This is a genomic window from Kribbella deserti (genome assembly GCF_042434725.1).
GTDB lineage: Bacteria > Actinomycetota > Actinomycetes > Propionibacteriales > Kribbellaceae > Kribbella > Kribbella deserti.
Genome location: NZ_JBHLTC010000050.1, coordinates 1 through 57,052, shown reverse-complemented (window position 1 = coordinate 57,052; position 57,052 = coordinate 1). Strand labels below are relative to the sequence as shown.

The 57,052-nt window shown below is 67.7% G+C and carries 39 protein-coding genes; 14 read left to right on the top strand and 25 right to left on the bottom strand.

Annotated features, from left to right (window positions below; all coding sequences use genetic code 11):
* Positions 1-187 precede the first annotated feature (187 nt).
* Positions 188-1,327, bottom strand: coding sequence for an L-cysteine desulfhydrase Cds1 (cds1, locus tag ACFFGN_RS35095; protein WP_380057254.1), 1,140 nt, complete (start codon positions 1,325-1,327; stop codon positions 188-190).
* A 273-nt stretch (positions 1,328-1,600) separates the two neighbouring features.
* Here cds1 and ACFFGN_RS35090 point away from each other — a divergent pair, with 273 nt between their 5' ends.
* The gene (locus ACFFGN_RS35090) at positions 1,601-2,623 is read left to right on the top strand and encodes a M48 family metallopeptidase (RefSeq protein WP_380057251.1); all 1,023 of its coding nucleotides are present in this window, start codon (positions 1,601-1,603) and stop codon (positions 2,621-2,623) included.
* Positions 2,624-3,395: 772 nt separating this feature from the next.
* Here ACFFGN_RS35090 and ACFFGN_RS35085 read toward each other — a convergent pair.
* The 9 genes from ACFFGN_RS35085 to hemL all read right to left on the bottom strand — a co-directional run bounded on the left by ACFFGN_RS35085 (position 3,396) and on the right by hemL (position 12,159).
* Positions 3,396-4,955 carry an MFS transporter gene (locus ACFFGN_RS35085; RefSeq protein ID WP_380057249.1) on the bottom strand — a complete coding sequence of 520 codons (1,560 nt, stop codon included), beginning with the start codon at positions 4,953-4,955 and terminating at the stop codon, positions 3,396-3,398.
* 64 nt (positions 4,956-5,019) lie between these two features.
* A complete protein-coding gene (locus ACFFGN_RS35080; RefSeq protein WP_380057246.1) occupies positions 5,020-5,631 on the bottom strand; it encodes a TetR/AcrR family transcriptional regulator in 612 nt (203 codons plus the stop codon).
* A gap of 304 nt (positions 5,632-5,935) precedes the next feature.
* A complete protein-coding gene (locus tag ACFFGN_RS35075; protein WP_380057243.1) occupies positions 5,936-6,181 on the bottom strand; it encodes a DUF4229 domain-containing protein in 246 nt (81 codons plus the stop codon).
* A gap of 4 nt (positions 6,182-6,185) precedes the next feature.
* Positions 6,186-7,220: a c-type cytochrome biogenesis protein CcsB gene (ccsB, locus tag ACFFGN_RS35070; RefSeq protein WP_380057241.1), complete on the bottom strand. Its 1,035-nt coding sequence runs from the start codon at positions 7,218-7,220 to the stop codon at positions 6,186-6,188.
* Positions 7,217-8,842, bottom strand: a complete 1,626-nt coding sequence (gene resB, locus ACFFGN_RS35065; RefSeq protein WP_380057239.1) for a cytochrome c biogenesis protein ResB — start codon at positions 8,840-8,842, stop codon at positions 7,217-7,219. Before resB ends, ccsB begins: the two co-directional genes overlap by 4 nt.
* Before the next feature lie 11 nt (positions 8,843-8,853).
* Positions 8,854-9,561: a cytochrome c biogenesis CcdA family protein gene (locus ACFFGN_RS35060; protein WP_380057260.1), complete on the bottom strand. Its 708-nt coding sequence runs from the start codon at positions 9,559-9,561 to the stop codon at positions 8,854-8,856.
* 31 nt (positions 9,562-9,592) lie between these two features.
* Positions 9,593-10,159 (bottom strand): TlpA family protein disulfide reductase, encoded by a 567-nt coding sequence (locus tag ACFFGN_RS35055; protein ID WP_380057236.1) that lies wholly within the window; start codon positions 10,157-10,159, stop codon positions 9,593-9,595.
* A 2-nt stretch (positions 10,160-10,161) separates the two neighbouring features.
* Positions 10,162-10,785, bottom strand: a complete 624-nt coding sequence (locus ACFFGN_RS35050) for a histidine phosphatase family protein (RefSeq protein WP_380057257.1) — start codon at positions 10,783-10,785, stop codon at positions 10,162-10,164.
* 42 nt (positions 10,786-10,827) lie between these two features.
* Positions 10,828-12,159 carry a glutamate-1-semialdehyde 2,1-aminomutase gene (gene hemL / locus ACFFGN_RS35045; RefSeq protein ID WP_380057233.1) on the bottom strand — a complete coding sequence of 444 codons (1,332 nt, stop codon included), beginning with the start codon at positions 12,157-12,159 and terminating at the stop codon, positions 10,828-10,830.
* A 213-nt stretch (positions 12,160-12,372) separates the two neighbouring features.
* On the opposite strand from hemL, the gene ACFFGN_RS35040 reads away from it, so the two are divergent.
* Complete coding sequence (locus ACFFGN_RS35040) at positions 12,373-13,743, top strand: lytic transglycosylase domain-containing protein (protein ID WP_380057231.1); 1,371 nt, start codon at positions 12,373-12,375, stop codon at positions 13,741-13,743.
* Positions 13,744-13,936: 193 nt separating this feature from the next.
* Here the strand turns inward: ACFFGN_RS35040 and ACFFGN_RS35035 are convergent, their stop codons facing one another.
* The 3 genes from ACFFGN_RS35035 to ACFFGN_RS35025 form a co-directional block, all read right to left on the bottom strand.
* On the bottom strand, positions 13,937-14,758 hold the full coding sequence (locus ACFFGN_RS35035; RefSeq protein ID WP_380057229.1) for an inositol monophosphatase family protein: 822 nt from the start codon (positions 14,756-14,758) through the stop codon (positions 13,937-13,939).
* 75 nt (positions 14,759-14,833) lie between these two features.
* Positions 14,834-18,577, bottom strand: coding sequence for a S8 family serine peptidase (locus tag ACFFGN_RS35030; protein ID WP_380057227.1), 3,744 nt, complete (start codon positions 18,575-18,577; stop codon positions 14,834-14,836).
* A 301-nt stretch (positions 18,578-18,878) separates the two neighbouring features.
* Positions 18,879-19,838: a TIGR03560 family F420-dependent LLM class oxidoreductase gene (locus ACFFGN_RS35025; protein WP_380057224.1), complete on the bottom strand. Its 960-nt coding sequence runs from the start codon at positions 19,836-19,838 to the stop codon at positions 18,879-18,881.
* 802 nt (positions 19,839-20,640) lie between these two features.
* Here ACFFGN_RS35025 and ACFFGN_RS35020 point away from each other — a divergent pair.
* The gene (locus ACFFGN_RS35020; protein WP_380057222.1) at positions 20,641-23,775 is read left to right on the top strand and encodes a glycoside hydrolase family 3 N-terminal domain-containing protein; all 3,135 of its coding nucleotides are present in this window, start codon (positions 20,641-20,643) and stop codon (positions 23,773-23,775) included.
* Between the two features lie 54 nt (positions 23,776-23,829).
* On the opposite strand, the gene ACFFGN_RS35015 is transcribed toward ACFFGN_RS35020, so the two are convergent.
* The 4 genes from ACFFGN_RS35015 to ACFFGN_RS35000 all read right to left on the bottom strand — a co-directional run bounded on the left by ACFFGN_RS35015 (position 23,830) and on the right by ACFFGN_RS35000 (position 25,912).
* Positions 23,830-24,732: a GlxA family transcriptional regulator gene (locus ACFFGN_RS35015; RefSeq protein ID WP_380057219.1), complete on the bottom strand. Its 903-nt coding sequence runs from the start codon at positions 24,730-24,732 to the stop codon at positions 23,830-23,832.
* A gap of 10 nt (positions 24,733-24,742) precedes the next feature.
* Positions 24,743-25,345 carry a cysteine hydrolase family protein gene (locus tag ACFFGN_RS35010; protein WP_380057216.1) on the bottom strand — a complete coding sequence of 201 codons (603 nt, stop codon included), beginning with the start codon at positions 25,343-25,345 and terminating at the stop codon, positions 24,743-24,745.
* 130 nt (positions 25,346-25,475) lie between these two features.
* The gene (locus ACFFGN_RS35005; RefSeq protein WP_380057214.1) at positions 25,476-25,778 is read right to left on the bottom strand and encodes a hypothetical protein; all 303 of its coding nucleotides are present in this window, start codon (positions 25,776-25,778) and stop codon (positions 25,476-25,478) included.
* Positions 25,775-25,912 carry a hypothetical protein gene (locus ACFFGN_RS35000; RefSeq protein WP_380057211.1) on the bottom strand — a complete coding sequence of 46 codons (138 nt, stop codon included), beginning with the start codon at positions 25,910-25,912 and terminating at the stop codon, positions 25,775-25,777. Before ACFFGN_RS35000 ends, ACFFGN_RS35005 begins: the two co-directional genes overlap by 4 nt.
* A gap of 244 nt (positions 25,913-26,156) precedes the next feature.
* Between ACFFGN_RS35000 and ACFFGN_RS34995 the strand changes: the two genes are divergently transcribed.
* Positions 26,157-27,368: an aldose epimerase family protein gene (locus ACFFGN_RS34995; RefSeq protein WP_380057209.1), complete on the top strand. Its 1,212-nt coding sequence runs from the start codon at positions 26,157-26,159 to the stop codon at positions 27,366-27,368.
* 52 nt (positions 27,369-27,420) lie between these two features.
* On the opposite strand, the gene ACFFGN_RS34990 is transcribed toward ACFFGN_RS34995, so the two are convergent.
* The 4 genes from ACFFGN_RS34990 to ACFFGN_RS34975 all read right to left on the bottom strand — a co-directional run bounded on the left by ACFFGN_RS34990 (position 27,421) and on the right by ACFFGN_RS34975 (position 30,924).
* Positions 27,421-28,410: an endonuclease/exonuclease/phosphatase family protein gene (locus ACFFGN_RS34990; protein ID WP_380057207.1), complete on the bottom strand. Its 990-nt coding sequence runs from the start codon at positions 28,408-28,410 to the stop codon at positions 27,421-27,423.
* Positions 28,411-28,529: 119 nt separating this feature from the next.
* The gene (locus tag ACFFGN_RS34985) at positions 28,530-29,816 is read right to left on the bottom strand and encodes a sensor histidine kinase (protein ID WP_380057204.1); all 1,287 of its coding nucleotides are present in this window, start codon (positions 29,814-29,816) and stop codon (positions 28,530-28,532) included.
* Positions 29,813-30,586: a response regulator transcription factor gene (locus tag ACFFGN_RS34980; protein ID WP_380057201.1), complete on the bottom strand. Its 774-nt coding sequence runs from the start codon at positions 30,584-30,586 to the stop codon at positions 29,813-29,815. The genes ACFFGN_RS34985 and ACFFGN_RS34980 overlap by 4 nt, the downstream gene beginning before the upstream one ends.
* A 212-nt stretch (positions 30,587-30,798) precedes the next feature.
* Positions 30,799-30,924 (bottom strand): hypothetical protein, encoded by a 126-nt coding sequence (locus tag ACFFGN_RS34975; RefSeq protein ID WP_380057198.1) that lies wholly within the window; start codon positions 30,922-30,924, stop codon positions 30,799-30,801.
* A 71-nt stretch (positions 30,925-30,995) separates the two neighbouring features.
* Between ACFFGN_RS34975 and ACFFGN_RS34970 the strand changes: the two genes are divergently transcribed.
* On the top strand, positions 30,996-31,937 hold the full coding sequence (locus ACFFGN_RS34970; RefSeq protein WP_380057195.1) for a GlxA family transcriptional regulator: 942 nt from the start codon (positions 30,996-30,998) through the stop codon (positions 31,935-31,937).
* A 13-nt stretch (positions 31,938-31,950) separates the two neighbouring features.
* Here the strand turns inward: ACFFGN_RS34970 and ACFFGN_RS34965 are convergent, their stop codons facing one another.
* Positions 31,951-36,345, bottom strand: coding sequence for an alpha-L-arabinofuranosidase family protein (locus ACFFGN_RS34965; RefSeq protein ID WP_380057192.1), 4,395 nt, complete (start codon positions 36,343-36,345; stop codon positions 31,951-31,953).
* A gap of 188 nt (positions 36,346-36,533) precedes the next feature.
* Between ACFFGN_RS34965 and ACFFGN_RS34960 the strand changes: the two genes are divergently transcribed.
* Together ACFFGN_RS34960 and ACFFGN_RS34955 are read left to right on the top strand one after the other, a co-directional pair.
* Positions 36,534-41,183 (top strand): family 43 glycosylhydrolase, encoded by a 4,650-nt coding sequence (locus ACFFGN_RS34960; RefSeq protein ID WP_380057189.1) that lies wholly within the window; start codon positions 36,534-36,536, stop codon positions 41,181-41,183.
* Between the two features lie 396 nt (positions 41,184-41,579).
* Complete coding sequence (locus ACFFGN_RS34955) at positions 41,580-42,785, top strand: cytochrome P450 (protein ID WP_380057186.1); 1,206 nt, start codon at positions 41,580-41,582, stop codon at positions 42,783-42,785.
* A gap of 84 nt (positions 42,786-42,869) precedes the next feature.
* Here the strand turns inward: ACFFGN_RS34955 and ACFFGN_RS34950 are convergent, their stop codons facing one another.
* Both ACFFGN_RS34950 and ACFFGN_RS34945 read right to left on the bottom strand, forming a co-directional pair.
* On the bottom strand, positions 42,870-44,387 hold the full coding sequence (locus ACFFGN_RS34950) for a hypothetical protein (protein WP_380057183.1): 1,518 nt from the start codon (positions 44,385-44,387) through the stop codon (positions 42,870-42,872).
* A 1,381-nt stretch (positions 44,388-45,768) separates the two neighbouring features.
* Positions 45,769-46,674, bottom strand: coding sequence for a DUF6807 domain-containing protein (locus ACFFGN_RS34945; protein ID WP_380057180.1), 906 nt, complete (start codon positions 46,672-46,674; stop codon positions 45,769-45,771).
* A 238-nt stretch (positions 46,675-46,912) separates the two neighbouring features.
* Between ACFFGN_RS34945 and ACFFGN_RS34940 the strand changes: the two genes are divergently transcribed.
* Entirely contained in the window at positions 46,913-48,691 is a 1,779-nt protein-coding gene (locus tag ACFFGN_RS34940) for a hypothetical protein (protein WP_380057178.1), read from the top strand.
* Here ACFFGN_RS34940 and ACFFGN_RS34935 read toward each other — a convergent pair.
* The gene (locus tag ACFFGN_RS34935) at positions 48,688-50,547 is read right to left on the bottom strand and encodes a hypothetical protein (RefSeq protein WP_380057175.1); all 1,860 of its coding nucleotides are present in this window, start codon (positions 50,545-50,547) and stop codon (positions 48,688-48,690) included. The two genes, ACFFGN_RS34940 and ACFFGN_RS34935, sit on opposite strands and share 4 nt — an antisense overlap.
* A gap of 329 nt (positions 50,548-50,876) precedes the next feature.
* Here ACFFGN_RS34935 and ACFFGN_RS34930 point away from each other — a divergent pair, with 329 nt between their 5' ends.
* The 6 genes from ACFFGN_RS34930 (at position 50,877) to ACFFGN_RS34905 (ending at position 56,565) form a co-directional block, all read left to right on the top strand.
* Positions 50,877-51,008: a LacI family DNA-binding transcriptional regulator gene (locus tag ACFFGN_RS34930; RefSeq protein WP_380057173.1), complete on the top strand. Its 132-nt coding sequence runs from the start codon at positions 50,877-50,879 to the stop codon at positions 51,006-51,008.
* Positions 51,005-51,868: a LacI family DNA-binding transcriptional regulator gene (locus ACFFGN_RS34925; RefSeq protein WP_380057170.1), complete on the top strand. Its 864-nt coding sequence runs from the start codon at positions 51,005-51,007 to the stop codon at positions 51,866-51,868. Before ACFFGN_RS34930 ends, ACFFGN_RS34925 begins: the two co-directional genes overlap by 4 nt.
* A gap of 81 nt (positions 51,869-51,949) precedes the next feature.
* The gene (locus ACFFGN_RS34920) at positions 51,950-53,545 is read left to right on the top strand and encodes an FAD-dependent oxidoreductase (protein ID WP_380057167.1); all 1,596 of its coding nucleotides are present in this window, start codon (positions 51,950-51,952) and stop codon (positions 53,543-53,545) included.
* 14 nt (positions 53,546-53,559) lie between these two features.
* On the top strand, positions 53,560-54,804 hold the full coding sequence (locus ACFFGN_RS34915) for an ABC transporter substrate-binding protein (protein WP_380057164.1): 1,245 nt from the start codon (positions 53,560-53,562) through the stop codon (positions 54,802-54,804).
* A complete protein-coding gene (locus tag ACFFGN_RS34910) occupies positions 54,804-55,745 on the top strand; it encodes a carbohydrate ABC transporter permease (RefSeq protein ID WP_380057162.1) in 942 nt (313 codons plus the stop codon). The genes ACFFGN_RS34915 and ACFFGN_RS34910 overlap by 1 nt, the downstream gene beginning before the upstream one ends.
* The gene (locus ACFFGN_RS34905; protein WP_380057160.1) at positions 55,735-56,565 is read left to right on the top strand and encodes a carbohydrate ABC transporter permease; all 831 of its coding nucleotides are present in this window, start codon (positions 55,735-55,737) and stop codon (positions 56,563-56,565) included. The genes ACFFGN_RS34910 and ACFFGN_RS34905 overlap by 11 nt, the downstream gene beginning before the upstream one ends.
* Positions 56,566-57,052 lie beyond the last annotated feature (487 nt).

The window sequence follows — 57,052 nt, the reverse complement described above, 5'->3', positions numbered from 1 at the left end:
GTGACATGGACTTCATCCTTCCAACGAATGAAGTCTCCAGACACGCCGGGGCGGCTCACATCCGGCGTTGTCTTTGCGACGAGTGGACGCGTTGTGCCGCTCGTCCGCTCCCTGTCAGGTGCAGGCGGCCTCGCAGCGGCAAATGCGTCCACTCGTCGCAAAGACCACCGCAAGAAGTCGAGGTGGCTCAGACCATCGGTTCGCGCCAGCGGCCGGAGACGGAGAAGCGTTCGAGGGTGTCGAGGTAGGGGGCGATGTCGATGCCGCGGGAGCGGAGCCAGCCGTCGTCGTAGTAGCTGTCGGCGTAGCGCTCGCCGCCGTCGCAGAGCAGGGTGACGATGCTGCCGGAGGCGCCCGTGCGGCGCATTTCGGCCGCGAGGCGCAGGGCTCCCCAGATGTTCGTACCGGTCGAGCCGCCGACATGCCGGCCGGTCACCCGGGAGCAGTAGCGCATCGCGGCGATCGAGGCGGCGTCCGGCACGGTGATCATCCGGTCGACCACGCCGAGCACGAACGACGGTTCCACCCGGGGGCGGCCGATGCCCTCGATCTGGGAGGGCCGACCGGTCGCGAAGTCGGGATCACCGTGCTCGAAGGCCGGGAAGAAGGCGGAGTTCTCCGGGTCCACCACGGCCACGTTCGTACTGTGCCGCTGGTAGCGCACGTAGCGCCCGATGGTGGCCGACGTACCACCGGTGCCGGCGCCGACCACGATCCACGCGGGGACCGGGTGCCGTTCCAGGCTCAGCTGCTCGAAGATCGACTCGGCGATGTTGTTGTTACCGCGCCAGTCGGTGGCCCGCTCGGCGTACGTGAACTGGTCCATGTAGTGGCCGCCGGTCTCCTCGGCCAGCCGCTTGGCCTCGCCGTAGATCTGCCCGGACCGCTCCACGAAGTGGCACCGGCCACCGTGAAACTCGATCAGCTCGACCTTCTCCTTGCTGGTCGAGGCGGGCATCACCGCGATGAACGGCAGGTCCAGCAACCGGGCGAAGTACGCCTCGCTGACCGCCGTCGACCCGCTCGACGCCTCGATCACCGTGGTGCCCTCGCGGATCCAGCCGTTGCACAAGGCGTACAGGAACAGCGACCGGGCCAGCCGGTGCTTCAGTGAGCCGGTGGGATGCACCGACTCGTCCTTCAGATACAGGTCGACCCCCATGGCCGGTGGCATCGGGAAGACGTGCAGGTGCGTGTCCGCACTGCGGTTGGCGTCCGCCTCGACCCGCCGGATGGCCTCCGATACCCAAGCCCGGTCCGCCTCGTTCCGGCGGTCCACCTCCCGGCATCGAGCCGCCGCCTGCCCCCGTTCGAATACCTCACTCATGGGGTCAGGCTAGTGCCGATCGCCGGTTGTCGCAGGTCCTAGTAGACCGTCGTGGCTAGAACTCGAGTGCTGGCGGTGTCCAGGTGGGTGCATCGCAAGGCGGAGGGGAAGCCTCGATGTTTTTCCATCGTGGCTTTTCCTCCAACGCCGCGAGGTGCCCGCCTGGGCGCCGCCAGTGCCGAGTTCTAGCCGCGACGGTCTACTGGGCTGAACGACCACCGTGAACCGTCCGCCGCTTAGGGTGCCGGTACCGACTCGAGGGGGACGACCCAGATGACCGAGAACGCCGAGCGCCCGACCCGGCCCCGGGTGACGCTGACCGATATCAGCTCCCGCGCCTGGGAACATCCCGCCGACCGGGGTGCCCTGGTCGCGCTGCGCCAGCTGAAGGGCTTCGATTACGTCCTGCGTAAGCTGTCCGGCCTGGTCAACGAACGGGCCTTCCGGCTGCAGTTCCTCGGCTCGGCGATCCGGGTGGACGAGCGGCAGTTCCCGCGCGTCCACACCCTCTACACCGAGGCCGGTACGACGCTCGACGTGCGCGAACTGCCCGAGCTGTACGTCACCAACAGCCCGCTGTGGAACGCGGTCACGATCGGCATGGACAAGCCGTTCATCGTGGTCAACAGCGCCCTGATCAAAGGCCTGGACGAGGAAGAACTGCGCTTCGTCCTCGCGCACGAACTCGGTCACGCGCAGAGCGGGCATGCGCTCTACCAGACGCTGCTGCTCTGGCTGATGCGTTTGACCGGCGCCGTGAACTGGATGCCGATCGGTGCACTCGGTATTCGCGCGATCATCGCCGCCCTGCACGAGTGGTCCCGCAAGGCCGAACTCTCGGGCGACCGCGCCGGCCTCCTCGCCGTACAGGACCCGGCCGTGGCGCTGCGGGTGCAGATGAAGCTGGCCAGCGGCGGGCAGCTCGAAGAGCTCGACACGACCGCGTTCCTGGCCCAGGGCACGGAGTACGAGAGCTCGGGCGATCTGCGCGACAGCGTGCTCAAGCTGCTACTACTCGAGGCCCAGACCCACCCGCTCGCCGTGATCCGCGCGCACGAACTGCGCCGCTGGGTGGACGAAGGCGAGTACACGGCCATCGTGTCCGGCAACTACCCCAAGCGCCAGGACGACAAGAACGCCTCGATGTCCCAGGAGGCGAAGAACGCGGCCAAGTCCTACAGCGACGCCTTCAACCGCTCGCAGGATCCGCTGATGAAGCTCGTCCGCGACCTCAACGAAGGCCTCGGCGGCGTCAAGGACTGGGTCTCCTCCAAGTTCACACCCCCACGCGGCTAACCCCTTCTCCCGCGAGTCATGCACCACTCTGGCGTGCGGCCCGTTCCGGACTGAAAGTTGGTGGGGTGGCAGCGGACTTCGTATCACTGTGGTTCGTTTTGGGGCGGTCCGCGAGTGGTCGCGTCAGCGCGCGTGGGGGCTGGCGGATTGTGGTGCCGCTACCCGGTTGCAGCCGGGTAGCCGGTCCAAGACCCGGTAGCGGGCCCCCGGAAAGCCGGTAGCGGAGCTGAAACCGGGTAGGCCGCATTGAAGCCTGCCAGGCAGGTCCGGGAAAGCCGCGCGGTGGGCGGGTGTGCGGGCGGCCGAGTGGCTTGTGCGAGTGGCCGCGTGTGCACACCGCTGCCGGGCTGGTCTGGTGCCGACGGCAGGTTCTTTTTGGTGAGTCCGCTCGACATTTTCAGGACCGAAGAAACGTCCAGTGGACTCACCAAGCGCTTCCATCAGGCTCATCGTGCGGCGCGATGCTCCGCAGCCAAGGGCACGTCCCCACCGACGGCAGTCCATCGTGTCCTCGCAGGGGAAGTCGTGTCCTAGCAGGGGTGATCGTGTCCTCGCAGGTGTTATCACCCGTGCGAGGACACGATTGCGGGTGCTCGGCTCCCACAACCTGTCCACAGTGGTAGGCGTGAGCCCCTTTCCCTCCCGCGAGTTGACGCGTGTGCACGCGTCCACTAGCGGCAAAGGGGAGGCCGGAACGTGCAGCGGGACCCGATCTGCCCCCAGATCGGGTCCCGCTTATTTCTTCCTCCCGCCCGGAGGAAGTTCTTTGGGATCAGCCCACGTGCACGGCGGGCTTGCCGTCGCCGGCGAGCTCCTTGTGCCGGACCGACAGACCGAACAGGGTGACCGCGGCGGCCGACAGCATGATCGCCGCCGACACCAGGAACGCCCGGGTGAATCCGTACGTCGTGGCGATGCCGCCGAGCTGCATCTTCAGTGCCTCCAACTGCTCCGGCGTGGCACCGTTCGCAGCGGCCTTCTGCAGCTCAGGGCCGAGTTCGGCCGACTTGCTGTTGATGGCATTGGTGGAGACCGTGCCGAGCAGGGCCAGGCCGATGGCGCCACCGATCTGCTGGACCGTGTTCAGTACGGCCGAGCCGACGCCCTGGTCCTCGTTCGCCACCCCATGTACGGCGGTGAGCGTGAGCGGTACGAAGATGAAGCCCATACCCATCGAGAGCAGCAGGATGAACGGCAGCAGGTGGGTCGCGTAGCTCGAGCCGACCTCGAGCTGGCTGAAGCCGAACATACCGATCGCGGCGAGCCCGGCACCGAAACCGGCGATCCAGCGCGGGTCCATCCGGGCGATCAGCACCGAACCGACCTGCGCGGCGAACACGATGCCGACGCTGAACGGCAGGAACGCGAACCCGGTCTTGAGGGGGCTGTACCCCAGGATCGCCTGGATGTAGATGCCCAGGAAGTAGAACATCGAGAACATCGCCGCGCCGACGACCAGCATCACGAAGAAGCTGACGCCCCGGGTGCGGTGGGCCAGGATCCGGAACGGCATCAGCGCGTGCCGCGAGTTGGCCTCGATCACCAGGAAGATCGCGAGCATCGCAACACCGGCACCGATGAAGAACAGGGTCCAGAAGTCGCTCCAGCCGTCCTCGGCGGCGTGCGTCAGGCCGTACACCAGCGAGGTCAGACCCAGCGTGCCGAACAGCGCGCCCGGCACATCGAACTTGCCGGTCTGGCGCGGCGACTCGACCAGATAGCGAACGGCGAGCACCGCCACGATCAGGCCGATCGGGGTGTTGATGAAGAAGGTCCAGCGCCAGCTCGCCTCGGTCAGCGCGCCACCGAGGATCAGGCCGACGGCGGCACCCGCGCCGGACATCGCGGCGTACACGGCCATCGCGCGGTTGCGCTCCTTGCCGGCCGGGAAGGTGGTGGTGATCAGGGCCAGCGCGTTCGGCGCGGCGGCGGCGGCACCGACACCCTGCAGGATGCGGCTCAGCAGCAAGATGCCCTCGCCCTGCGCGATACCTCCGATGAAGGATGCCGCGCCGAACAGCACGACGCCGAACATGAACACCTTGCGGCGTCCGATGATGTCACCGATCCGGCCGCCGAGCAGCAGCAGACCGCCGAAGGCGAGGGCGTACGCGTTCACGACCCAGGGCAGGGTGGCGTTGGTGATCTCGAGTTCACGCTGCAGGTGCGGCAGGGCGATGTTCACGATCGTGCCATCCAGCACGACCATCAGCTGCGCCATGCTGATCAGCGCGAGTGCGATACCGAGGTGGCGCGGACCGGTGCCGGTACCGGCGCCGTCCGCCACCCCGGGCCGCTCCGGCACTGGAGCCGTGGCGGTGTTGTCCGACATGCTGATAGTTCCCCTCACTTACGTACTGAATGGTTTGGTCTCGCCTGCCGGCCCCTCAGCCGGCTCAGGACTCCCGCGACCCCCGCGTCGCGGGCAAAATCAAGTTGTCGATCACGCGCCGGATCATCGAGTCGTCCGGCTGATTGCCCAGCACGAACGCGTTGTAGATCATCAGCGCGGGCAATGCCTGGCAGAGCAGTTCGACATCCACGCCGGCCGCGATCTCGCCGCGGTCCATCGCCCGGGTGTAGACCTCGTTCACCGCGCTGATGCGTGGTGTCAGGAAGATCTTGTGGAACGCCGCCTGCAGGTCGTCGTCGCGGTGCAGCGCCGTCATCAGCCCGGCCATCACCGACATCGGCATCTCGTCGGTGAATCCCCCATCACCGCAAGACATCTCCAGCAGGTCACCACGCAGCGAACCGGTGTCGGCCGAGGTGGGCTGGCAGTCCTTCGCCCGGCTGATCGCGTCCACGACCAGCTCGGCCTTGGTCGACCAGCGCCGGTACAGCGTCGCCTTGCTGGCCTTCGCCGCACTCGCCACCGCGTCCATCGTGAGCCGGTCGTAGCCGAGCTCGGCCAGCACCATCACCGTCGCCTGGAGGATCTCCTCCTCACGATCGCCTTCGACCCTCGGCCGCTGGCGGGTGGCGTTGCCGGACTCGCTGTTACTCATGGCTCCCTTTGTGCTGCCACTTTCGCCGGGTGCGACTCCGGCGGTGATGGTGACGCTTTGTGACCGACCGATCGCAATAGAACGAAACTGTTTCGTACTATGTAGACACAGTACGAGCCGCCTCCGCCCAACCGCAAACGGTTTTCCAAAGCTGCCAAGTGAATCGAATCACAAGCACTCACCCGCAGTCACGGGATTTTCCCGAACTTCTCCCCCGCGTCACCTCTGGGCAACGCAAAGATCCGCCCGTACGACGGAAGTCGCGCGGGCGGATCAGGGCGATACGTATGCCGGGTGGCCGGCGTCAGTCTTCGGCGCGGCGGGATTCCTCGATCCGGGTGGAGATGCGGGTGGCCTTCTGCTCGATCGTGCTGGCGAGCCGTTCGCGCTGGGCGCGGAGCACGAAGATCGAGGCGATCGAGGTGATCAGCAGGGCCAGCAGCAGGATCGGGAACAGGCCGAGCGCGTTGCGCAGGATCAGCCAGAGCACACCGAAGGCGGCGGCGAAGAGCAGGGCGCGGAGCGCGGTGTAGATGACGAAGTTCTTCATGAGCTCAGATCCCGGCGTAGGAGTGCAGACCCGAAACGAGCAGGTTCACGCCGACGAAGTTGAAGATGAAAACGAACCAGCCGACGATCGCGATGATCGCGGCCCGGCGGCCACGCCAGCCGGCGGTCGCGCGCGCGTGCAGGTAGGCCGCGTAGACGACCCAGGTCACCAGCGACCAGACCTCCTTGGGGTCCCAGCCCCAGTAGCGGCCCCAGGCGTACTCCGCCCAGATCGGGCCGGCCACCAGTACGCCGAAGGTCCACAGCGGGAACGAGAACGCCAGCACCTTGTAGGCCACACCGTCGATCGCGTCCGACCCAGGCAGCCGGCGCATCGCCCCGGACATCTGAACGCCGTCAACCGCCTTGCGCTCGGCACGGGCCTTGAGCAGGTACAGCACGGATGCCACCGCACCGATCGTGAAGGCGCCTCCGGACATCGCGGCTGCCGATACGTGGATGACGAGCCAGTACGAGTGCAGGGCCGGTACGAGCGGGCCTGCCGGGGTGTAGAGGGCCAGCACCGCCAGACCGAGTACCGAGCCGATGATCAGGGTGACGCCGAGTCCGAGCCACTGCAGCCGGTAGCGCCGGACCAGAGCCAGGTACACGATGGCGACGGCCAGGGACGACGTGATGGCGAACTCGTACATGTTGCCCCAGGGGGCACGCTCCGCAGCCAGTCCACGCGTCAGTACGCCCGTGAAATGCAGCAGGAACGCCAGGAACGTCAGGAGCAGCCCGATCCGGCTAGCGGCCGCCGCCTTCGGGCCAAGCTCGCCGCTGGCCTTGACCGCGCTGGAGCCACTGGAACCCACCGAGCCGCGCGAGTCACCCGAGCCCGCTCCGATTCCCGCACCCGAGACGTACCCCGAGGAGGCCGTCGTACCAACAGAGACCAGGTCCTTCGTCTCCGCTGCGGGCTGGACCGTACGGCTGCCGGCCCATTCGATCGTGTGCGACACCAGGGCCAACGCGTAGACGACCGTGGCCGTCGGGATGACCAGGTTGGAGACGTTCGCGAGGGTCTCCGCGTTCATGGCTTCTCCTGCTTGTTCGGATCCGGGCTGACGGGCTGAGACGGCGATGGAGCTGGTGGAGCGGGTGCGGCTGCGTCGGGGGTGACCGGCCGCAGGGCCTTGGCGATCGCGTCGATCTCGTCGCCGAGCCCACGCTCGGGCCCGCGGTCCAGACCGGCGACCTCGACCACGGTACGCCCGTCGGTCTCCAGCACCCGAATCCAGGTCCGGCGGGGGTGAATGAACAGCGAGGCCATCAGTCCGGCGATCGCGAGCAGGATGCCGGCCAGCGCCAGGTTGAGCCCGGGGGTGTGGCTGACCTGCAGTTTCACCCAGCGGCTGTACGACTCGAAGGTGATCGAGCCCTGCTTGTCCGGCAAGGCGATGCTCTCGCCCGGCTTGAGCTGGAACCGCAGCTTGTCACCCTTGCCGTCGTCGAACTGGGTCAGCTTCGACTTGTCCAGCTGGTAGACCGACTCGGGCCGCCCGTCCTCGACCGCGGGCCGTCCGTAGTACGCCGTGAGCACCAGCGCCGGGTTGAGGTCGTCGGGGAACACCGAGATCGGGCCGCGCTGGTCGATCACCGCGGTGGGCAGGAAGTACCCCTCGAAACCGAGCTGGTACGGTCGCGCGTCCGGGGCCTTGACCACGCCGAACGACGAGAAGTTGCCGTCCTGTGGCAGGAACGGCGACGGCCCGGCGAAGGCCTCTTCGCCCAAGCCGTCGCGAACCGTCACGCGCGGGGCGTAACCGTGGCCGATCAGGTGAACGCTGGTGCCGTCGATCTTGAGCGGATGGTTCACGCGCAGGTCGTACGACTTCTCCGGCGAGTCCGGCGTCGCCTGGTAGGTGACCGGAGCGTTGAACTCACGCGCGGCGCCTCGCTGCGGCCCGGAGGTCTCGAACTTCGCCCGGAAGTCGTTGACCTGCACCGTGAACGGCGGCAGGTCATCGGAGTTGAAGGCCCGGCCCGGTACGAAGTCGTCGTACTGCGCGATGGAGTTGGCGAAGCTGTCGCCGACCACAACCAGCACAGTGCCGCGGTACCCGAACAGCGATCCCCAGGCCACCCCGATTAGCACTGCGATGAGCGAGAAGTGGAAGACCAGGTTGCCCGCCTCGCGCAGGTAACCACGCTCGCCCGAGACGGCACCGTCGTACCGCTCGACCCGGAAGCGGCGCGACTTCAGCGCGGCGGCAGCGGCCTCGAGCACCTCCGGCGCGGACCCGGCCACCTCGACCTGCTGGTACCCCTGCAGGCGGTTCAAGTTGCGCGGCGGCTTCGGCGGCCGGCCCTTCAACGCCTTCAGGTAAACGGAAAGCCGCGGGACCACGCACCCGATCAGCGAGATGAACAGCAGCAGGTAGATCGCCGAGAACCAGGCCGACTTGTAGACATCGAACAACCCGAGCTTGTCGTACCAGGGCGCGAGCGAGGGATGCGCCTCGTAGAAGTCCGACACCTTGAGCGGGTCGATGCCCACCTGCGGAATGAGTGAACCCGGCACTGCGCCAAGCGCCAGCAGGAACAACAGGATCAGCGCCGTCTTCATCGACGTGAGCTGCCGCCACGCCCAGCGGGCCATGCCGAGCGCGCCGATCGCGGGCGCGCCCTCGACCTCGGGCGGCGGAGAAGTCTTCAAATCAGTCAAGGTCAGACCGCCGTTCCGAAGTTGCTGACCCAGACCTGGAGGTCACCGGTGATGGAATCCCATACGCCGGTCACCAGCAAGATGCCGACGGCAACGAGCATCAGCCCGCCGGCCCGCATCACCCAGACTTGGTGCCGCCGGACCCAGGCGATCGCGCCGAGCATGCGGCGGAAGGCCAGCGCCGCGACGATGAAGGGAATACCGAGGCCCAGGCTGAACACCAGCGCGAGTACCGCGCCGCGCGTGCTGCTGCCCTCGGTCAGGGACAAGGTGAGTACGGCGCCCAGGGTCGGGCCCATACAAGGGGTCCAGCCGAAGCCGAAAAGCACACCCAGCAAGGGCGCGGCCGCGATCCCGACACCCGGCACCTTGTGCACCCGGACGTCGCGCTGGAAGATCCCGAACAAGCCCAGGAAGACCAGACCGAGCACGATCGTGACGCCACCGAGGACGCGGGTGATGACCGTGCGATGGTCGATCAATGCGTCGCCGACCACGCCGAAAACGACCCCGGTCAGAATGAAGACGGCCGAGAACCCGAGCACGAACAGGCTCGAGCCCGCCAGCATGCGGCTGCGGCGGCCGGTGTCCAGCTCGGCGGCGGACAGCCCCGTAACGTACGACAGATAGCCCGGCAGCAACGGCACCACGCACGGCGAGAAGAACGACACCAGGCCGGCCAGCATCGCGATCGGCAGTGCCAGCAACATCGAACCGCTCAGTACGGAGTCGGCGAACCAATCACCCACTGGTGCGGGCCTTTTCGACCATGTCCATCAGGCTGGCCACGCTGATCTCGCCCAGCACCCGGACCGCGACCTTGCCCTCGGCATCGATCACCAAGGTGGTGGGAATCGAGTTCGGCGAGATCAGTCCGCGGAACCGCAGCAGCAGCTTGCCGTCGGAGTCGTACACGCTCGGGAACGTGATGCCGTAGGCCTGCACGAACTTCCGCGCCGGTACCGGGTTCTTGTCGCGGGTGTTGATGCCCACGAAGGCGACCGAGTCGCCCAGCTTCTTCGAGGCCTCGTTGAGCAGCGGGGCCTCGCGCCGGCACGGCTTGCACCACGAACCCCAGACGTTCAGTACGACGACCTTGCCGCGGTAGTCGGACAGCGTCAGCTTTTTGCCGTCGAGCGTCTGCCCGGTCAGTTCCGGCACGGGCTTTCGCGGCGACAGCACCGACACCACACCGCTGCCCGAGACGAACCCGGTCTGGCCCTGCCGATCGCGATTGGCGTCCGCGCCGCTATCGCAGGCGGTCAGGGCGAGCAGCAGAGCAACAACGAGCAGGGCGGTGCGGCGCACGATCAGGCTCCCCCGGTGAACTTCTTCGCGTCCTTGACCGGCAGCAGGTCCTTGGCCGGTTCGGCGTATCCCACCGAGACGATCGAGTCGCCGTGGAAGGTGAACGAGGTCAGGCTGGCCAGGCTGCACTGCCGTTTGCGCGGATCGTGCAGCATCCGGCGGCCCTCGACCGCGCTGCGCACGACCCAGATCGGCAGCTGGTGCGACACGATCAGCGCCTCGTGCCCGGCGGCCTTCTCGCGCGCGGTCTCGATCGCGTCGCGCATCCGGCGGACGAGCTGCACGTACGGCTCGCCCCAGGACGGCTTCCACGGGTTGCGCAGCAGCCACCAGGCACTCGGCTGGCGCAACGCCCCGTCGCCGACGCCGAACTTCTTGCCCTCGAACAGGTTGGCCGCCTCGATCACCCGCTCGTCGATGTCCGGCGTCAGCCCGAACGTCTTCGCGATCGGCTCCATCGTCTCCTGGGCCCGCTCCAGCGGCGAGGTGACCAGATGCACGATGTCGCGGCCGGCCACGTGCTCGGCGACCCGCTCGGCCATCTTCCGGCCCAGCTCGGACAGGTGGTAGTCGGGGATCCGGCCATAGAGCACGCCGTGCGGGTTGTGCACCTCGCCGTGACGCATCAGGTGCACGACCGTCGTTTCGGTCACCGCTGTGGATCCCTTCTAGTTCTCTACGGCCGCGGCCGCGCGGGCTGCCCCGGGCAGGGCGGCCTCGATCTCGGCCAGCGCGTCGTCGTCCAGCGCCGCGCTCACGAACCACGCCTCGTAGGCGCTCGGCGGCAGGTAGACGCCGGCGTCCAGCATCGCATGGAAGAAGGCAGCGAATCGGGGCAGCACCTGGGCATTGGCCCCGGCGAAGTCCCTGATCGTCGCTTCGTTCGTCGTGTTGTCCACGAAGAAGACGCTGAAGAGGTTCCCGGCGGCCTGAATGAGGTACGGCACACCCTCCTTCTCCAGCGCCGTCGCGACCATCCGCTGCAACGTGAGCGAGGTCTCGTCCAGTTTGGCGTAGACCTCGTCGGTGGCAAGCCGCAGCGTGGTCAGACCAGCCGTCGTCGCGACCGGGTTCCCGGACAGAGTGCCCGCCTGGTAGACCGAGCCCTCCGGGGCCAGGTGCGCCATCAGGTCGGCCCGGCCGCCGAACGCCGCGGCCGGGAAGCCGCCGCCCATCACCTTGCCGAACGTCATCAGGTCCGGAACGACGCCGTCGATGCCGTAGTAGCCCGAGCGGGTGATGCGGAAGCCGGTCATCACCTCGTCGGAGATGAACAGCGCGCCGTTCGCCCGGCAGGTGTCGGCCAGGAAGCCGTTGAAGTTGTCGAGCGGCGGTACGACGCCCATGTTGCCGGGCGACGCTTCGGTGATCACGGCCGCGATCTGGTCGCCGTACGTCGCGAACGCCTCGGTCACCGCGGCGGGATCGTTGTACGGCAGGACGATCGTGTCCGCGGTGGTGGCCGCGGTCACGCCGGGCGTTCCGGGCAGCCCCAGGGTGACAACACCCGAGCCCGCCTGCGCCAGGAGCGCGTCCACGTGGCCGTGGTAGCAGCCGGCGAACTTGATGATCTTGGCCCGGCCGGTAACGCCGCGGGCCAGCCGCAAGGCCGACATCGTGGCCTCGGTACCGGACGAGACCAGGCGCACCTTGTCGACCGGCGTCCGCGCGACGATCTCCTCGGCCAGCTCGACCTCGGGCTCGGTAGGCGTGCCGTACGACGTACCGCGGCTGACCGCCGCCTGCACGGCCGCGATCACCTCGGGATGCGCGTGGCCGAGCAGCATCGGGCCCCAGGACGCGACGAGGTCGACGTAGCGATTACCGTCCGCGTCGGTAATGTGAGATCCGTCACCCTGGGTCATGAACCTGGGAGTGCCGCCGACCGCGCGGAAGGCGCGGACCGGGGAGTTCACCCCGCCTGGCGTGACCGCTGAGGCGCGGGCGAACAACTCTTCGGACCGATGCGGGCGTGCACGTTCGTCAGACACGGGCGCCATTCTCCCCGACAGACCAGTGCGCCCGGTGGGCGGGGAACCGATTCGGTCTTCCCAGCGCCGTTGTTACGCGCCAGTATGGAAACCGGTGATCGTGTGTATCGCCCTGATGCCGTCGGCGTAACCCCTGCCGAGGTCGGCCGTTAGTGCAGATACGACGCTCATCAAGTGTCCGCAGCCGGGCCACGTGGCCGGCGAACCACGGAGGGATTCTCGATGGCGAAGGGCACCAGCCGCGCCACGACCAGAAACTGGGCGCAGGTGGCACCGCTCATTCCGCTCGCTCTGTTCGCGAGCGCCTTCACCGTGTCGGCAACCGACGACCCAGCCATCGCCAGTGCCTCGCTGCAGTCCGGCGGCCACGGCGAGCCAGTGGTCGTACCGGCGAAGCCCTTCGCGGATCCGGCGAACTATCCGATCCCCGGCGGTATCGGCAACGGCGTCGACCCGAACGAGCAGCCGACGCAGGTCGTCTCCGGCCTGTCCCGCAACGGAATCCCCCAGGCCGCACTGAAGGCCTACTCCCGCGCCCAGCAGGTGATGTCGACCGCGGACGCCTCTTGCCAGCTCCCGTGGACCCTGGTGGCCGCGATCGGCCGCGTCGAGTCCAACCACGGCCGCCACGGCGGTAACGCGCTGAACGGTCAGGGCCTCGCGGTGCCCGGCATCTTCGGTCCCCGCCTGGACGGGATGAGCACGGCCCGGATCACCGACACCGACGGCGGCCGGCTCGACGGCGACCAGCTGTTCGATCGCGCGGTCGGCCCGATGCAGTTCATTCCCGGCACCTGGAAGCTGATGGGTGTCGACGGCGACGGCGACGGCACGAAGAACCCGCAGGACATCGACGACGCGGCCATGTCGACCGCGGTCTACCTCTGCTCGGGCAAGGTCACCCTGACCAAGGCGGGCGATCTCAACGCCGCCCTGCTGCGCTACAACCACTCCCAGGCCTACGTCGACCTCGTCATCAGCATCGCCAAGGCGTATGCCGGTGGCAGCTGGGTCGCGGTGGACAACAGCACCCGCGAGGGCGACGGCGTGGATCGCGCCGGTGACGAGCTCGACCGGGTCGACATCGATCCGCCGGTCGAGCAGTGGGACAAGGCGATCGTCAGTCCGACCCCGCCGGTGATCACGACCGGCACCAAGCCGCCGTCGACCCGGCCCACCACCACGCCGACCCGCACCATCACCAAGCCCTCGACCCGGCCGACGAGCAGTGCGACGCCGACGCCGAAGCCGACGACTCCCCGGCCGACAACGACCTCCCCGACCAAGCGGCCCACCACACCGCAGGTCACACCGAAGCCGCCGACGATTCCCGGCGCCGCGGTGATCCAGACCGCCGCCGGCACCATCGTCGGTACGGTCGGCAGCACGGTGGCCGAAGTGACCAACGCCGCCAACTACTGCCAGGCCGAGATGGCCAAGGTCACCATCAAGAACCCGACCCAAGAGCAGTTGCAGAAGTGCGTGACGGCCTTCCAGACCGGCGGCACCAAAGCCGTCGACCAGGCCATTCGCAACCTGCTCTCGCTGCTCGGCCTCCTGGGCGTTCTCGGCGGAGGAATCCTCGGGAACTGACCCCTTGTACTGGCGCGCCTGCCCCCACCCCTCCCAGTTGGCGCGCCTCTGGCGACGCCACGGAGCACCTCCCCCCAGCTTCGTGGCGTCGCCCATTCTCTTTACTTTGCAGCCCTCCCCCGGCGTGTCATCGGACCCTCGTGACCAGGCATGTCGCCGTTCATCGGACGCTTGTGACCAGGCGTGTCGCCGTTCATCGGACTCTTGTGGCCGTGTCACTGGGGAGGTGGCGGGCGACGATCTTGAGCAGGGTCGCGTGGGTTTCGGCGTCGGCGGCGGCGATGACGCCGAGCCCGGTGTGCAACGGGCGACCGCGCAGATCCGTGACAACACAGCCCGCCGCGGCGCAGAGCGCGAGACCCGCCGTGAAGTGCACGCTGTCGCGGAGATTGCCATCGGTCACGTACGCCGCCCGCCGGCCCGCCGCCACCCAAGCAACCGGCAGCGTCGTCGATAGGACGCGCAGCGCGAAGGCGGCCCGGAGCTCGGCATCAGCCAGCAACCGCGTACCGAGGAACTCGCCATCCCTGATCGGGTCCAGGTTGACGTCCACCAGACGCGACTCCGCCGACGCCGTCATCGGGTAATTCGTGCCCTCGCGCCGTACTCCCCTGCTCTGGCCATCCGTCCAGAAGATCTCGCCGGAAACCGGATCGGCCATCGCGGCAGCGACGGTCTCGCCCTCGGACTGCAGAGCCACGTTGACCGAGAAGAGTGGAGTCTGGGCCGCGAAGTTGAGCGTGCCGCACAGCGGATCCACCAGCCAGCGCCTCCGCGAATCCGCATCACCCTGGGCGCCGTACTCCTCACCAACAAACGCATCCGTCGGCCGGGCCTCGCGGATTACGGCCAGGATCGCCTGCTCCGCTTCGAGATCCGCGTCCGTCGCGAAGTCCGTCGCCGACTTCGCGTGCCGCCCGATCGACGTGCCGTACTTCGCCCGTACGACCGCGCTCCCGGCCTCGACCGCCGCGATCGCCACCTCAACATCCGCTCCACGCTGCTGCTCATCCATGACGGCATTCTGGGTGTACCGCGACACGCCTGGCCACGGGGCCCGCTGAGCGGGTTACCAGGCGTGTCGCGGGGATCAGGAGAGGTGGTAGGCCCGGGTGATGTGCTGGGTGACGGAGTTGCCGAGGAGGTCGGTGGCGGTGACGCGGAGGTCGGCGGCCTTGGCGTTGGCCGGGGCGGCCGGGAGGCGCGAGCCGATCACCTTGGTCCACGTCTTACCGCCGTCGTGGGAAACCTCCACCACCGTGCGGAACAGGCCTGGCCCGGTGGCGCCCGGCTGGTAGGAGGCGCGTACGTCGAGACGCGTGCCACCCTTGGCCGGGACCCGGTTCTGGGCGTCGGTCTGCAGCCGGTAGTCGACCTGGACCAGCGGCAGGACCACTCGAGCCCTGGTGGAATGGCCCGAGCGGAATCGCCACTTCGTCCGTGTCGCGGTGGAGGTTGTCGCCCAGGTGTCGGGCGCGCGCTTCACCGCCAGGTCGAGCTCGTACCACCCGGTGGACGGGGCCACCGCGAACTGCGCGACGGACCAGTTCGCCGTACCGATTTCACGCCCGTCCCGCCGTAGCACCAACGTCGTACTGTCACCGCGCTGGTCGCTCCACCCGTAGACCGTGCGATCGCCGTTCACGTGTTGCGGGATCGCCACCCGGATCGCGTCCTCGAACCGCGCCGCGGGCAGGCCGTCCGCCTCGGCACCACCGACGGCCGGGATGGCCGGGCGCGCGATCGCGTCCCACCAGGTACGGCGTACCTGCTCGTAGGGGCGATAGACCCGGGGTACGGCGTACTCGTGGCCGGACTCGCTCCACCTTCCCGCGGAGGTCTTTTCGGTCCACTCGGTCCGGTTCGTGGTCAGGTAGTCCGTGCGCTCGACCGGTGCCATCACCGCGCGGCTCGACGGGAAGCCCACGCCGATCCCGGACAGGAAGGCCGTGCGGGTTTCCGCGTGCAACTCCTGCCATCCCTCGTGCTGGTGGAAGGCCGTACGGATCGCCGCCGTCGCGAGGCGCCCGGCGTCGTACCGCAATGGGCCGTTCACCCGGTCGTTGCTCAAGGCAAGGTCATAGCGGTACGTCGATTCGGCGACTCCCGTCAGCTGGAGAGTCGCGCCCCGCAAGGCCTTCAACCTGAGGCCTTCCGCCTGACGCAAGGCGTACACCGGGATCGGCGCGACGCCGCCGTCTCCCCAGAAGCCGGGCTCGTTCTTGTACATCAAGACGGCCTTCGCACCGGCCTTGGCGACGGCCTCGACCTGGGCGATGGTGTCGTTGTAGTCGCGCCAGCGAACGAGCGCGACCTTGCCCTTGGCGTCGATCTTCGCCAGTTCGGCGGCCGAGGCATCTCCGGCGTCAACGAGAGCGAGGCGTTCGCTGCCGACGTACCGCTTGTCGAATCCGGACTGGTCGGGCGTCAGCAGCCGGAATCCGCCGGTGCCGAGCACATCCACGGTCAGCTGCGGCTCGGCCAGATCCCAGCGCTGCGTGACCTGGAACGCGCCCGTACGAACCCGGTCGAACCGCTGGACGTAAACCTCGGACGTGATCCGGGGGCTCATCGACCATCCGGACAAGGCCGTGCGAGCGCCGACGGCGCGATGCCAGGCCAGCACGAATCCCTCCGGATCAGCGCGACGCGGGGTGGCGATGGAGACGCGTTCGGTTTGTCGCGCGTCGAAGTGCAGGCGCATCGACTTCGACACCCAGACGTCGGGCTGGCCCATCAAGGCGATCGACTTGTCCCAGCCGGCATCGTCGCGGGTCATCACAAAGGCCATCACCGCATATCGTCCGGTCGGCACCTGGAGCGTACGGCTGCCCGTTTCGTCGAAGGCGATCGTCTGCACGCGGCCCGTGGCGGTGTTCCAGAGCTGTACGCCGCTGACGGCCTGCGCGGGGCGGCCGAGCCGATCCGTACCGCTCACGGTGAGATCGTGCAGCTTGCCTGCGGCAACAAACCCGATGGCGGTACGGATCTTGCCGCCAGCAACCAATACACCGGCGTAGTTGCCCGCGGAGGTCTTGGCCTGATCCAGCCGGACCACCGCCTTGCCAACGGCGCCGGGCTTGATCGTGAGCCGGTTCGGCGAAACGGAGACGGCGGCCTTCACTCCGCTCGGCGAGGCTACGTCGAGCCGGAGGTCGAGGTGAACCGTGCTGCGCGAGGTGTTGCGGTAGGCGATCGTCCTGGTCAGATGGTCGGCGTCGAACGACAGCGCGGCCTGATCCGGAAGGACTCGCGGGTCGAGCGCCGCGGCGAGGTCGATCCGGCCCGTGCCCTGTCCGGTGACCGACACGTTCCTGGACGGCTTGGCCGTTCCGGCGAGCACCGCCTTGAGCTGCGCGCCGGTCCAGTCCGGGTGGTGCTGCGCGAGGATGGCGGCGGCTCCCGCGACGTGCGGCGTCGCCATCGACGTACCGCTCATGGCGGTGTAGTACTGCCCGACGTCGTGGCCGAGGTTGGTTCCGGCGGCGCGTCCGGCCACGATGTCGACGCCCGGCGCCGTGACCTCGGGCTTGATCGCGCCATCGATCAGCCGGGGACCACGGCTGGAGAAGCCGGCCAGCTTGTCATCGCGATCGACCGCGCCAACGGCCAGCGCGGACGTCGCGGCGGCGGGCGAACTGACGGTTTCCTCGGCTCCGGAGTTGCCCGCGGCAATCACGAACAGCGCACCGGTCCGGGCGGACAGCTGGTTGACCGTTTCGCTCATCGGGTCGGTGCCGTCCGAGGGCATGCTGCCGAGACTGATGCTGACCACTTTGGCGCCTTGGGCAACAGCCCATTCCATCCCGGCGATGATCCAGGAGTCGTAGCCGCTCCCCCAGTTGTCGAGCACCTTGCCGACCACCAGGTTCGCGCCCGGCGCGACGCCCTTGCGACGGCCGCCAGACGCCTGGCCCGTCCCCGCAACGGTGGTCGCGACGTGCGTGCCATGGCCTTGGCCGTCCCGAACGGTCTCATCGGGGACGAAGCTCTTCGAGGCGGAGACCTTGCCCTTCAGATCGGGATGCGTCGGGTCGTACCCGGTGTCGAGTACGGCCACCTTCACGCCCTTGCCGTCGTACCCCTTGCGCCACGCGGTCGGCGCGCCGATCTGCGCCGTACTGCGGTCGAGCAAAGCCTTGACCTTACCGTCGAGCCACACCTTGCCGGTACCGCTGCTGAGCGTACGAACGGAGTTCAGGGAGTTCCAGAATTCGCGGGCCCGGGACTTTTCGGTGCTGACGGCAACCATCGAGCCGAGCGAGAACCGCTTGGTGGTTGCCATCGGCATCGGGCCGGACAGCAACAACGGCAACACCTTCGTACTGGCGTCGTCGTAGCCCTGGGCAACCAGTTCACTGAGGTTGAACAATCGCTCGTCGAGGCGCTTCGCGGTCAGATAGGGGTACGCCGCGGCCGGAACCAGGTGGACGTCCCCGTCGTACTCGCCGAGATAGTACGGCGCCTTCGGATCGAGCAGGCGGGCGCCGCGCTTGCCGCCCGGGAAGATCGTCAACTCGGCAACATCGCCGGTGATCAGCGTGACGCGCTTGCTGACGGCTCCGGGCGTCGGCCGGCCGCCGGAGGTGCCGGTGGTTCCGGTGCCGGATCCAGCACCGGAACCACCGGCCGAGATGGCCGCCGCCCCAGCCGTTCTCGGTCCGGACAGCACCCTGGTGAACGACGCTGTCACGCTGCCGTTCGCCTTGGGGTCCGCCACCGGCTGCCGTGAGGCGCCTACCGCCGCTGCGGCCGTCGCGCTCGCCGGGGGGATGGCGAGCGTAACGGCCAGGACGGAAGCGAGCAGACCGGTGGCGAGGCGAGGCAGACGCACGGGAGCACCTTTCGATGCCCCGACGGACGCGAGGCCATCGCTCCCGAGACTGTCAGTTGCCCAGGGCCACGGTCCACGATCACGGCTGGCCTACTCTCGCCATGGCCGGATCCAGCCAGCCGAGGCCGGTTTCCCCGACCCCGGCGGGCATTTCGGTTGGGTCCGCCCTGCGAGTTTTTCGCTTTTCTTACCTGCGTTGGCCCACGCGGGCCGCGGCCGACGGCCGGGGTTCGGCCAGTCGCCGGGCTGCGGCCGGCGGCCAGCGGCCGGCTTCGGCCGATCGCTGGGCTTCGGCCGGTGGTCAGGCGAAGCGCTTGGCGACCCGCTCCATCCGCTCGACCAGGTCGAGGTCGTACGCCACACCCGGGGTGTAGAAGATGATGTAGTCCGCGCCGGCCTCGAGCGCCGCCTCGACCTTGTTGGCGATCTCGTCCTCGGTGCCGATCAGGTTGTCCTGCGAGAACTTCTCCCAGTTCTGCGGGCCCATCGCCTTCTCGGTCGCCTTGCGCGGATCATCCCCGGCGTCGATCGGGAACGCGTTGATCCCGGTCGACTTCACGATCTCGTTGTAGTCGCGGCCGACCTTCTCGCAATGCCCCTTCAGCAGCGCCACCTTCTCGCGGATGACATCCGGGTTGCCGCCGCCGATGTTGGCGCCGTCGGCGTACTGCGCGACGAGCTTCAGCGTGACGTTCGGGCCACCCCCGCCGATCCAGAACGACGGGTGCGGCTTACGCACGCCCTTCGGCTCGTTGATCGGCTTGTCGACCTGGTAGTACTTGCCGTTGAAGACGACCTCGTCCTCGGTCCACATCCGGTAGATCAGCTCAGTGGCCTCCCGGAACGCGCCCATCCGGTCCTTCAGCTCAGGCCACTCGTAGCCGTAGGCCTTCCACTCGTGCTCGTACCACCCGGCGCCGATACCGGCGTACAGGCGGCCGTGGCTGGCCACGTCCACGGTCGACGCGATCTTGGCGTACAGCGCCGGGTTGCGATAGCCGTTGCAGCCGACCATCTGCCCGATGTTCACCCGTTTGGTGTCCCGCGCCAGCGCCGCCGTGGTGGTCCAGCACTCGAAGGTGGTGTTCTCACTCGGCTCCGGCACCGTGTGGAAATGGTCGAACAGCCAGATCGAGTCCCACGACCCGGCATCCGCCGCCTTCGCGACGTCCGTCATCGCCTCCCACTGCTCGACCGGGTCGGCAATCCCGGCCAGATCCATCTTCCAGCCCTGCGGTACGAAGATTCCGAAACGTGTCATGACAAACATTGTCCCCGCCCCAACCCCCAGCGCGGCGCCCACCCACGTCCACAACCGGCCAGCCGGTGGCCAAGCCGGTCGGGCGAACGCTTGCGAGTGGACGCGAGCAGACGGGTTCACTCGCCGCACCAGCCCTCCTTGGTCTAGCCGTCGTCTTCCCAGAGGCGGCTGACCCAGTGGAGCCCGCCGTCCGGGCCGTCCGCTCGCTCCTCGCGATGCCACCCCTGCACCCCAACCACCGCATTCCACGTCCGACCGTCGGAAACCCCAGGACCACCCGCCCGCATTCCACGTCCGACCGTCGGAAACCCCAGGACCACCCGCCCGCATTCCGCGTCCGACCGTCGGAAACCCCAGGGGCGCCCGGTCCGCATTCCGCGTCCGACCGTGGGAAATCTGGGGCGGTTCTGGGTTTCCGGTGGTCGGACGTGGAATGCGGACGGCGGTGGGGTGGAACCGGTTTCGGCGGGGGAGGCAGGGGGTGAGGGTGTCAAGGGGGTCCGAGGGGTGAGAGCGCTCTAGTTCCGGAACCGGCAGGGTCTTGACCCGGGGTGGGTGCGGTGGTGAGCATCGGGCGCGGCATGGGTGAGGCCCGTGCTGCCGTCGGCGTGCGATCGAACGGATCCAGGCGGTCCGGACGGCCCGAAAAGGCCGCCGGACCAGGCCGGGATCGGGGGAGGTAAGCGTGCCGGCGTTCCGCCCGATGGATTGAGGAGTCGCCATGCTCAGGTGGCCAGGTAGACGTTCGCAGACCCGAAAAAGGACGAGCCCGCGTACGGCGGTGATGACGAGCGCGGCGTTGGTGGCCGGTTTACTCCCGCTCGGAGTGGCGTCGCAGGCCACGGCTGAACCACAAGGGGTAACCGCGGATGAGCCGGCGCCGATCGTGCTGGCGCAGTTCGAGGGGGCCGAGCCGCTGGGAACTCCCCCGCTCGGGGTGTTCAACTGGGGTAGCGACGCGGATGACCCGCCCACGCTGGAACTGCAGGCGCGGGCCGACGCGCCGCAGGGCGAGAAGGTGCTCGCGGGCAAGTACAACATCAGCGGCTGGGGTGGTTTCAGCCATCACGTCACGTTCGACGAGAACCCGGGCGACTGGTCCGGCCACAAGGGCATCCGCTTCTGGTGGTACGGCCAGAACACCGCGCCGCTGCCGCCTGGTTCCGGTAAGCGGATCTTCTTCGAGGTGAAGGACGGCGGCGCCAACGCGGACGCGAGCGAGCTGTGGAACACCTCGTTCACCGACGACTGGGAAGGCTGGCACCTGGTCGAGATCCCGTTCACCGACCTGGTCTATCGCACCGACTACCAGCCCGTTGGTGGTATCGACCAGATCCTGAACCTGAACCAGATGTGGGGTTACGCCTTCACGATGCCGGGTGGTACGCCCGGTGAGTTCCAGATCGACCAGGTCGAGGTGTTCGGCAAGGCGGATCCGGCCCTCAAGGCGAGCGTCAGCACCGACGCGGGCGTGTACCCGGTCAAGGAAGGTGACTCGGCGCAGATCAAGATCGCCCTCACCACGACGGGCGCCGTACCGCTGGACGAGCCGGTGACGGTCGAGTACAAGACCGGCACGGGTACGGCGGGCGCGAGCGACTACGAGACGGCCACCGGCACCATCACGTTCCCGGCTGGTACGACGTCCGGCTCGGCGCAAACCGTCACGGTGAAGACCAAGAAGGACGGTACGGCGGAGACGGCCGAGACGATTCCGGTCGAGTTGACCGTCACCGGGGCGAAGGCGCCGAGTACCACGCCACAGGTGGTCATCAACGCGCACGATCTGCCGTACCTGGACAAGCGCCTCCCGGTGAAGAAGCGGCTGGACGACCTGCTCCAGCGGATGACACTCGAGGAGAAGGTCGGCCAGATGACCCAGGCGGAGCGCAACGCACTGCGCTCGCGGGCCGACATCGCGACGTACGGGCTCGGCTCGTTGCTGTCCGGTGGTGGCTCCGTGCCGAACCCGAACACGCCCGAGTCGTGGGCCAACATGATCGACACCTTCCAGCTGAACGCGAGGGCCGCCCGGCTGCAGATCCCGCTGATCTACGGCGTGGACGGCGTACACGGGCACAACAACGTGATCGGCGCGACGATCCTGCCGCACAACATCGGTATCGGCGCGACGCGTGATCCCGAACTGTCCCGCCGGACCGGCGTGGTCGCGGCCACGGAGGTCCGCGCGACGGGTATCCCGTGGAACTTCGCGCCCTGCCTGTGCGTGACGCGCGACGACCGCTGGGGCCGGGTGTACGAGTCGTACGGCGAGGACCCGGCGCTGGTGAAGTCGATGGCGACCGTCATCCAGGGCATGCAGGGCAAGGCCGACGGTAGCCAGCTGAACCAGAACACGAAGGTGCTGGCCAGCGCGAAGCACTACGCGGGTGACGGTGGTACCAAGTACGGCTCGTCGACCACCGGCTCGTACACGATCGACCAGGGCGTCACCGAGGTGACCCGGGCGGAGCTGGAGGCGATCCACCTCGACCCGTTCAAGACCTCGGTCGATCTGGGCGTCGGCACCGTGATGCCGTCGTACTCGAGTGTCGACATCATCGGCGACGACCAGGGCCCGGTGAAGATGCACGGTCACGCCGAGCTGATCAACGGCGTGCTGAAGCAGCGGATGGGCTTCGAGGGTTTTGTGATCAGCGACTGGCAGGCGATCGACCAGCTGCCGGGTGACTACCCGAGCGATGTGCGTACGTCGATCAACGCCGGCCTGGACATGATCATGGTGCCGACGAACTACCAGTCCTTCGTCAGCACGCTGATCGACGAGGTCAAGGCCGGCCGGGTCCCGCAGAGCCGGGTCGACGACGCGGTCAAGCGGATCTTGCTGCAGAAGTTCCGGCTCGGCCTGTTCGAGCAGCCCTACACCGATCGCACCCATCTCGGCACGATCGGGTCGGTCGCGCACCGTGCCGTCGCACGTGAGGCCGCCGCGAAGTCTCAGGTGTTGCTGAAGAACCAGGGCAACGTGTTGCCGCTGGCAACGACCTCGAAGGTGTACGTGGCCGGCAGCAATGCCGATGACCTCGGCAACCAACTCGGCGGCTGGTCGATCAGCTGGCAGGGTGGTTCCGGTAAGATCACCACCGGTACGAGCATTCTCGAAGGCATCAAGCAGCTTGTACCGGAGGCCACCTTCAGCGCCGACGCCTCGGCCCCGGTCGAGGGTCACGACGTTGGGATTGTCGTGGTCGGCGAACGGCCTTATGCCGAAGGCATCGGTGACGTCGGCAACGGTCACGACCTGCTACTGACGGCTGCCGACAAGGCCGCGATCACCAAGGTGTGCGCGGCAACCAAGTGCGTGGTGCTCGTGGTGTCGGGCCGCCCGCAGGTCATCGCGGACCAGGTCGGCCAGATCGACGCGCTGGTCGCATCGTGGCTGCCGGGTACGGAAGGCGCGGGCGTGGCCGACGTACTGTTCGGGAAGCGGCCGTTCAGCGGGCGGTTGCCCGTCACCTGGCCGAAGTCCGACGCGCAGGCGGCGCTGAACGTCGGCGACGCGGCGTACGACCCGCAGTTCCCGTACGGGTGGGGTCTGACCACCGAGGCGGCGGCCCGCAAGGCGCTCACGGACGCGAGGAACTCCCTGCTGCGCAAGGGCCTGAAGGACGCGGACGCGATGGCGGCGGCCGTGTACATCGAGGTGGCGCTCCGGTCGAAGAACTGGTCGACCAGCCAGGCGTACGGCGTGTTCCAGGTGCTCGCGCAGGCCGGCAAGCACCTGCAGCGCACGAAGGTCGACTCGTACGCCGAGGGCGACGCGGTGGTGACCGCCGCGAGGTGGATCGCCCAGCACCAGATCGGGCAGAACCACACCGCCACCCGGTCGAAGCTCACCTCCGACGCGGAGCACCTGCTGCTGACAGGTGACCTGAGCGGTGCCGTGACCAAACTGGCCGCGGCCTACCGCAGCTGACGCTTGAGGTGGTTCCCTCGCAACGGGGGAACCACCTCAAGCCGCCTCAAAGCCTCAGCGGGCGCGGAGGCGGCGGAGCATGCGGGCGTCCTCGAAACCGACCGCCCGGGCCGCCGCCTCCACCGTGTCGCCGTGACCGATCAGGTGCTCGGCGCGTTCCAGCCGGAGCAGCTGCTGGTACCGCAACGGCGTGAGACCCGTCGCGGCGGTGAAAATGCGGGTCAAGGTCCGTTCGCTCACACCCGCGATCGTGGCGAGGTCGGACAGCAACAGGCGATCCGCGTACCTGCGGTCGATCACGTCCTGCACCCGATGAGCCAGATCGCACAAATGACCGCGATGCCGCAACATCGCACTGGCCTGCTGCTCATCGCCGTTGCGCCGGGCATAAACGACCATCTCCCGCGCCACCTTGGCCGCGGCCTCGGCGCCGTGCGAAACCGCGACCAGGTGCAACGCGAGATCGATCCCGCTCGCGATCCCGGCCGAGGTGATCACCCGATCGTCCTCGACGTAGAGCACATCGCGCACGATCGTTGCCTTCGGATACCGAGCGGCCAGTTCGTCGGTCAGGTCGTGGTGGGTCGTATACCTCCGCCCGTCGAGCAAACCGCACCGCCCGAGCGCGTCCGCGCCCGAGCACACACTCGCCACCGAACCACCGGCCGCGTGGTGCGCCCGCAGCCGGTTCGCGAAGGCCTCGCCGAACGGCGCCTCCGCTGAGAGCTTGGGCGAGCGCCACCCCGGTACGACGACCAGGTCATCGCGTGACAGCTCGGGCCATTCGGTCGAGGCAACAACCGGTACGCCTTGGGCTGTCGGAACCTCGGGGGTCTCCGCGAGGTACGTCAGTTCGTATCCAAGGCCGAAGTCCCGGCCGGTGGCGAACACCTGCGCCGGGCCGGCCAGGTCCAGCAGGTGGAGTTTCGGCGCCAGAACGAAGACGACTCGGGTCATGATCCGGTCATCATGCCACGGCTTCACGCAGGTCGTTCGTCATCTCGTCCAGCGTCCGAATGGTGGCGAAACGGCCGGCCAGGGCGTACTCCGTGCGCTCGGTGATCACCTCGGGAGAGAGCGTCCTCGGATCGGCCAGCTCCTCGGCGTGACTGCGGCCGGCGGGAGCCTCCCAGTGCGGCAGCGGGGTGGTCGCGGTGGCCTCGGTGACGAAAACAACCTCGTAGCCGAGATCCGAGGCGAACCGCGTGGTGGTCTCACAGCACTGCTCGGTCCGGATCCCGCAGACGACGAGTTCGTTGATGCCTTGCTGGGTCAGATACTGCTGCAGATTCGTTGTAGTAAAGGCGTTGTGGGCCGTCTTGTGCAGCACAGGTTCGCCCTCGGCAGGCTCCAGACCGGCCATCAAACGCACGAAGCCACTGGCGGGATCGAAGACATTGCCGGTGCCTGGCTCGCAGTGCAGGACCCACACCACCTGCTCGCCACGGCGCCGGGTGGCCGCGACCAGCCGCGCGACGCGGTCGACGATATCGGGCCGGTTCGTGCTGGCCCAGTTCGGGCGCTGAAGGAAGGAGTCCTGGACGTCGATGACGATCAAAGCGGTGGTCATGACCACCATCCTCGCGCCCAGATCGTTCCGGCAGTAGGCACCATCACGCCTGGGACCGGACGGATCTGGTCACCCTCGCAACCGCCGTCCTGCACCCGCGCTTCTCGACGGGCCGGGACGGTCGAGGGGCTCAGTCCAACTGGCGCTTGAGGCGCCCGTACAGCCGGGCCGAGGCGACGCCTCGGTACGTGGTCCACAGTCCGGCCAGCACGGCAGGTACAACGAAGAACCAGGGGAACATGGCGTCCGAGCTGTAGCCACCGCGAGGGCCACCGGCCAGGTCGTTGGCCTGCGCGTCCCACCAGGCGAAGATCTGAATGGCCGCGCCCCCGAACAGGATGGTGGTGAGAACCGCCCAGAGTCCGGTCATGCGCTTCACCATCTCGACCATGGCCGGGCTGGCGACCGGGTCGTTCATGGAACCACGGCTCATGCCATCGCCTCAGCCAGCACGCGGGAGGACGGGTCGGCGGACTTCCTCGCGAGAAGTGAGCTGACACCGGTCGCGAACTCGATCAGCAGGCTCTGCTTCCCGGCGAGAACTCCGCCGCTCGTCGTGTTCGTCATGATCGATCACCATCCACTCGAAGAACCTACCGGCTGCCGCCTGCCGTCGTCGCCAGAACCAACCGGTGACGCTACCCCATGCCTTCTCCGCACCGTCGGCAATCACCTCTCCGGCGGCGCGGTCGCCAACTATTCCAAACAGTTCGTCCGCGTGGTTAGAGTGCCGGGGTCGGAGTTGGAAACGCTTCCGTTCGGCGTGCCGGCACCGGCGAAACCGCCCGTAGAACGAATGTGAGGGGAAGTCATGTCAGACAATCTGCCCCGCCGCCAGGTGCTGCGTACCGCCGGGACGATCGGCCTCGGCGCCGCTGCCGCCGGGGTCCTGCACGAGACCGCGACCGCCAGTCCAGCCGGTGCCGCGAGTCCGGCCGATGCCGCCGGTTGGGACCACGGCCGGTTCGAGATCCGCAAGGAGATCTTCGGCCGGACGCCGGCCGGGGAACAGGTCGACGTCTACACCTTCACCAACGGCCGGGTCACCATCTCGATGCTGACCTGGGGTGCCACTCTGCAGCGGATCGAGACGCCGGATCGGCGGGGCAAGAAGGAGAACATCAGCCTCGGGTTCGACAACCTCGAGGACTACGCGAACCTCAGCCCGTACTTCGGCGCGACCGTCGGCCGGTACGGCAACCGGATCGCCAACGGCCGGTTCACCCTCGACGGCAAGACTTACCAGCTGCCGATCAACAACGGTGCGAACAGCCTGCACGGCGGCACGATCGGCTTCGACAAGAAGGTGTGGAAGGCCAAGGCGGTACGCACCGGCTCGGCCATCGGCGTGGCCTTCAGCTACGTCAGCCCCGACGGCGAGATGGGCTATCCGGGCAAGCTGACCAGCACCGTGACGTACACGCTGGACAAGGCGAACCGCCTGCGCGTCGAGTACCACGCGGTCACCGACAAGGCCACCGTGGTGAATCTGACCAACCACGTCTACTTCAATCTCGGTGGCGAGGGCACGGGCTCGATCGACGACCACATCCTGCAGCTGAACGCGCCCGCGTACACGCCGGTTGACGCCACGCTGATTCCAACCGGCCAGATCGCACCCGTCGGCGGTACGCCGTTCGACTTCCGCAGGCCGACCGCGATCGGCGCGCGCATTCGCGACGACCACCCGCAGCTGGTGATCGGCCGCGGCTACGACCACAACTTCGTCCTGGACAGGGCCGGATCCGACGGCTTCCGGCTCGCCGCCCGGGCCTGGGAACCGGACAGCGGGCGTTCCGTCACGGTCCACACCACCGAGCCCGGGGTGCAGTTCTACACCGGCAACTTCCTGGACGGCTCGTTCCAGGGCATCGGCGGCAAGTCGTACCGCCAGGGCGACGCGTTCTGCCTGGAGACGCAGCACTTCCCGGACTCACCGAACCACCCGAACTTCCCATCCACCGTGCTCCGCCCGGGCCAGACCTACCGCTCCACCACCACCTTCACCTTCGGCACGATCTGACCCGCACACGTCGTGCCGTACTCCCTCCCGGAGTACGGCGCGCCCTGGTGTTTCAGAGGTCGAGGGTGGTGGCGACCGGGAGGTGGTCGCTGCCGGTGGCGGGCAGGGTCCAGGCGTCGAGGGGGCGGAGGTTCCGGACCAGGAGGTTGTCGATCCGGGCCATCGGCAACATCGCGGGCCAGGTGAATCCGAAGCCGTGACCAGCCTCGTCCTGGACCGAACGCATGCCACCAGTCACCGGCTCCAACGCCCGGTCGAGCGTCGTACCGTTGAAATCTCCGGCCAGGATCGTGCGCTCGACCGGATCCGTGCGAATGGCCTCGCCGAGCAACCGCCCCGCGTAGTTGCGGCGATTCGTCATGAAACCCGTGTCCGGCTTGACCCGTACGGACGACAGGTGCGCGACGAAGATCGCGACCGGCCCGTGCGAGGTCTCGACCGTGGTACGCAAGGCCCGTTGCGGCTCGTAGATGTCGATGGCCCGGCTGTCGCGCAGCGGGTACTTGCTCCACACGCCGACCGTGCCCTCGACCACGTGATGCTTGTACGTCGTACCCAGCAGGCGTTCGTACACGCGGATCGCCTTGCGGCTGAGCTCCTCCAGCGCGATGACATCCGCGCCGGTGGCAGCGAGCGCTTTCGCCGTACCGGCGTGGTTCGGGTTCACCGCGCTGACGTTGTGACTCACCACGGTCAGATCGGCGACGCCGGGTTTTCCCTTGTCTGCAAGGGATCCGCCGAACACCAGCAACCACGCGGACAACGGCAGCAACATGACCAGCAGGATCGCGACCGACCGCCGGGAGATCGCGAAGACCAGTAGGACCGGGATCACCAGGGCGGACCACGGAAGCAAGGTCTCGGTCAGACTGCCGAGATTGCCCGGGCGGTTCGGGATCGACTCGTGCAGCAGGATCGCCGCGGCGGAGAGGATCCCGAATGCGATCACCAGCCGGCTGCGGCGCCGCCGTTGGTGTTTCGGCGCCGCAGCTTGCCGGGGGACAGCACGGGTCGGGCGCGGGCTTTCGATGAGCGTCGCCATGGCGCCTCACTCCTTCGGTCTCGCAGGTCTGATCGGTACCCGATCAGCCTGCGCGGCCCGGATCTCCAGCGTGTCCGTCCTGGCCCGCCGTCAGCACTTGGCCGGCCATCGATTGGGTATCAGCTCGATTGGGCCGCAGGCAGCCGAAGCGTCGCGACCGCTCCGCCATCGGGCGCGTTGGCGAACTCCAGCTGCGCCCCGATCACCGCCGCCTGCCCCGTCGCGATGGTGAGTCCGAGCCCATGCCCGCGTCCTCGCTCGGCGACGCCGGTCCGGAACCGTTGCGGGCCGTTCGATACCAGCTCGGCGGGGAAACCGTCGCCGTGATCGCGTACGACGATGGTGGCGCCGGTGACGTCGATCTCGACCGGCGCCCGGCCGTGGCGGTGGGCGTTGATGACCAGGTTCGTGATGATCCGCTCGAGGCGGCGCGGATCCGTCTCAACCGTCGCGCCGCCGCCGAGCATCGCGCCTTCGGCGGCGAGCGTGGCGCCTTCGGCCGCGAGCGTGGCGCCTTCGCTGGTGGTGAGGGTTGCTTCGAGGCCGGTGCGGTTCACCACGTCGGCCACCATCTCGGCCAGCGGCACCCGGCGCAGATCGGCCCGTTCGGCGCCTCCGTCCAGCCGCGAGATCTCCAGCAGGTCCTCGACCAGACCACGCAGCACCTGGACCCGGCCGCGTACCAGGTCCGTCGCCTCGCTGTCCGGCAACAACTCGGCGGAGGTCATCAACCCCATCAACGGCGTACGCAACTCGTGCGCGACATCCGCCGTGAACCGCTGCTCGCTCACCAGCCGATCGCGCAGGCTGTCCGCCATCTGGTCGAGCGTCGCGCACAGCTGGTCGATCTCGTCCCCGCGACCGGTCGCGCCGGTACGCGCTTCGAGATCCCCCGCCGCGATCCGCCGGGCCACCCCGGCGCCACGCCGCAACCGGCGGTTCGGCAATTCGGCCGCCAGCGCCGCGAGCGGCACCAGGATGGCGAGCGAGATGACCGAGTACTTGAACAGGTCCAGGTCGAGGCCGGATACCAGCAACATGCCGCGGGTCATGTCCGTCTTCACGGAGTACACCGTGCCGTCGCGAATCTCCCCGGCCCACATCGACGGGGCCTTGGGCTTTCCGTCGTACCAGGTCTCCGGGTGGTCCGACGCCCGCATGCGGTCGAGCAACTCCGGCGGTGGGCCGTCTTCCCCGATCCGGAGACCCGGGACCTTTTGTCCGGCCTCGTGCTGGGTGATCGCCGAGTCCAGTTCACTCCGGGCGCTGTCCGCCCCGGCGATCCGCGCCCGCGTTTCGGTGGCCTGGTGCACCATCAGGCTGATCGCGAGCGCCACCGAGCAACAGGCGAAGGCGACCAGCGCCGCAATCTTCCAGCGCAACGAACGCCAGTTCAGAGTCGTCACCTGAGCAGTTTGTAGCCGAAACCGCGCACGGTCTCGACCCGCTCGGCGCCGATCTTCTTGCGCAGCCGCTGCACGCACAGGTCGACTACCCGGGTGTCGCCGTCCCAGCCGTAATCCCAGACATTGCGCAACAGCGTCTCCCGGCTCAGCACGATGCCAGGATGCGCCGCGAACTCCAGCAACAACCGCAACTCCGTCGGCGCCAGCGCCACCCGCTCCCCCGCCAACCGAACCACCAGTCCCTCGGTATCGATCGACAAGTCCCCGAACACCAGGAACCCCGGCCCCTGGGTACCCCCGCCTGCCTCGCCGGCGCTGCCCGCCTGGTCCGGGCGGGTGGTCGCCTCGGAGTGGCCGGCTGTGGCGGAGTGGGCGGCTTCGTCGGGGCGGAAGACGGTACGGCGCAACAGCGAGCGGATCCGTGCCAGCAACACCGGCGTATCGACCGGCTTCACCACGTAGTCGTCGGCGCCGGCCTCCAGCCCCTGCACCACATCCAGCGAATCCCCGCGCGCCGACATCATCAGAATCGGCCCAAGACTGGTCTCCCGAACCCGCCGGGTCAGCGAAATCCCGTCCAGCCCCGGCAACATCACGTCCAGCAACAACAGGTCGAACGCCCGCTCCCGCGTCAGCTCCAGCCCGGTCAGCCCGTCTTCCGCGACCGTGACGGCATACCCGTACCGCTCGAGCGCCATCGCGACCGTCTTCCGGATCACCTCGTCATCCTCAACCAGCAGGATCGTGGCAATCGGTACACCAGTGGACATCTTTTCCCATCCCCACGCCGTCAGTTCCCCCGACGCTATCCACCCCCAGCCGCCACCACCCCTCAACCACATCTCAGCCACGTATCAGCCCCGGACTCCCTAACCCTTCTTTAGGAGTCCCCCGGATATTTCCAGACCCCAAAAACGTCCAGCAGACTCCTAAAGAAGGCGGGTTTGGGGGATCCAGGTGCGGAGGGAGGTGGTGTCGGCGGTTAGGCGGTTACCAGGCGGGGGTCGAGCGGCAGGCCGAGGCGGGTCTTGGCCGTGGCGAAGACGGCGTACGTCGCTTGGGCGTCGACCTCGGCCACGCCGTCGAACATCAACACGTCGATCCTCATGCGTACGAGCCTGCCCGGCGCACACCGGAAGTGACAGTGGCTTGATCGTGGACGTCCGATAGATTCGAGCCATGCATCGGATTGCGATTCTGGCCGTCGAGGGGGCCGTGGGCCTGGAGTTGACGTCGGCGGCGCATGTGTTCGCGCTGGCGGCGGATCCGGTGACCGGCAAGCGCCTGTACGACGTACTGGTCTGCGGGCGCTCGGGTGGTTCGGCCGTCACGGCGGGTGGTCGCGAGATCCTGCGCGCGGAGCTTCCGTACGCGATGGAGGACGCACTCTCAGCGGATACCGTCGTCGTGACGGCTTCTTCGATCGAACCGGCCGACGCCGTCGAGATCGTTCGGCGGGCCCACGAAGGCGGCGCGCGGATCGCCTCGATCTGTACCGGGGCCTTCGTGCTAGGAGCGGCCGGGTTGCTCGACGGGCGGCGGGCGACCACGCACTGGGCCCACGCCGTCCGGTTGGCCAAGCGCTTCCCCGCGGTCGACGTCACACACGACGAGTTGTACGTCGACGAAGGTGACGTGCTGACCTCGGCCGGAGTGACCGCCGGACTTGACCTCTGTTTGCACATGGTCCGGCGCGATCATGGTTCGGCCGTCGCGGCGCTCGTGGCCCGGCGGATGGTAATGCCACCACATCGCGGTGGGGGCCAAGCGCAGTACCTCACCAGTCCAATCGTTGCCGAGGGCCACTCGTTGCAGCCGGTGATGCATTGGATGCAGGAACACCTCACAGAACCGTTGACGTTGGCAAAGATCGCCGCCCAGGCCTCGATGAGTACGCGCACTCTGAGCCGCCAGTTCCGTGCACAGACCGGCGAAACGCCTTTGCGGTGGTTGATCCGGCTGCGGGTCCACCGCGCCCAGGAGTTGCTGGAGGCAACCGATCTGGGTATCGAGCAGGTGGCTACCGCCTGCGGATTCGGTACTTCGGTGGTTCTCCGGCAGCACTTCGCCAAGACGCTGGGAACCAGCCCCACCGCCTACCGGAGGACCTTCGCCCGGTAGGCGGTGGGCAGGATCACGGCTTGCCGCGTACCACCGTCAGCTGGACCTGCATGGTCGATCCGGCGTACGTCGCGTTGCCCGGGTACGACACGACCAGCGTGTGCTTACCGACTCCGAGAGCGCGGCTTGGCACCTTGAGCACGGCTTGCCCGTAAACCAAGGTGGCCTTCGCCAACTCCCGATCGCCCTGGAGCACGGTGACCGCCCCGGCCGGGGTTCCGCCCTGGCCGGTCACGCGAACCAGGAACTGTGCGGTCGAACCGAGCTGAACCACGGTCGCGACGGGTGTGACCGTCACGGCCGACGACCGCAACTTGGCCGGCACCTGGAGCTGCCCGGCTACTTCGGTATTGCCGAGCTTGTCGATCGACCGGTAGGCCACCGTCGTGGCGGCATCACCGACCACCACCGGTCCGCCGTACGCCGTCCACACGCCCGCGCCGATCCGGTACTCGGTTCGCGCGACGCCGGCACCCGAATCGACCGAGGTCAACGCGACCGTCCGCGCCTGAGCGTCCAGGGCCGCCTTCGTCACCGGCGGGGTGGCGTCGATGCCGACCACGATCGGGCGGATGTCCCCGACGTTGCCAGCGGCGTCCACCGCTCGTACCGAGACGCTGTGTTCGCCGTCGCCGGACACCACGACATCCGCTGCCGCGCCGGGCTTGCTGATCCACGCGCCGCCATCGATGGACACCTCGAGGTGGTGCACCGCCCGGTTGTCCGTGGCCTCGACGTGAACCGTCGCGGGATCGGCGTACCAGCCTCCGGCCTCGGTGCCGGACACCGACACCTCGGACACGACCGGAGCCACGCCGTCGCGGGTGTGCATCCGCAGGAAGGTGACGGACGAGCCGGGGAACTCGTAGTCGAAGGAGTTCGACAACCCGGTGAGTTGCCGTTGCACGGGCGCGACGGCGTTCGGATTGGCCTTGGTGTTGGTCGCGGAAGGCGAACCGGCCAACTGGATCACGGTGCCGGTCGGCTCGATCTCGGCGTCCGCGATCTCGATCCGCGTGCGCACCGGCCCGGTCGCGGTGTTCACCACCTTGGCGACGATATCGCCGGTGGCCTCGTCCCGGGTGACGACCTGGAACAGCTTCTCGCTCGAGGCCACCTCGTCGTACGTCATCTGCAACACGCCATCGAGGTACAGCGAGATCTTGTGGCCCTCGACAACGACCTTCACCCGGTAGGTCTGGCCGGTCGCAATGCTCTTGCCTTCAAGGGCTTTCACCACATCGGCGTTGCCGCCGTTGGCGCGCTGGAGTGTCGAGCGGGTGTTGTTCCAGCCGCCGAGGTTCCACCAGTAGTAGTCGTTCGCGCCCTTGGCCCCGAAGCCGACGAGGAAGCCTTCGTTGCCGGCGAGCTTGGTGGCGTCGAGTTCCAGCGTGTAGTTGGTCCAGTTCTTCGCGTAGGCGCCGGTGATGAGGCTGCGGGCGTCGTTCACCGTGGTCGACGACTGGACGTAACGCCCGGCGTCGGCGGCCCAGTTGCCCGTTTGTGGCGACCACTGCGAGCCGTCCGCGAACTGGTCGGAGAACAACGTCTCACCGGTCGCGTTCGACGTCACCTTCACGTTGTCGTACGCGGCCGAGGTCGACCAGGTGGAGAGAAAGACCCCACCGCGAATGTCGGCCGGCTGGTTGACCGCGCCGTCGAACGTGCTCGGCACCACCTCGTCGCCGACGTTGTTGCCGAACATCTTCTGTACGTGCCAGCTCGGCGTTTCCCACGACTCGTCGTTGTCGAACCAGATCGCGTCCGGGCTCCACTGCACGTGGGATTCGTTCGACAGCAGCGGCGCGTACGACGCCAGTTGGACCACGTCGGCGTTTCGCTGCAAACCCGTCATGTACGACGCCTCGGCAAGCGCGTTGCCGTGGCTGTTGCCCCGCGAGGCGTATTCGCCCAGGAAGACCTTAGGGCCCGCGCGGTCGTAGCTGTCGTAGCGGTGGTTGTTGGCCAGGAACCAGCCTGGGTCGTTGTAGTAGTGCTCGTCGACCAGGTCCACCTTCTGCGCCCGGTTGAACTCCCAGAGCGCGTCGAACCGCGCGCCCTCGTCGTCCGGTCCCGAGTTCGAGATGATCTTGATCGCGGGGTACTTCGCCTTGATCGCGTCCCGGAACTGCGGGAAGTTCGCCTCGAACGTGGTGGTGTTCTCCTCGTTGCCCAGGCCGATCATGTCCAGGCCGAACGGCTCGGGATGTCCCAGCGCCGCCCGCTTCGCGCCCCACTCGGTATCGGTGCCACCGTTCGCGAACTCGATCAGGTCGACCGTGTCGTCGACCCAGCGCTGAATCATCGCCGGGTCGTGCATCTCGGGGATGTTCGAACCACAACCGTTGGCGCCCACCGACAGCACGGGCAATGGCTCGGCCTTCAGGTCCTCGGCCAGCTTGAAGTACTCCAGATAGCCGATGCCGTACGACTGGTTGTAGCCCCAGAAGTTCCAGTTGGTCGGCCGTTCCTCAACCGGGCCGATCGTTTCCTTCCACTGGTACGTGCGCCGGCGGTCGGTGAACCCGCTCTCCTCGTAGCTCTTGAACGTGCCGACGTTCGTGACGCAACCACCCGGGAACCGCAGGAACGTCGGCTTCATCGCGGCGACCTTCTCCGCGAGGTCCTTGCGCAGTACCGAACGGCCGTTGACCGGGCCGATCCAGGTGTCGTGCGGCATCACCGAGATCATGTCGAGCCCGATCACCGACGCCGCGCCGGCCAGAACCACCAGGCGCCCGGCGTCACTCGTCTGCCCGGAAATGAGCGTGAACGGGTACTTCTTCCAGTTGTCCGAGCCGTCGATCGCCACACTCGCGGTGGCCATCACCGCGGTACCGGCGGCGTTCTCGACCCGCACGGTCAGCGTCTGGGCCGTGGTGCTGCGGGCCCAGAGATAGCCGTCGTACGTCGCGCCGTTCTTGACCGCGAAACCGTTGTTGTAGCCCTGGTTCCGAACGCCGTCACCACTGGCCGCGGCGGTTAGGCGCAGGTGGTTGCGGTTGGTCGCGTTCAGGCGGGTCTCATCGTTCACGACCGCACCGGTGGTGCCCTGGCCACTGCGGTCGAGCACCTGCCACGCGGTCATCGGGGTGAACGAACCATTGTCGGCCGTGGTGAACTCGAACGACCGGTTACGCACCAGCTCCGCGTAGAGCCCGCCATCGGCCGCGTAGTTGATGTCCTCGTAGAAGATGCCGAACATCGTGTCGCTGATCGACGCGCCCTTGCCGTCACCGTCGATGTCGAGGGTGGCAACACTGTTGTCCACCTCCGACAGCACGAACCGCGCCGCGTTGGCCTCGGCACCGACCACGAGCGCGCCGCCGGTACCAACCGTCAGGTACGCAGCATCGTCGGCCGCGGCCCGCAGCACGAGCCTGCCACCGCCCGCGTCGGTGAGCCGCAACGGCGTGGGCACGTCGCCCTGAGCGCCCACCACTAGAGCGCCGTTCCGCAGGACCACCGGACCGGATTCGGTACCGATGCCAACCGCGCCATCTCCCAGGGATGTCGCGGTCAACCGAAGGCTCGCGGTGGGCTGCTCGGCGGTCAGCGCGAGCGCATCCCCCTTGACCACCAGGTACGGCGTCGCTCCCGCTGCCTGGAGTACGAAGGTGCCGGCCGGTACGACGTCCGCGCCCTCGTCGTGTTCGATGGTGAACGAGTCGAACGCGGCGGGAAGTACGGTGCCGTCCTGTGCCGCGAGGGCGTACAGACCCACCTGGACTGTGTCGAACGAGACAGCCGTGGACCCGGCCGGGATCCAGCTGCTGGTGCTCGCGTCGTACACGCTGGTGGTGATGGTGTTGCCGACGCGCTGCATGCGGAGCGTCTCGCCGGTAGAGCCCGGGCGGTCGGTGAACTTGACCGCGCTGAACGCTCCCCCGGTTTCGAGGTCGGTTTCGATCGCGACACCCGACGGCGATAGGCCGCCGACGAAGGTCAGGCCGGATCGCACGTAGTTGTCGACGTCCTTCCACGCGATCAGGCCGGCGCCTTGGTACACCTTCGCGACGGGTGCGGCCAGGGTGGCGGTGGCGGTGAAGTCGCCGGCCGGCAGGTCGAGCATCACCAGGTTCTTCGCGCTGTTCACGCCTTGGTAGGTGTCGCCTGGCTGCCCCTCGATCCGGAGGGCACCGTCGCTGACCGCGAGTTTGCCCGGCTCGGCGTTGACCACCTGCCAGCGCGAATCCAGCGCCGTACCGGCGAAATCGTCGGACCAGGTCACGGCCGCGACCGTCTTCGCACCGGCGGCCGTCTTGGCGCTGGTGGTTTTACCGCTGGCAGGGCTTGCGGATGGGGTGCCTTGGGCGGCGGTGGGAGTCAATGCGGCGAGTAGGGCGAGAGCGGTCGCCAGGCCGATGAGCCGGGCTCGCGGCGGACGGACGGAACGGGCCAATGCCATGAGAACCTCTTCGAAAGGCGGGTGAGGTGCGGACGGTGGCTGGAATTGTTAGCGCTAACAATCGGCCCGTCAAGACCTCGGCACAAACGCCCACCTCCCGGCCGGAACAGGTCACCAGGCCTTGACGAGGCGCGGTCACCGTGACCAGACTGCCGGAACTGTTAGCGCTAACAACCAGTGAGGCCCCTATGCAAATCAGCACGCGCTCTCGTCCACGAGCCGCTCGCTGCGCCGTCGCGGGCAGTGTCCTCGCCCTGCTCGTGGCACCACTGTTCGCCTCGACCACCGCAGCCGCCGCGCCTTCCGCATCCTTGTCCCCCGCGGCTTCGGGAGCGGCTTCGGCTTCGGCTTCGGGAGCGGCGCCTGCTGCTGGGGCGGCGGCGGCTGATGTCACCGCGGGGCTGGTGTTGCGGTATGACCTGACCCAGGCCGCCGGCGCGAGCGTGACCGACACGTCCGGGCAGGGCCGGCACGGCACCCTCGTCGGCGGCGGAACTTGGACCGGTTCGGGCCTCACCCTCGACGGCACCGACGACCACGTGAAGCTGCCGGACAACGTGCTGACCGGCCTGTCGTCGATCACCGTCTCCGCCGACGTCTTCATCGCCACCGACCAGGCCACGCCATTTTTCATCTGGGGCCTCGGCAACACCGCGTCCTCGTCCACCGGCACCGGCTATCTGTTTGCCAGTGGCAACGGATTCCGCGCCGGCATCACCACCACGAACTGGTCCGGCGAGAAGGTCACCGCGAAGGCCCCGGCCGGCAACCTCGCCCGCGGCGTGTGGAAGACCGTCACCTACACCCAGACCGGGACCACCGGCACCCTCTACGAGGACGGCGTCCAGGTCGGCCAGAACACCGCGATATCCGTACTGCCGAGCCAGGTCGGCAGCGGGGTGACCACGAACAACCTGCTGGGCAAGTCCAACTACGCGAGCGACCGCACGCTCAAGGGCTCGCTGAAGAACTTCCGCATCTACGACCGCGCGCTCAGCGCGAGTGAGGTCTCGGTGATCTCCCTGTCCGACCAGAGCAAGGCCGACGGCGCCGCCGCGGCCCTCACCGTGGTGCACGCCGACGACGTACGCGGCAATCTCACCTTGCCCACGAGCGGCCAGTACGGCGCCACGGTCGCGTGGGCCTCTTCGGCCCCGGCCGTGGTTTCGACCGACGGGATCGTGCGCCGTCCGGCCCATGGCGCCGGCGACGTACAGGTCACCCTGACCGCGACCACCACCGTCGGGACCGCGACCGCGAGTCGCCAGATCGCCCTCACCGTGCGCGAGCTGAAGGCGGCCGCGCCGTACACCGGCTATGCGTTCAGCTACTTCACCGGCAACTCGATCCCCGGCGAGAAGATCTACTTCGCCGCGAGCCGGGGCAACAACGCACTGGTCTGGGACGAGCTCAACAACGGCCAGCCGACGATCGAATCGACCAAGGGCACACTCGGTCTACGCGACCCGTTCCTGATCCGCTCTCCCGAAGGTGACCGGTTCTTCCTGATCGCCACCGACCTGTCCATCGGCCGCAACGGCGACTGGGATGCCGCCCAGCGCCAGGGCAGCCGGTACCTCGAGGTCTGGGAGTCCACCGATCTCGTCACCTGGTCCGAACAGCGCCACGTGCTGGTCTCCCCTGAGACCGCCGGCAACACCTGGGCGCCGGAGGCCTACTGGGACGAGGACCTCCAGTCGTACGTCGTGTTCTGGGCGTCGAAGCTTTACGCGGCCGACGATCCCGGGCACACCGGTTCGACGTACAACCGGATGCTCTACGCGACCACGCGTGACTTCACCACCTTCAGCGAGCCGCGGATCTGGCAGGACCGGGGTGAATCCCGGATCGACTCGACGGTGATCAAGGAGAGCGGCACGTACTACCGGTTCACGAAGGACGAGGGCGGCGGCGGTACCGGCTGCTCGGACATCATTCAGGAGAAGGCGACTTCGCTGACGGCGGTCGATCTGCCCGGCAAGCCCGCGTGGGCGATGCAGGACTCGTGTATCGGGCGGGACGCGGGTACCTCCGCCGTCGAAGGCCCGACCGTCTTCAAGACGAACCCAGGTGACACCTTCGGCTCCAACTACTACCTGTTCGTCGACGAGTACGGCGGCCGCGGCTATATCCCGCTGGGCACGAACGATCTCGAGGCGCCCAACTGGAAGGTGCCGCCGTCGTACTCACTGCCGGCCAGCCCGCGGCACGGCACCGTACTACCCGTCACGCAGGCCGAACTCGACCGGTTGCGCGCCGGTCTCGTTCTGCCCGACCCAGTGGTAGCGGACGAGAACGGCCTGGTGGCGCACTACTCACTGGACCAGACCAGCGGCACCATCGCGACGGACCTGACCGGACACGGGTACGACGGCAAGGTGTCCGGCGATGCCGCCTGGGCCGACGGCGCTCTCAATCTCGGCGGTACGAACGGCCACGTTGAACTGCCCGACAACATGATGACCGGCCTCGAGGCGATCACGGTGTCGACCGACGTCTGGATCGACCCGGGCCAGGCAACGCCGTACTTCATCTGGGGCCTGGGCAACACCGTGGGGGACATCGGCAACGGTTATCTCTTCACCACCGGCAACGCCTACCGTACGTCGATTGCCTCGGGCAACTGGTCTACCGAGCAGACGGCAACATCCGGTACGCCGCTCGCGCGTGGCGCGTGGAAGACTCTCACGTACACGTTGACGCCGGACGGCGTGGCCACGATCTACCTCGACGGGGTACAGGTTGGCCAAAAGACCGGTGTCACGATCGCGCCGGGTGATATCGGGACCGGCCGGACTACGGCGAACTACATCGGCCGTTCCGTTTACACCTCGGACAAGTACCTCAAGGGCAAGGTTCGCGATTTCCGCCTGTACAACCGGGCGTTGTCCGCCGCAGAGGTGAGCGAGCTCGCCGCGGATCCGCTGGCCATCATCGAGGTTGAGCTCGGCAGCTTGAAGGTGCCGGCCATCATCGACGGCGCCTCGTCCACCGTCACGTTGCCGGTCAAGCCCGGTACCGACCTGACGGCCCTTCAGCCGGTTGTGCGGACGGTGGCCACCTCGAAGGTCACACCGGCCGTTACGGGCCCGATCGACCTGTCGGCGCCGAAGACCTTCACCGTGACAGCGCAGGACGGGACCACTCGCGAGTGGACCGTGAAGGCCGTCGCGATGCGATCGCCGGTCTTGCCTGGTTACTACGCCGATCCGAACATCGCGCGGTTCGGCGATACCTACTACATCTACGCGACCACCGACGGCTTTCCCGGTTGGGGCGGCAAGGACTTCTACGTCTGGAAGTCGACGAACCTGGTGGACTGGACGCGTTCGGCCGAACCGTTCCTCACCCTCGACGGCGCGAACGGAAACGTGCCCTGGGCAACGGGTAACGCCTGGGCGCCAACGATCATCGAGCGCGAGGGCAAGTACTACTTCTACTTCTCCGGGCACAACCCGACGTACAACCGCAAGACCCTCGGCGTCGCGGTGGCCGACAGCCCGGAAGGGCCTTTCACCGCGCGGCCGACGGCGATGATCCTCAACAACGAAGCGGTGACCACCGGTCAGGCGATCGACCCGGCGGCGTACCAGGATCCCGCGACCGGGAAGTACTACCTGTTCTGGGGCAACGGTTCGCCGGTGTACGCCGAACTGGGCGACGACATGGTGTCCCTGAAGCCGGAAACCCTCAAGCCGATCGCTGGTTTGACCGGCTTCCGCGAGGGCAGTTTCCTGAACCACCGCGACGGAACGTACTACCTGACGTACTCGATCGACGACACCGGCTCCCCCGACTACCGGGTCGGCTACGCGACGGCGACGAGCGTCCACGGTCCTTGGACCTATCGCGGACTCATCCTCGAGAAGGACCCGGCGCAGGGCATTCTCGCCACCGGGCATCACTCGATCATCCAGGTGCCGGGCACCGACGACTGGTACATCGCGTACCACCGGTTCGGCATGCCCGGCGGTGACGGGACTCATCGCGAGACCACGATCGACCGGCTCTACTTCAATGCCGACGGCACGATCAAGAAGGTCGTACCGACGTTGAGCAGCGTCGATCCGTTGAGCTACACCGGTACGTTGCCGAAGGCGTCCATCTCCGATGCCGGCGGCAATGGCTGGTACGGCGCTGACGCCGCGCTCACGTTGACCGGCGGCGAAGGCGTGGCCCGTTTGCAGTACCGGATCGACGGCGGCGCGTGGACGACGTACGGCGCGCCGGTTGCTCTGGCCGCTGGTACTCGCACCATCGAATACCGGGCCCAGGGCAACAACCTGCAGTGGAGCGCGATTGCGAGTTTGGTCGCCAAGGTGGACGACGTGCTGCCAGTGGCCAGCGGGGTGCGGCAAGACCGGGTCGTCACGTTGACGGCGACCGACGCGGATTCGGGCGTGGCCTCGATCGAGTACCAGCTCGATGGTGGCTCGTGGACGGCCTACGTTGCCCCGATTCGGCTGGACGAGAAGGCCCATACGGTCGGCTTCCGGGCGATCGACGTCGCCGGCAACATTGGTACCGCGGGCTCGATCGACGTACCAGTCGCGCTTGACCCGGCACCGGTCGCCGTACGACTGCCGAAGATCCAGGGCAAGACGGTTGTCGGCTACACCCTGACGGGAACACCTGGTGCGTGGAACCAGACGGGTCTGACCTTCACCTACCAATGGCTGCGCGACGGCACCCCCGTGGCAGGCGCAACAACCAAGCAATACCGCCTCACAACCGCCGACCTGAACCACCGCCTATCCTTCCGCGTAACCGCCACCCGCCCCCACACCACCCCCGGCACCGCCACCTCCCCGCCCACCACCCTCATCACCCGCCGCTAGCCCTTCCCTCCCACCCCACCCCCTGCGCACGGTCGGACGCCACATTCCACGTCCGACCGTGCGTACTCCTTTCCCACGGTCGGACCCAGAATGCGGGGCCACCCGTAAAAACCTTCCGACGGTCGGACGCGGTATTTCGCGTCCGACCGTCGGTAACCCTCGGCCACGGTCGGACCTGAAATGCCGGGTCCGACCGTAAGAAATTTTCCGACGGTCGGACGCGGTATTTTGCGTCCGACCGTCGCAGGTTCAAGGGCGTGCGACGCCCGTGGTGTCCTGCGGTCGGTAGACGGTCGGTGGGCGGTCGGTGGGCGGTCGGTGGGCGGGTCGGTGGGCGGTCGGTGGGCGACTCGCTGGCGGGGAGCGAAGGGTGGGCCGACAACTTAGGGTCGGGGCATGACGGAGCAGCCGGTTCTCGACATTCCCTTTCCGGACGCCTTCCAGTTCGATCCCTCGCCTACCTTCGAGGAACTGCGCGAGAACCGGCCGGTCGCCCGGGTTCGTACGCTCGCGGGCGCGGAGGTCTGGCTGGTCACCCGGTACGACGACGTACGGCTGGTGCTCGCGGATCCGCGGTTCTCCCGGGCCGCGGTGGTTCGCCAGGGCGCGCCGCGGGTGGCCCTGGCCAAGCCGATGCCGAACAGCCTGACCACCACCGATCCGCCTGAGCACACCCGGTTGCGGCGGCTCGTCTCGTCAACGTTCGCGCACCGGCGGATCGAGCGGACCCGGCCGTGGGTTGCCGAACTGGCCGCCTCCCTGGCCGACGACATCGCCGCCGCCGGGGACGGTGCGGATATCCGCCAGCTGATGGCGTTGCCCTTGCCGATCCAGGTGATCTGCCACCTGCTGGGTGTGCCGTACGAGGACCGCGAGCAGTTCCGCGAATGGACCGAACTCGGCTACAGCATGCGAATGGCCGAGGCCGAACGGGTCGAGCAGGCGATGACCGACCTCACGGCGTACATCGCGAAGCTGGTGGCGGTGAAGGTGGCGAACTCGTCCGGGCCGGCCGAGGATCTGCTGGACGAGCTGGTCCGGGCCCGCGAACAAGGCGATCGGCTCAGCGAGGAAGAACTGATCGCGTTCGGCGTCAACTTGCTGGTGGCCGGACATGAGACCTCCGCGAACCAGATCTCGAGTTGCGTCGCGACGCTGCTGCGCTACCCGGAGAACTGGGCCAAGCTGGTTGCCGACCACTCGCTGGTCGAGACGGCGGTCGAGGAGTTGCTGCGGTATAACCGCTTCAGCGAGGTCGGACAGTTGCGGGTGGCAACCGAGGACGTCGAGTTGCACGGCATCACCATTCGCGCGGGCGAAGGCGTGATGGCGGCGCTCAACTCGGCCAACCGTGATCCCCGGGCCTTCGACGATCCCGACTCGATCGATTTGGCACGCAAGGAAAACAAGCACCTCTCGTTCGGGTTCGGGCCGCACTTCTGCCTCGGGGCGCAGCTGGCCCGGATCGAGCTGCAGGAGTCGCTGCTGGCGCTACTACGGCGATTCCCGGACATGAGCCTCGCCAAGCCCGCACTCGACCTCGAGTGGCGCCGAGTACTTGTAAGCGGCCTAGCCGAGCTGCCGGTCAACCTAGGGCGGTAGCTCGCTAGGACGGCTTGAGCCCTGTAGAACGCAAGCGGCGCTCCAACCCAGGTGAGGTTGGAGCGCCGCTTCTACGGTCTTGCGTCAGTTCTGAGTGGCTACCAGCGTCTCGTCGTCGTACTGCCGGATCAGCGAGGCGGCGAACGCCTCGGTGGTGTTGATCGCGGAAGCCAGCTGAGACGGCGTACGTTCCCGGTCCTCCGGCCAGTCGGCGAGGAGGTTCCAGGCCCGCTCCTTCTTCTTGGCGAGCAGCAACTCGTCACCGCTGCTACTGCTGCGCTGCTCGGCTTCGGCCTTCTTGGCCGCCGCCGTACGACGCTTGGGCTTCGCCGGGGTGCTCGCCTTCGCAGCCGAAGCGGAAGTAGCGGCAGTAGCGGCTGCGGACGAGGTTGCAGCGGCCGAAGCCGGCTCAGGCGTTGCAGGCGTCGCAACCGGAGCAGGAGTTACTACCGGCATAATCGGCTCGATGTCCGGCAGTACCGGCAGTACCGGCTGAACCGTCTGCACGGGCTGTACCGGGTGCTGAGCCATCGCCATCGCGGCCTGAACCGTCGCGGCGGCAGCCTGCGCCTCCGGCGTCTGCGCCGCGGTGGATCCACCCTCGGCCCCCGGCGCGGACTGACCCTGCACCTGGCCCGAACCGGCCTCGATGCTCTGGGTCTCGCGCCGGTCATACGGCAGGTACTCCGCGGGCAGGTTACCCTCGACCGTTGCCTGCCACTGATCGTCGGCACCGCGCAATGGCGTACCGTCCGGGCGCAAACCGCTCGGGGTGGCCGTTACCTGGACGCGGAGCAACCGGCCGCGCACGACGTCCGTGCTCTCGACGGGCTCTTCCTCATCCGCCGCGGGCGCGATGGCCTTGGTGAGCTTGTTGGTGACAACCTCGTAGTCGATCCGCTCCTCCAGCATCGCTGCCAGCCGGTCCGGGTCGTACGTCGTCTCGGCGATCTTCGCGAGCCGCTCGTCCTGCTGCTCCGATCGGATGAACTCCGCGACAGTGCCGGCGATCGCGACCCGCCGGGCCGTGTTCCGCATCTGCTCGCGGGCCTGCCGCAGGCTCTCGTACAACCCGTAGCCGTGCTCGAGCGCCAGCGACCGGGCCAGCCAGGTCACCTTCGGCTCGCGCAACCACTGGACCACGCCGTACACCGGGCCGGTGTTCGCCATCTGACCCGCGTTGCGCAGGGCGTCCCGGCGGCGGGCCGAGCTGTGGATCAGCCAGAGCACATACGCGAACGCCGACAGACCGCCGAAGCCGAAGGCCAGGAACCGCTCCTCCGGACGCCAGTGCCCGACCACGTTGAAGACCAGCGCGACCAGCGCGGCGAACAACGACATCGCCCGGTACGCGTAGGCCTGCTCGCCCTTGCGGCGGCGCAGATCCGCGAGCGCGGCAGTAGCGACGCCACCCAGCTCGATCACGCCGACAGCGGGGGTGACCACCGCGATCCGGGCCCACATCGGGAAGCCCTCTTCGGGCCACGGAATATGGGTGATACCCGCCCAGACCTGACCCACCAGCGCTGCCGTCGCGGCGGTCGCATAGAAGGCGTAGGCGACCTTGTCCGCACCGGTGAGCGGAACATCTTTCAGTTCCACCGGTTTGTTTTCCTCCTGCAAGACTTCTTCTCCTGACCGGTTTGGGCTGTCCGGCTGCGGATTAGTTCCGCTGGGCGTCCGGGTGGCCCGGTTTCGTTCGGTCGTCATCTCATCGGTACCGGCGCTATCGCGCAAGGTGGTGCCGGACATCTGTACCTCTGCCTCCCCAGGTCGCTGGATGAGGCTACCGGTAATTCCACCCCACGATCGAGCTGATCCGGCAACGCTTCGATCAAGCTCTGCCACCCCGCCCAGCATTCCGCGCTTTCCCAACCTCAAACCACCCCAGTACGCAAAACCCCACCCCAGTACTACTCCCCCATCCCGTCCCCCGTTTCCCGACGGTCGGACGCACTATGCGCCCCGCTCCACCACAACTCCCGCCCGACACTTCAAGCCACCTCGCGAAAAAGTTCTCCACAAATTCCCCGCCGCCGTACAAGTCCCACCCCAACCCGGTACGCCGCACAGCGCAGCCCGTACGACGCGAGGTGCAGGCCATCCGGCAACCCGACCCAGCTCGTACGACGACGCCACGCGCGCCGTACGACGACGCCGCCGCGGGCCGTACGACGACGCCGGTGCAGGTCGCGCTACGACGCAACCCGGCCCTGCGACACGACGCGGTTCGCTCGACACGACGCGGGTTGTACGACGACGCCGGGGCAGTTCGTACGACGGCGGTGCAGGTCGTGCCTCGGCGGGGTGCGCGGGGTGGTGCCGACTCCGGGTCGGTCGCACATCATTCGGGAGAATGCGGACAACTTTTTCGCGAGGTGCCTCCAAGTGTTGGCTATTCGCGCGCGATGCCCCTGGCCCCGCCCCCCCCCGGCCCGTACGTCCACCCCTGCCGCCGACCACCGGCTTGCCCGTCCGCCCGCCCTGCTGCCGGCGGCGCCATCAACCTGCGCCGCGACTCGACCCGACCACTCGCGGGACACCGCGTTACCGGGATCGCGGACTCGGTGGTCAATGACAAACCGACGGTCGGACGCGGTTTACTGCGTCCGACCGTCGGTAAAAAACTTACGCGCGGCTCGGCCCGCAGTTAGGGCCGACGTCCCGGCTCGCTGGTGGGCCTCCGCCCGATCCGAGCCGGCTCTCTGCGGGTCCCCCGCGGACCGAGCGCGGACCCGAGCGAGGGCTTGGCACTGGCCGCTCGCGGAACCCCCGTGCCAACCCCGGCCGCTCGCGGAACCCCCGGTGCCAACCCCGGCACTCGCGGAGCCAACCCGGTGGCAACGCCGGCGCCGACGCTGGTGCCGGGAGTCGCGGACTCGGCGGGCAAAAAGATACCGACGGTCGGACGCGGTTTACTGCGTCCGACCGTCGGTAAAAAACGAACGGGTGGGGAGGGGGTGGAGGTTGTGCGGAGGGGGGATTACGGGAGGAGGGATTGGGCTTGGGTGGCTAGGTGGGTGGCGCGGGGGGCGTCGGAGACGGTGTCGGCGATCAGGACGGCGTAGCGGAAGGTGAGGGGTTCGTCGGGGGTGAAGGGGAGTTCCTCGCTGAAGAACGGCGCGGGGCAGACGGCGGCGAAGTCCTCGGAGCGGACGAACCACTGGGGTGGGTGGCACGGGTTGGTCGGGGCGTCGACGAAGAGCACGGTCGAGCCGCGGTCCACCTCGTCGTGGCGGCCGGTGAAGCCCATCCAGGGGGCGCGTTGGCCGCGGAGTTCGTCACCGCCGGGGCCTTGCGGCGCGAGGATGGTGCCGCCGGTGAAGGAACGTGGTCCGCGCCAGAAGAGGCCGCCGTACCCGGCGTTGTCGCGGCCGGCGGTGGTCGGGCTGCCGATCTGGATCACCTCGCCGGAGAGGTTGCTCATCGTCGTCTCGTAGACCAGGGCCCAGCCGTCGTCGGTGAGCCGGGCGGTCAGCGTGCGCAGTTCGTCGACGAGATGTACGCCGGCCTGGGTGTGCCAGGCCAGTTCGTGCTGGAACCGCACGTGGTCGTCGGTCACGTCGAGCTCGACGATGCGCTGGTGGTCCATCGAGCCGTTGTTGTCGAGCTGGCGGTACCCCGTCTCCCGGGAGAAGGTCGGACCACCCCAGAAGTTGTCGTGACCCAGGTGCGGCAGCGACCACGCGATGCCCTTGTGCCAGACGTGGTCGTGCGGGCGCAACGCCGTGACGAGGTCACCGGCGAGGGTGCGGATCGGGTGCAGGTACGGACGCGGCGACTCGAGTTGTACGTCGGTCGGCCGGTACACGTAGGTGAACAGCTCGACCCCGTCGGCGCTGACCTGAATCGATCGGCCGACAGCGTGATTGCATTCCAGTACGGTCATGACGCGAGCTCCCTAGATATCGCCGCGGCCGCTTCCGACGGGATTCCAGCCAGTCAAGGAAAGCGCTTGCCTCGGCGGCTCACGGTAGCCGAAGAGACCAGGGCGGCCAACAGTCCTCCGCTCAGCCTGTCCGGAATCGGCCAACCTGTACCACCGATTGCGCAATCCCTTGACAGGACAAAGTCGGCCGACAACAGTGACGCGGCAGCAAGCGGTTTCCACTCCCCCGGAGGTCTCCATGCAGCGCCGCAGCTTTCTGGCCGGAACACTTACGACTCTCTCCACCGCGGCTCTGGTCCCCACCTCCGCCTTCGCCCAAGACACCGGGCCTCAAAGCAATACGAAGGCAGAGATCGACGAGGCCTTCCTGGCCGTCATAACAACCGCATCCAACACACAGGTACCGGTTGTCCTCGGCAACTACCAGAACCCGGCCGACAGCCCACGAGCCGTGGCCCGGAAGACCCGGCGCCTGGTCTCGGCGTACACCTGGAACCGTTCGGCGTACTACCACGACGACTCGTTGCTCGGCCCGTTGCTGACGATGTGCGAACGCCTCCGCGACGCCCAGCACGAAGACGGCCTGTACGACGTGGGCAACCTGCACTCACCGCCGGACAGCTCGTTCGCGCTGCAGGACCTCTGCCTCGTCTGGACCTTGCTGAACGACGACGGCCGAACCGCGACGAAGCCGCATCGCACGATCCTCGAACGCATCATCAAGCTAGCCGGCCCCAGCCTCGCCACCGGCGGCGTCCACACGCCCAACCACCGGTGGGAGTTGTCGGCCGCGCTGGCCCGGATCCACCACCTGTGGCCGGATCGGCGTTATGCCGCGCGGATCGACGACTGGCTCGCGGAGGGCATCGACGCGACCGGGGACGGGTCGTACAGCGAGCGCAGCTCCACCTACTCGGCCGAGGTGACGAACCCCAGCCTGCTCACGATCGCCTGGCTGCGCCGTCGGCCGGAGCTGGTCGACTATGTACGGCGCAACCTGGCGATGACGCTGTACCTGCTGGAGCCGAACGGCGAGGTGGATACGACGGCCTCGCGCCGCCAGGACCAGGTCCGCATCCGCGAGGTCTGGTGGTACCTGACCCAGTTCCGTGAGCTGGCCCTGCACGACGGCGACGGCCGGTTCGCGGCAGTTGCCAAGAGCATCGAAACCGGGGGTACGGGCGAACTCGGCGACTTCCTGGCCGAGGTGCTGGAACGTCCCGAGCTGGCCGCCGTCCTGCCGAAACCGGCGGCGCTACCGGTCGACTTCACCCAGGCCTATCCACTCCAGGGCCTCGCGCGAATCCGGCGAGGGGATCGAACCGCGACCTTGTTCGGCGGTACGGACTTCCACGATCTGCCGCTGATCGCGTCCGGGCTGTCCACCAACCCGACGTTCTTCAAGTTGCGGCAGGGCGCGGCCATTCTCGACTCGGTCCGGCTGTCCCCGCAGTTCTTCAGCACGGGCCACTTCCGCAGCAACGGCCTGCATCGCCTGGGCCCGAAGGCCTTCCGGCTGGCGGACGAGGTGAACGTTCCGTACCACCTGCCGCTCCCCCGCCGGTATCGCCGCGCTGACGGCGATTACGCCATGACGCCCGACGGGCGGTTCTACTCGAAGATGGACTTCCCGCATCGGCCCAAGCACTACCGGACGCTGCGGACCGAGGTCGTCGTCACCGAATTGCCGGACGGCTTCGATCTCACCTTCGGGCTGGCCGGTTCCGAGGTGCCGTTCGCGATCGAGCTGTGCTTCCGGCCAGGTGGTGAACTCACCGGCGTTGAACAACTCGATGCCAATGGCAACTACCAGCTGACCAGTGGCACCGGCGCGTACGTGGTGGGCAACGACCGGATCGAGTTCGGGCCGGGCAACGGCGCTACCCGGGTCACCATGGATCCCGGCGAGCGCTACACCTACCTGGGTGGCAGTCTCACGCCCGCTGGATTGCGGGTCTATCTCACCGGCAAGTCCCCGACCAAGTACACGCTCAAGCTGAGGACCAGGGCGAACTAGACGGCCTCGATGCGGGTGACCAGGACGCCGGTGTGTGGGATTCGCAGCATGTGCACCCGGCGTCGCTGGTCACGCAAGTAGGTTCGCGTCGTCGCGGTCAACGTGGCTGTCCGGGCCGTGCCCCAGTCGATCCTGATGACGGCACCACCCCGGCGCAGCACCAGCCCGGCGGCGGTCACAGTGCGGCTCTCGTTGTACGGAACGCGCGTGCCGTCGGTGAAGACGACCTCGTCCTCCGGCTGCAGCACCAACGGAATCTGCTCGGTCGCCGCCGGCGCCGCCGTCACCTTGCGGATCAGCACCGACGGCGCGAGAACCAGCTCGGTCCGCACCGACGAGTCGGCCGTGCGGTAGTCCACCGTGGCAACCGATCCGTCGAGGTCGTACGACGCCACCAGGTCACCGTCCGCGTCGGGCCTGCCATTGAGCACGGTGGACCAGCAGCCGGTGGTGGTCTGCTGCGAGTGGATGATCGTGCCGGCCTTGGGATGCCAGAGGAAGCCCGTGCCCGACTTCACCACACCACCCGCGCGGCGGCCGAAGTACGCGCCGAGGTAGTACCCGGTCTTGCGCACGTACAGGTAGTCCTGGTTCTCGACCTCGTCCCGGCGCAGCTCGGCGAAGTCCTTGCGGCGCAGATACGGGAGGCGCTCGATGGCCCGGTCCTTGGCGGCTCGGCTCGGCAGGCGTTCGCCGTACGCGACGTGGGCGATGATGCGTGGGGAGGTGTCCTGTTTCGCGAGCGGCTTCACCGGCGCAGGGTCGGCGGCCCAGGCCGCGCGGGTGGCGGCGCGATCCTCCCGGGTGGTGAAGAAGGCCGCGAGGTCCGGAACCTCCGGTACGAACAGCGAGCCAAGGTTGCTGCGATCCGGATCCGGGATGACATCGTCGTACGCCGCGCTGGCCGTCCGGTCGGAGACCGCGTAGTACGTCAGCCAGCCCGAGCCGTCCGGCTCCCGCAGCAGGTTGTAGCCGAACCAGTCAGTGAACTTCCGGGTCATCGTGACCATCGCGCGGTTCCCGGTGAGCGCGTAGATCTCGGCCAGCTCCGGCAGCATCACCTCGAAGTTGTAGTTGATGTCCATGCCGCGCGGATCGTAGAAGAATCCGGCCGGACTCTGCCCCCAGCGCTGAACCCACCGCTGGCGTTCGGCCAGCCGCCGGGACAACGTTGCGTCCGGCAACAACCGGAGCGTCAGCGCGGCGCCGGCCAGGCCAGCGACGGCCTGATTGCTGTACTGGAACGGGTCATCCCAGACCACGGTGTTCGCCGGGTCCAGGTACCACTCGATGCCCTTGCGCAGGGCAACTTCCAGTTCGGTACGACGCCCTGGCAGCGCGCGAGCCTGACGCAGATTGGCAAGCGTCTTCGCGAGATAGCCGAGGCCGAAACCGCTCGACGCCTTACCGCGTTCACCGGGTGCGTACTCCGGCCAGGAGCCGTCCGGATTCTGCAGTTCGAGGTAGTGCTGGAGCGCGGCGTCGAGCCGTCCGAGCAGAGCGGGATCGCCGGCGTACGGGTTCCAGGGGCGCTTGTTCGCGTAGTGCCAGCTCAGGGTGTAGACGTGCTCCTGCACGCGGGCGTTGAACGGCTGGGCGGGCGTACGCCACCAGCCGCCGCGCATGAACCCGTACGTCGCGGGATCGGTCAGTTCGATGTCGTTCGCCATCGGCGCGAGAATCGCCAGATATCCAGCGAACCGCTGCTCAGCCGGCTGGAACAACCGCCGGTCCGGCGCCCCCGGCGGCAAACCCGCCACCGCCGGAATCCCTTCCGCCCTCGAGACACCCGGCAATCCCGCCACCGCCAGCGCACCAGCACCCGCGAGAAACGCCCTGCGCTTCAGCTTCCCCATCACTCCCACTCCCGTCGAGCCGTAACCGTTGCATCCGTTCTCACTCCGCGTGTGATTGGCGACGATCGGACCCGTTTGCCGCTCGTCCGCTGCCTGTCAGGTGCAGGCTGCCTCGCAGCGGCAAACGGGTCGGATCGTCGCCAAATCAGGGTCCGCACGAAGAACTGGTCGTCGCAGGAGTTTCCGCACGCAAGCTGCTCGCCGTCAAGAAGATGTGCATGCTAATCCGCATTACTAAAGCGATCAGCTCTTGACGATGCGAAACAACCCGGTCTAGCGTTCCGGTCCAATAGTCCGGCAATACGTATTACTCAACGAGGAGGCGAGCGATGCGATTGACCCAGCGCGACATCGCCCGGCTGGCGAACGTCAGCCAGACGACCGTCTCCCTGGTGCTGAACAACCGCACCGCCGCGTCGGCCGCATCCCCGCGCAGACCCGGGCCCGGGTGCTCAAGGTGATCCGCGAGACCGGCTACGTGGCCGATCCGCTGGCCCGCCGGATGCAGCAGCAGCGCAACAAGATCCTCGGCGTCTTCACCTACGAGTCGGTCTTCCCGAGTACCAGCGCGGACTTCTACCACCCGTTCCTCGGCGGTATCGAAGAGTGCGCGGAGGAGGTCGGTTGCGACCTGCTGCTGTTCACCAGCGCGCCGGTGTTCCACGGCCGCCGCCAGGTCTTCCACGAGAACAACCGGCTCCGCCTGGCCGACGGCTGTTTGTTGCTCGGTCGCCGTATTCCGTCGGAAGAGCTGAGCCGCCTCGTTCGCGAGGGTTATCCCTTTGTTTCGGTCGGCCGGCGCGACGACGCCGACGGCCCGGTCCCCTACGTCGGCGCGGACTACGTCACCGCCACCGCCACGCTCGCCGAGCAGGCCATCGCGCTCGGTCATCGCCGGTTGGCTTTCATCGGACCTGGCACCGGCGCGGAGTCGTCGGCCGACCGGCTGAAGGGCTTTCACAGCGTGACCGACGGCCCGCATCTGCAGGCCCGGGGCGACGTACTGGGCGAGCTCCTGGAGCGTGGCATCACGGCGGCGTTCACCGAGGACCTGGCCGACGCCGCCGCCTTGGCCGAGGCCGCCGCGGCGCGGGGGCTCAGCGTGCCGGGGGACCTGTCGCTGGTGGCGCTGGGCGATCCCAGCCGGCCGGTTCCAGGTGACTCCGACTACAGCGGGTTCCACATTCCGCGCAAGCAGATGGGCCGCCAGGCGGTCGAACTGCTCGAAACGATCCTGTCCGGTACGACGGCCGAAACCCAACGGCTGCTGCCCTGCGAACCGGTCAAGGGCAAAACCTTGGCCGCACCTGGAGGAATCTAGTGTCCCTTGTTCGAAGTTCCTTGGCGCTTGCGGCGCCCAGGCACGCAATCACTCAAGCAACCTCGAACGAGGGACACTGAGATGCACACGGATGTACTCGTAGTCGGTGGCGGCCTTGGTGGGGTGGCTGCGGCGCTGGCTGCCCTGCGTGCGGGCCGCTCGGTGATCCTGACCGAGGAGTTCGACTGGCTGGGCGGACAGCTCACGAGCCAGGGCGTGCCGCCGGACGAGCACACCTGGGTGGAGCAGTTCGGCGTAACCGCGTCGTACCGCGCGCTGCGTGACGGGATTCGCGACTACTACCGGCGGCACTACCCACTCACGGCCCGGTCTCGCGCGGCGAAGGAGCTCAACCCGGGCGCCGGGTACGTGTCGAAGCTGTGCCACGAACCGCGAGTGGCCGTCGCCGTCATCGAGTCGCTGCTGGCGCCGTACCGCGCGAGCCGGCGTCTCCAGGTCCTGCAACCGTACAAGCCGGTGAGCGCGACGACCGACGGCGACCGGGTCGCCTCGGTGACGGTGGGCCATCGCGATACCGGGGCAGAACTCACGCTCACCGCGCCGTACATCCTGGACGCGACCGAGACCGGCGAACTGCTGCCACTGACCGGCACGGAGTACGTCACCGGCTTCGAATCGCAGGCCATGACGGGTGAACCGAGTGCCCCGGCCGAGGCACAGCCGCTGAACATGCAGGCCGTTTCGTTCTGCTTCGCGGTGGATCACGTCGACGGTGATCACGTGGGCGACAAGCCCGCGAACTACGCCTTCTGGCGGAACTATCAACCGCCGTTCTGGGGCGACCGGATGCTGTCGTGGCACGCGCCGGATCCGCGCACGCTCGAGCCGTCGGTGCGCACCTTCACCCCGAACCCGGACGACGATCCGCTCACGGTGGTCGCCGATCAGCGCAAGACCGGCGGCGATACCAACCTGTGGACGTTCCGGCGGATCGCGGCCCGGCAGCACTTCGAGCCCGGCGCGTACGAGAGCGACATCTGCCTGGTGAACTGGCCGATGATCGACTATCTGGAAGGCCCGGTCTTCGATGTTCCTGACGCGGCGAAGCACCTCGAAGGTGCGAAGGAACTGTCCCGCTCGGTCTTCTACTGGTTGCAGACCGAGGCCCCTCGACCCGACGGCGGCACGGGATTTCCCGGGCTGCGCCTGCGCGGGGACCTGCTCGGCAGTACGGATGGCCTGGCCCAGGCGCCGTACATCCGGGAGTCGCGCCGGATCGCCGCCGAGTACACGATCGTCGAGCAGGACCTGTCGGTGGCGGTGCGCGGCTCCGCCGGTGCGGTCGAGTACGGCGATACGGTCGGCGTGGGCATGTACCGGATCGACCTGCACCCCTCGACGGGTGGCGACAACTACATCGACGTGGCGAGCAGCCCGTTCCGGATTCCGCTCGGGGCGCTGATCCCGCAGCGAGTGGACAACCTGCTGCCCGCGAGCAAGAACCTGGGCACCACGCACATCACCAACGGCTGTTACCGGCTGCACCCGGTGGAGTGGAACGTCGGCGAGGCCGCCGGACTGCTCGCCGCTTTCTGTCTGGACCGGGGCGCCTCGCCGCGCGCGGTTCGCAATTCCCCTGCCCTGCTCGTTGAGTTCCAGTCCCGGTTGTCGGACCAGGGCGTCGAACTGAGCTGGCCGGACGTGACCGGCTACTGATGGGAGACCTGACCATGTTGTTCCGACTGACCGCTTTAGCCGCCGCTGCGGCGCTGACCTTGACCGCCTGCGGTGGCTCCTCCGATGAAGCGTCGAGCGGTCCGGCCGATCTGCGCATGACCGTGTGGACCGCGAACGAGAAGCACCTGGCGCTGTTCGGCCAGATCGCCGCGGACTACAAAAAGGACCACCCGGAGATCGGCAAGATCACCTTCGAGTCGATCCCGTTCGACAACTACACGACGGCGCTGACCACCCAGATCGGCGGCGGCAACGTGCCCGACCTGGCGTGGATCCTGGAGAGCACGGCGCCGGACTTCCTCTCGTCGGGCGCGCTGGAGCCGATCGAGAAGGACCCGGACTTGTTGCCGAGCACAACGGCCTTGTGGGAGAAGGACGGCGAACTGCTGGCCTATCCGTTCTCCACCTCACCGCTGGGCGTTTTCGTCAACACCGACCTGGTGACGGCGGCCGGACGGCAGACCCCGGCCCAACTCATTGCCGCGGGCAAGTGGACCTGGGATGAGGCCGCCGCGATGGCCGCCGCCGTACAGGCCAGAACCGGTAAGGGTGGCCTGGTGGTCGGCGATTTCGACTTCAAGGGCTGGGACGCGCTGAACTCGATCTGGAGTGGCTGGGGTGCGCGGCCGTGGAGCGAGGACGGCAAGACCTGCGGGTTCGACCAGCCCGAGATGGTGGCCGCGATGACCTTCATCCACAAGATGATCTTCACCGACAAGGCGATGCCCGGTCCCGGTACGACAGCCGACATGTACGCGGGTGACTCGGCGATGATCATCACCCAGATCAGCCGGGCTGCGCTGCTGGAGAAGGCCAAGTTCAAGTGGGACCTCGTACCGCTGCCGAACGGCCCTAAGGGCGAGTACTCGGTTGTCGGCCAAGCCGGCATCGGCGTACTGAAGCGTGGCAAGAACGTCCAAGCCGCGGAGGACTTCCTCACCTTCTTCAGCAACCAGGCCAACTCCGCGAAGCTGGCCCAGTTCTTCCCGCCGCCGCGCAAGTCGCAGCTCAACACCGCGACGCTGGCCAAGGCGAACCCGCTGCTCAAGCCGGCCCAGTTGCAGAGCGTGGTCATCGACGGCATCCAGCGTGGTGACATCAAGACCAGCCACGTCGGTTACGCCGAACTGCAGCAGACCGTACGGGCCGCGCTCGACCCGCTGTGGAAGCCGGGCGCGGACGTGCAGGGCATCCTGAACGGCGTGTGCGCCAAGATCAATCCGCTGCTGAGCAAGTGATGGTGCTGCTCCAAGACCGGGTCGAGGCCGCGCCACCACCGGTACCCGCGCGGCCGTCGTACTGGACCCTGCGCAGGCGCGACGAACTGGCCGGCTGGCTGTTCGTCGCGCCGCAGCTGATCGGCATCGTCGCCTTCGTGCTGATCCCGCTCGTGCTGGTCGTCTGGTACAGCCTGCACGAGTGGAACGTGCTCGCCGGCACCTTCGGTTTTGTTGGCGCGGGCAACTACCAGGCACTCGCGGACGATCCACGACTATGGCCGGCGTTGCGGGCGACCGGGTTGTTCTCGGTCGGTCTGGTGGTACTGAACCTGTCGCTCGCGTTGTTCCTGGCGGTGCTGCTGAACCAGAAGCTGCGCGGCACGGTCTTCTTCCGCACGCTGTTCTTCTCGCCGGTAGTCGTGACGCTGGTGGCCTGGACGATCGTCTGGAGCTTCCTGCTGCAGGACAACGGCGGTGTCAACGGCCTGCTCGACTCGATCGGTATCAACGGCCCGAACTGGCTGCGCGGCGACACCACCGCGATGATCTCGGTCATCGTCGTGCAACTGTTCAAGGGCGTCGGGCTGAACATGGTGCTGTTCCTGGCCGCGCTGCAAGGCGTTCCGGCCGAGCTCTACGAAGCGGCGCGCATCGACGGCGCGAGTGCCTGGGCGCGGTTCCGGCGGGTGACCGTGCCGCTGATCAGCCCGACCATTCTGCTCACCTCGATCCTCACCATCGTGGGATCACTGCAGGTGTTCGCGCAGATCGCCGTACTCACCCAGGGTGGGCCGGGCACGTCCACCACGGTGCTCGTCTACTACCTGTACCAGCAGGCCTTCCAGTTCCATCATTTCGGCTATGGCGCGACGATCTCGCTGCTGTTGTTCGTCATCGTGCTGGCGTTGACCGTGCTGCAGTGGCGGATGCGCAAGAGGTGGGTGTTCCATGAGTCATAGGCTCAAGCTGACGGTCTACGGACTGCTGTTGGTCTGCTGTGTGCCGTTCGTTTTCCCGACCTGGTGGATGGCGACGTCCTCGCTCAAGCCGATCAACGAGATCTTCGCGTTCCCGCCCCGGCTGTGGCCGGCGGATCCGACGCTGGAGGCCTATCGCCGGGTCTTCGAGCTGCAACCGTTCGAACGGCAGTACTTCAACAGCCTCTACATCGCGCTGATCGTCACCGCCGGCACGCTGGTGGTCGCGTCCCTGGCCGGCTACGCCTTCGCCCGGATCAAGTTCCGCGGCTCCGGAGTCGTCTTCATGGTCGTACTGGCCGGGCTGCTGGTGCCGAACGAGGTCACCATCGTGCCGCTGTTCCGGATGTTCGACTCGGCCGGGCTGATCGACACGCACTGGCCGCTGATCCTGGTCCCGATGCTCGGCGCCCCGAGCGTGCTGGCGACGTTCATCATGCGGCAGTTCTTCATCAGCCTGCCGAACGAACTCGAGGAGGCCGGCCGGGTCGACGGCCTCGGGCGGTTCGGGTTGTTCTGGCAGGTGGCTCTGCCGCTGGCCAAACCGGCGATCGGAGCGGTCTCGATCTTCACCTTCCTGCACAGCTGGAATCTCTATCTCGAGCCAATCGTCTTCCTGTCCAGCAAGGAGAAGTTCACCCTGCCGCAGGCCCTCACCCAGTACGTCGACGCGTACGGCGGCTCGATGTGGAACGTACAGCTGGCCGCCGCCACCATGAGCGCCCTGCCGGTGCTGATCGTGTTCATCCTGGCCCAGCGCCAGTTCATCGAAGGCCTCGCCCACACCGGCCTCAAGGGGTAATCGCGCTGCCCCGAGGCCTTTGGCCGCCACGGCACGTCCGCCGGAGCCGAGTGGTCAGCGGTGGAATCGGCGGATTTCGGTGGGCACCCGTCCCCCTGAGTCTTTCGAATGGTCAGGTCGGTCATCAGGGGGACGGGTGAGGTATGGCCGCTCGCCTGAGTGGTCCCGTGGACGCCCGGGCGAACCCGCAGTCGGGTGAGGCCCAACCACCTCGCCACGCGTCGTCTCGTACACGAATCACCAGTGCCTCCGCGCCTGCGAGCGAGCGGGTACTGCCGTACGGCGTGGCCGCGGGTCCTACCTCGTCTACTCGCCGGGTCGACGTGTGAAGTCGGCGGTCGACGTGCGAAATCTGACAGGTCCACCCCCGATTCCGACCGCCGACCCTCGGAATACGAGACGCCCGCCGGCCCGGTACCGACTTTTGGCGCGACTACCTGGCTGCAGAGCCTGTTGAGGAATGGGTTCGGGTGGTGGTGGGGTAGGG

What these genes read in the sequence shown, in the direction of transcription:
- cds1 (WP_380057254.1), bottom strand. Translation starts at nt 1,327, where the DNA reads ATGAGTGAGGTATTCGAACGGGGGCAGGCGGCGGCTCGATGCCGGGAG.
- ACFFGN_RS35090 (WP_380057251.1), top strand. Translation starts at nt 1,601, where the DNA reads ATGACCGAGAACGCCGAGCGCCCGACCCGGCCCCGGGTGACGCTGACC.
- ACFFGN_RS35085 (WP_380057249.1), bottom strand. Translation starts at nt 4,955, where the DNA reads ATGTCGGACAACACCGCCACGGCTCCAGTGCCGGAGCGGCCCGGGGTG.
- ACFFGN_RS35080 (WP_380057246.1), bottom strand. Translation starts at nt 5,631, where the DNA reads ATGAGTAACAGCGAGTCCGGCAACGCCACCCGCCAGCGGCCGAGGGTC.
- ACFFGN_RS35075 (WP_380057243.1), bottom strand. Translation starts at nt 6,181, where the DNA reads ATGAAGAACTTCGTCATCTACACCGCGCTCCGCGCCCTGCTCTTCGCC.
- ccsB (WP_380057241.1), bottom strand. Translation starts at nt 7,220, where the DNA reads ATGAACGCGGAGACCCTCGCGAACGTCTCCAACCTGGTCATCCCGACG.
- ACFFGN_RS35060 (WP_380057260.1), bottom strand. Translation starts at nt 9,561, where the DNA reads ATGTTGCTGGCACTGCCGATCGCGATGCTGGCCGGCCTGGTGTCGTTC.
- ACFFGN_RS35050 (WP_380057257.1), bottom strand. Translation starts at nt 10,785, where the DNA reads ATGCGTCACGGCGAGGTGCACAACCCGCACGGCGTGCTCTATGGCCGG.
- hemL (WP_380057233.1), bottom strand. Translation starts at nt 12,159, where the DNA reads ATGGCGCCCGTGTCTGACGAACGTGCACGCCCGCATCGGTCCGAAGAG.
- ACFFGN_RS35040 (WP_380057231.1), top strand. Translation starts at nt 12,373, where the DNA reads ATGGCGAAGGGCACCAGCCGCGCCACGACCAGAAACTGGGCGCAGGTG.
- ACFFGN_RS35035 (WP_380057229.1), bottom strand. Translation starts at nt 14,758, where the DNA reads ATGGATGAGCAGCAGCGTGGAGCGGATGTTGAGGTGGCGATCGCGGCG.
- ACFFGN_RS35025 (WP_380057224.1), bottom strand. Translation starts at nt 19,838, where the DNA reads ATGACACGTTTCGGAATCTTCGTACCGCAGGGCTGGAAGATGGATCTG.
- ACFFGN_RS35015 (WP_380057219.1), bottom strand. Translation starts at nt 24,732, where the DNA reads ATGACCCGAGTCGTCTTCGTTCTGGCGCCGAAACTCCACCTGCTGGAC.
- ACFFGN_RS35010 (WP_380057216.1), bottom strand. Translation starts at nt 25,345, where the DNA reads ATGACCACCGCTTTGATCGTCATCGACGTCCAGGACTCCTTCCTTCAG.
- ACFFGN_RS35005 (WP_380057214.1), bottom strand. Translation starts at nt 25,778, where the DNA reads ATGAGCCGTGGTTCCATGAACGACCCGGTCGCCAGCCCGGCCATGGTC.
- ACFFGN_RS35000 (WP_380057211.1), bottom strand. Translation starts at nt 25,912, where the DNA reads ATGACGAACACGACGAGCGGCGGAGTTCTCGCCGGGAAGCAGAGCCTG.
- ACFFGN_RS34995 (WP_380057209.1), top strand. Translation starts at nt 26,157, where the DNA reads ATGTCAGACAATCTGCCCCGCCGCCAGGTGCTGCGTACCGCCGGGACG.
- ACFFGN_RS34990 (WP_380057207.1), bottom strand. Translation starts at nt 28,410, where the DNA reads ATGGCGACGCTCATCGAAAGCCCGCGCCCGACCCGTGCTGTCCCCCGG.
- ACFFGN_RS34980 (WP_380057201.1), bottom strand. Translation starts at nt 30,586, where the DNA reads ATGTCCACTGGTGTACCGATTGCCACGATCCTGCTGGTTGAGGATGAC.
- ACFFGN_RS34975 (WP_380057198.1), bottom strand. Translation starts at nt 30,924, where the DNA reads ATGAGGATCGACGTGTTGATGTTCGACGGCGTGGCCGAGGTCGACGCC.
- ACFFGN_RS34970 (WP_380057195.1), top strand. Translation starts at nt 30,996, where the DNA reads ATGCATCGGATTGCGATTCTGGCCGTCGAGGGGGCCGTGGGCCTGGAG.
- ACFFGN_RS34965 (WP_380057192.1), bottom strand. Translation starts at nt 36,345, where the DNA reads ATGGCATTGGCCCGTTCCGTCCGTCCGCCGCGAGCCCGGCTCATCGGC.
- ACFFGN_RS34960 (WP_380057189.1), top strand. Translation starts at nt 36,534, where the DNA reads ATGCAAATCAGCACGCGCTCTCGTCCACGAGCCGCTCGCTGCGCCGTC.
- ACFFGN_RS34955 (WP_380057186.1), top strand. Translation starts at nt 41,580, where the DNA reads ATGACGGAGCAGCCGGTTCTCGACATTCCCTTTCCGGACGCCTTCCAG.
- ACFFGN_RS34945 (WP_380057180.1), bottom strand. Translation starts at nt 46,674, where the DNA reads ATGACCGTACTGGAATGCAATCACGCTGTCGGCCGATCGATTCAGGTC.
- ACFFGN_RS34940 (WP_380057178.1), top strand. Translation starts at nt 46,913, where the DNA reads ATGCAGCGCCGCAGCTTTCTGGCCGGAACACTTACGACTCTCTCCACC.
- ACFFGN_RS34935 (WP_380057175.1), bottom strand. Translation starts at nt 50,547, where the DNA reads ATGGGGAAGCTGAAGCGCAGGGCGTTTCTCGCGGGTGCTGGTGCGCTG.
- ACFFGN_RS34930 (WP_380057173.1), top strand. Translation starts at nt 50,877, where the DNA reads ATGCGATTGACCCAGCGCGACATCGCCCGGCTGGCGAACGTCAGCCAG.
- ACFFGN_RS34920 (WP_380057167.1), top strand. Translation starts at nt 51,950, where the DNA reads ATGCACACGGATGTACTCGTAGTCGGTGGCGGCCTTGGTGGGGTGGCT.
- ACFFGN_RS34915 (WP_380057164.1), top strand. Translation starts at nt 53,560, where the DNA reads ATGTTGTTCCGACTGACCGCTTTAGCCGCCGCTGCGGCGCTGACCTTG.
- ACFFGN_RS34910 (WP_380057162.1), top strand. Translation starts at nt 54,804, where the DNA reads ATGGTGCTGCTCCAAGACCGGGTCGAGGCCGCGCCACCACCGGTACCC.
- ACFFGN_RS34905 (WP_380057160.1), top strand. Translation starts at nt 55,735, where the DNA reads ATGAGTCATAGGCTCAAGCTGACGGTCTACGGACTGCTGTTGGTCTGC.